The organism is Micromonospora sp. RTBAU3-60 (assembly GCF_054963695.1).
Genome location: NZ_JBUEGB010000041.1, coordinates 1 through 57,065 on the forward strand (window position 1 = coordinate 1; position 57,065 = coordinate 57,065).

Consider the following 57,065-nt stretch of genomic DNA (forward strand, 5'->3'; position numbering starts at 1 on the left):
GCCGGGCGAGGACCGAGCGGCGGGACGCGCAGGCGGCAGGCGAGATCGATGCCGCAGTCAGGTTCCGCCCGCTCAATGGCGAAGCCCCGGCATCAGCCGAGGCTTCGCGGCGTGCACGACAAGCATGAGGGCAACGACAGAGGCGCCATCGTTCCCTCGCGTCAACTGAGGGTCACACGTTCGCCGTCGAATTCGGCAACGAACTCAGCCTTGCCGCCGAGGGCGGCGATGTACCGGGCAACCGTGCCGACCTCAGCCTTCGGCAGTTCGCCACTCTCGATGGCGGCGACGCGCGGCTGTGAAACGTTCATGCGGTCGGCAACCTGCTGCTGAGTCAGGCCGCGCTTCTCGCGCATCTCACGCAGTCGCGCTGCGCGTACCTCGCCGCGCATGCGCTCCTTGTGCTGCTCAACCTTGGCCTCGTCGAGGTTCATGCGGGAGCGGACATCCCGCCAGCTACGCGCCATCAGTGCTGTCCCTTCAGCTCTCGCAGGTGCTCGGCGAACTTCTTGTCGGCTTCGAGAATGCTGGTTTCGTACCAGCCCTTCCAGTTACCGCTCTTGTCACCCGCCACCAGCAGGAGGGCTTCCCGCTGAGGGTCGAAGGCGAACAGGATACGGATCTCGGTTTCCCCTGCCGAGCCTGGCCGCAACTCTTTCATGTTCTTGTAGTTCGAGCCCTTGACTCGGTCGACGAACGGTCGACCGAGCGCCGGGCCCTCGGCGGCGAGCAGATCTATGGCCGCAGCGACCTGCTCAGCGGAGTCGGGGTCAGACTTGGCTAGGTCGAGCAGCCAGTCCTCGACGTCTTCGGTAAGGCTGACCTCCCACTCGCTCACGCATCCACTATAGCCCACGAATAATGCCAGCGTTATATGGACGTGGAGTGCGTACGAGGGGCGGAAGCGGACATCAGGGGACAAACAGTCAGCCTTCCGCCGATCACTGCAGGAGCGACTTCCGGAACTGGTCGGCTGAGCTGCAGCCTCGGGGTTAGCCCACCGGCGTTCCCGGCGGGTCGCCGACCGGGCCACGCACCAAGATCCCACCCGGGGAGGACGACACGGCGCGACGGTCGCTGGAGTTGGAGAACGAGTGCGCCGACACGCTGGCTCGCGAAGGTTACCGGGTGCACCAGAACCCGACGAGACGGGAGATCGCCGATGCGCGGCTGAGTACCGGCGACGTGGGGAAGCCGGACAAGGATCCGGATTGCCTGGTCGAAGGTCACGCCTCACGGCGATCTTGTAACGCCCGCCATCGGACTCGCCCCGCCACAGCTATCGCGACGGCAGGGGGCGGTGCGGCCTCGGCGCTGGTCGGCCCGTCCGTCACCGTCCGGCGTTGCCTGCGCGAATGGATGCCTTGGCTCTACGAATGGCTGTACGGTCCGGGGCCGCGCGGGCCATGCGTCCACGCGGCGGGGGTCGGATCATCAACCTCCCCTCCATTGGAGGCCTCGTCGTCGACGGCGAGAAGTCTTCGGTGTACGACGCGTCGAAGGCGGCCGTTGGGCAGTTGACGAAGAACCTCGCCTACGAGTGGGGCAGGTACGGGATCCGCGTGAACTCCATCGCGCCGGGCTACATGCGAACCGAGATGACCGCCGACCTCCTGCCCACGAAGGCTGTCGAGGATGAGCTCGTGACCAGGCACATACCCCTCGGACGGGTCGGCGAACCGGCGGACCTCGCGGGCGCCGTCGTTTTTCCTCGCCTCGGACGCCTCCGCGTATGTCACGGGCCACACGCTCACCGTCGTGGTTGGATCGTCGCCATGTAGATGAATCCCTCGGCCGCGCTGAACCGCCCGCCAGCCCTTCAGCCCTGCTTGCCCCGGCTGGCCAACGCCGCTTCGACGTTGCTGGCCATGACCGCCAGGATCCGGACGGTCTCGACGTACTGCTCGGGGGTGAGCCCGCGTAGCAGCAGCCGCCGCGTTTCACCAACGCGCTCCGCCGCTGTGCGGTGTGCCGAGTGTCCCGGCTCCGTCAGGGTGAGCGCGTCGCCGTCGCGCCGCACCCACCCCCGCGTGACCAGGCCGTCGGGACCGTCGAGCACCGCACCGAGGGCGGGTAGGCCATCCGGCCAGAACGGTCCGAGCGCCTGCTCGATCTCACTTCGGCTCCGCGGCGCGCTGGAGAGCACGTTCAGGATCTGCCATTGCCGACGGTTGAGGCCGAGATCGTCCAGCGTCGCGTCGAACTGCTCCTCGATCAGAATGTGCAGGTGCTTCAGCCAGTAGCCAATCGGCTTGTCGGCTCCGCTCACGTCGACTCCCTCAGGTCAGCTGTTCCTCAACCACAATTCGGCTCGGTGTCAAGTGGAGTCGGGTACGTGGTTCCTCGATGCCGTCAAGATCAGCCGCATGACTGTTTCCACTGCTGACCTGTCCCGCTTCCGCCGGGCCGGGGCGATCGCGGCGGCCACCCTGGCCGCGGTGGCGCTCGGTGTCGTACCGCAGGCCCGCGCCGAGGCCGCCACCGGCGCCCTCCCGCTCGGCGACGCCGACCTCACCGAGGTACGCACCACCCGCGCCCTGGCCGACGGCGTCACCCTCACCCACATCGAGCGGGGCAGCGAGCCGGCACCCGCCGACCAGATCAACACCACCACGCGGGGTCCGTGGGTGGTCAACGTGCTCACCATCGACCCGAGCAAGGCCCGCGGGCACCTGAAGGCGACCTACGGCTCGGACCTCGCCAAGGTCGAGAAGACCACCGACCTGGTCCGCGCCTCCGGCGCCCTGGCCGGGGTCAACGCCTCCTTCTTCACCTTCACCGCCAGCCAGCTCTACCCCGGTGACCCGGTCGGGCTGGGGCTGTTCGGCGGGAAGCTGCTCAGCGAGCCGATCAGCGACCCGGCCGAGGTCAACTTCGTCGTCGACGCCAACAGCAACCGGGCGCTGACCGGGAAGCTGACCTGGTCGGGCAGCGTGCGGAACCGGCAGACCGACGCCACCCTGGCGCTGGAGTTCATCAACCACCCGCCGGTCGTGCCCGCCGGCTGCGCCGCCCTCGCCGACCAGACGCAGTGCGCCCTCCCCGGCGACGTCGTCGAGTTCACCCCCGAGTTCGCCGCGTCCACCCCGTCCGGCGCCGGCGTCGAGGTCGTGCTCGACCGGCTCGGCTGCGTGGTCCGCACCTCGACCAGCCGCGGCACCACGCTGACCGCCGGGCAGACCTCGCTGCAGGCCACCGGACGGGACACCGCCGCCCTGCTCAACGTGACCGCGCAGGGGTGCGTGAGCACCACCTCGACGCTGACCGACCAGGACGGTGAGAACCTTCCCGTGCGGCCCGGCCTGTTCGGGGTGACCGGCCGGTACCCGCTGACGGCGGACGGCCAGATCGTCGTGCCGGCCGGCTCCGGCAGCTTCTTCGACCGCAACCCGCGCACCATCGCCGGCACCACGCGGGACGGGAAGATCGTGCTCGCCACCATCGACGGCCGCCAGACCACCAGCGCCGGCACCACCATGGACGAGACGGCCGCCGTCGCCCAGGCGCTCGGCCTGTCCAACGCGGTGAACCTCGACGGCGGCGGCTCCACCGCCATGTCCGTCGAGGGCGCGCTGGTCAACCGGCCGAGCGGGTCGACCGAGCGGGCCGTCGGCGACGCGCTGGTCTACGTGGACGGCCCGTACCGCAGCGGAAACTGACCCCGCCACGGACGGGAGCGCCACCTCGGGGCGCGGCCGGATCCATGCGGAGCCGGCCGCGCCCTCAGCGGGCCGTCCAGGTCTGCACCTCGACCAGGTTGCCCTCCGGGTCGCGCAGGTAGGCCGAGCGCACACCCCACCCGGGGCGATCCGCGGCCTCCGCGACGACCACCTCGGCCGGGAGGGCGGCCACGGTGGCGTCCACGTCGGGTACGGGGACCACGACCAGGACTCCGCCGTCGCCCCGGCCCACCGGCAGCACCGCCTCCGCCGCGCGGCGACCGAGGATCGCAAGGACAGTTTCGCCGCCCTGGTCGAAGCTCGCGTACTCGAAGTCCGCGACAACCGTTTCCGGCTCGCCGAGCAGGTCGGTGTAGAAGCGCAGGGTGGCCGGGAAGTCGTCGGCGACGACGCGGGCGTGCACACTCACACGCCTGACCATAGCCCGGACGCTTACGCAACCGCGACGCTGCGGCGGTGAGCGCACCCGGCGGCGCTGTCCGCTCGTCCGCTGCGGCGTAGGGCGCTGCTGATGGTCGCCGCAGGCGCCGGGCCCGGTCCCGCCGTACCTGGCCCTGGCGGCATGGATGATCTTCCCCGCGCTGCCTTTCTCCCGCGGCGAACGCCCTCTAGGCTCGTGCCAAAATCCTCGGCACGAAAGCGCCGAGCCTTGTCACGGGGAGGGAGATCGGGTGCGCGTCAAAGCGATCGCACGCCTGACGGTCGCGGCGCTGGGCGCCGCTTTCGGCTTGGTGGCGCCGATGGGGTCCGGTGCGGCGTACGCCGACAGCGCGGTCGGGCTCGGCATCGACACGTACGCGGCGATGGTGGTCGACTCGGCGCACGGCCGGCTGTTCTTCAGCCAGGGGCGGGAGCGCTCGGGCGTGCGGTTGACGGACCTGTCCGGCGGCTTGCAGCGGACGATCCCGAACCTGCCGGGCGCCAGCGGCATGGCGCTGAGCCCGGACGGCTCGACGCTCTACGTGGCCCTCGCCGACGCGGGCGCGGTCGCCGCGATCGACACCACCACGCTGACCGAGACGCGTCGCTACAGCACCGGCGCGAGCACCTGTCCCACCTGGTTGGCGCCAGCCGGCGGGAAGATCTACATCGGCTATGGATGCCAGTCCGGGAAGGGCAAGCTGGGGTCGATCGACGTACGCGGGGCGACGCCGACCGTCGCCTTGGACCTGCCCCTCAACGGCCAGTACTACTACCCGCCGCTGCTCCGGAGCACCCCGGCCAACCCGAATCTGCTGCTGCTGGTGAACCAGTCCAGAGTCTCGTTCCCCATCTCGGGCGAGCCGAGTCTGTACGACGTCTCGTCCGGGGCGCCGTCGCATGTCGCGTCCCTGGCCGGGGAAACCTGCACCGGCCTGCACGACGCCGCGCTGACGGCCGACAAGGTGATCCTCGGCTGTTCCTACCTGTGGGACCCACAGTCGAACTCCCGATTGGTGGCGACCGAGCACGTGGCGTTCTCGACGGCGGACCTGTCGCCCGCAGGCGCGTACCCGTCCGGGACCTGGCCGACGGCCGTGACGACGTCTCCGAACGGTTCCTTCATCGTCCTCGGCGCCAGCGAGAGTGATTCGATCTACGTCAAGCGACCGGACGGAACCGAGGTCCGCCGGTACAACCTCCCGCCGGGCAACCACCTCGAAGCGCGGGGCCTCGCCGTCAGCGCCGACAACCGCACGCTCTACGCCGTCACCACCGATCAGGACCGGAAGAACCCGACCCTGCGGGTGCTGACCGACTTCGGCACCACCGGATCCTCCCTCCTGTTGTCCGCGCCGACGACGAGCACCCGCACCGCGCCACTCACCATCCACGGGAAGTTGGCGTTCGCCGGTGCGAACGTGTCGACGCCGTGGACGCTGCGGGTCGCGAAGCAGGACCTCGCCGGCGGACACCCGCTGCCGGACGTCACCACTGCCGCTGACGGCTCGTTCTCGTTCTCCGACACGCCGCTGGTCGGCGCGGCCAACACCTACACGGTGACCTTCCCCGGCGACGCCACGCACCCGGGGGCGACCCAGTCGGTCACCGTGCAGGTCTCGCGCGCCGCCACTGCGTTGAGCGTCACGGCGAAGGCGACGGACGGCCGCCGCGCGGCGGTGACCGCCCAGCTCGGCGCCACCCACACCGAGCGCACGGTCTGCCTGTACGCCCAGCCCTACGGGTCCACTCGCAGGACGATCACCTGCGGCACGGTGGATTCGACCGGCAAGCTGACGGCTACGTATCCGACGTACCAGCGGGTCACGTTCAGCGCGAGCTTCGCCGGGGACCACTGGTACGCGCCCGCCGAGGCGTCGGTACGCACGTACGGGTTCCTCTGGAAGCCCGGGGTGTTCCGAGCTACTGCCGGCGGTAGGTGACCAGCAGCCTCGCACCCAGATCCTCGGGCTGTCAGCCGGCTGCCCGCGACCCGGGCGGGTCGCGGGCAGCTTGTCGCTGAAGGGTTGGTCAGCGGACGTCGACCGGTCCCGTTGCCCTAGCTGATCGATCTCTGGACCGGTACGGATCAGTCGAGCGGGGGCAGGTTCGACGGCGGCAGCGCGGGCCCGAGGTCCGGGGCCGTCTCGGTCGAGACGATCCGCCGCGGCGGCCACTTGACGCCAGGCGGCGGCCACGCCTGCCCGGTCCGCTCCAGGAACCACGCCGGCGGCTCGTACAGCGGCAATTCGTAGTCGCCGGGCAGCATGCTCTTCCACTTGATCTTGGCGGTGCGCCGGTCGAACTCGTCCTTCATCTCACCCAGCACCGTCGGTTGGGTCAGCAGGTCGACGGTGGTTGCCGCCAGGTACTTGGCGGCCTGCAGGGTGGTGAGGTGGCCGGCGTGGGAGGCCGCGGTGGCGGTGTGGTGCCAGGAGTGGTTCTTCGTGCCGCTGGGCTGATGCGCGGTCCCCATTCCGATCGTCGGCACCTGCCAGCTGATGTCGGCGACGTCGGTCGAGCCGCCACCCATGAAGACCGTGGCCGGTGGTCGCAGCTCGGTGATCGTGTCGTTGAAGCCGGTCTCCGCCGTTCCGTTGGACCGCTGCAGGGCCTTGCCGAACGCCTGGTCCTCGGCGGAGAACTTCGGCGCACCGATCTGCGTCATGTTGGCGTACATCAGCTCGGCGCCACGCTTGTTGCCGAGCTGGTTCCAGACGCCACCCATGATGCGGTACTGCATCCGGGTGCCGGTGGCCATCGCCGCCGCCTCACCGCACTTGATGATCTTGTCCATCAGGACCTTCGCACGGTCCGGGCTGCCCTCGCGGGCGTAGTACCAGATGCTCGACATCGTGGGGAAGACGTTCGGCGCCTGACCGGTCTGCCGGATCGCGTAATGCATCCGGCCGGTGTGCGCGAGGTCGCTCTCCCGCAGGTACTCGGTCAGCATCGCCATCGCCGTGACCGCGTCCTGGGTGGATCGGGTCGCGAGCGGTGACCCGCCGTGGCCGTCGGTGCCGAGGAAATGGAAGGCGATGCTGTACATCGCGTTGCTCGACGACCAGCTGGTGCTGTTGCCGCTGCTCGGATGCCAGTCGACGAACGCATCGAGCCCCTTGTAGACGCCGGCTCGCACCGCCACCGACTTGCCGACCAGTTGCTCCTCGGCGGTCGAGCCGAAGAACTTGATCGTGCCGTCGAGGTTGCGAGCGCGCATCGCCGTGGCGGTCGCGACGGCCGCACCCGCGGCGGCCGCGCCGAGCGCGCAGTGGCCGCACCCGTGCCCGAAGCCGTACGTGGGGGCGTACGGGTCGTGGTGGTAGACCAGGGGTGAGTGCTGCGGGTTGCCCTTTTCCTGCGACAGCCCCGGTAGCGCGTCGTACTCCCCGCTGAATCCGATCACCGGCTTGCCGGTGCCGTTGCTGAAGGTGGCGACGAACGCGGTGGGCATGCCGCCGGCCCCCCACTTGATGGTGAAGCCGTTGGCCCGCAGGAAGTCCGCCTCGGCCCAGGACGAGTTCCACTCGGCCAGGGAAGGCTCGGCGTACTCCCAGATCCGGTCGTTCAACCCCACGATGCGGTGCGCGTTGTTGTCGATCCAGGAGATGGCCGAGTCCTTGGCCTGCGAGTCGATGGCGAGTGCGGTCGGTGGCTCGTAGTTGATCGGATCGGCGGGCATCGTCTTCGGGTCGAGCGCGAGGTCCGACGCGGCAGCCAGTGCCGGGTCTGCCGTCAGGACGGGGGCGACGGCCAGCCCGGCGCCGGCCGCGCCGAGAAGTCCCAGCAGGTCGCGGCGGTTCATGCCCGAGGGCTCGAGATGATCGGTTTCACACACCAGGCACTCTCCTTCATCCGGTGGGCGAGCTGACCTGGACGACGGAGCACCGGCGACCGGGCCATCAGCGCAATCATCCATGGAAATAGGCAGATTAAACAATGGGTGACTGATCAGTAACCCGTGGTCGCGGTGCCGATGGGCCGAGGACCGCGAGGACCCGTCACCTGGTTGCCGAGCACCGGGAAGCACCGCGCAGCCCTCACACGAGGGAGCGGAATCCCTACCGGGTGGGATGCCCCGTCCGCCGCTCTCCCGGACCGTCGAGGCATGCCAACGCGGATATCTGCGCCCCGGAGGTGGGCCCTGGCGGCGCTTGCCTTCGCGGTCAGCTACGGGCTGCTCCGGCTCTACTGGGCTACGGGCGGCCGGTGGGGCTACACGGCATGCGACCGTACCCGGCCCCCGGGCGCGGCGGAGGCCGCCACCGGTTGCGGCGCCGAGCAGGTGGCGACCCTGACGTTCTGGCAGGGGTGGGGCCCGGTCGCCCTGTCCGGTCTGCTTGTGGGGGTGGCAGTGCTGGCCGTGCTGCGGGCCGGGAGGGCAGCGGCGCTCGGCGCGTGGGGGTCGTGCATGGCGTTGGTCGCGCTGTCGTTCCCCGGGCATCTGCTGTTCGAGATCCCGGCCGCGGCGTTCGGCCGGCCCGCCGACTGGCGGGATCTGATCCACCGGCTGCTGCTGTTGGGCGGTGGGCTGCTGCTGGGGGCAACCGCGGCCTCGCTTGGACCCCGCCGACCCGGCCGATCGGGGATGGCGGGGCCATGTCCGGTGCCCGGGTGGGCGCGGGGTTGGGCGTACGCGGGGTGCCTGTTGCCCGTGCTCGGCTTCACCGTTCCGCACGCGCTGTGGCTCATGGGCGTGCCGTTCGGCATCTCCACGGCCGCGATCCGCGCGGCCACTCAGGACATCGGTCTGGCGGCCGGTGTGGCGCTCACCGTCGGTCCGGCGCTCGGCGGCCTGCTCACGCTGGGGCTGGCCGCCGGCTGGGGGCAGGTCTTCCCACGCTGGATCCCGTGGTTGGGCGGCCGCCGGGTGCCCCGCCTGCTTGCCCTGATCCCGGCCGGTGTGGTCGCGGTCGCGCTGACCACCTACGGCCTGATCGGCATCTACCTGATGTCAGCGGCTCTGCTCGCCGGGACGGCGACGTGGTCGCAGCTGTGGTCGGACTGGGCAGTGGTGGGGACCGAGTTCGTCTTCCTCGCCTGGGGCCTCGCCCTCGGCGTGGCGGCGCTCGGATACCACCAGGTCACCCGGCCGCCCGGAGCCGCCCACGCCCGCCCTTGACGCGGCCACCCGCACCGGTCTCGCCACGTCACGCCACCGGGACGCCCAGCAGGTCGGCCGTACGCTCCCACAGGCGGGTCGCCAACTGGTCGTCCTTGGCCTGCCGGTGCACCGGCCCGTTGGGCCTGAGGCGGTGGTAGTACCTGCCGTTGGCCGCCTCCGGATCGGGCATCGTGGCCAGGTGCACCAGCGGCGCGGCACCCTCCTCCACGCTGACGACCTTGCCCAACAGGCGATACCGGACCAGCGCGGAAATCAGCGGGCTGCTCCGGTTGATCTCGGTGGTGGCCACCACGCCCGGGTGGAACGCGGTCGCGATCAGCCCGGTGCCCTGGGTGCGGCGGGCCAGCTCGCGGGTGAACAGGATGTTCTGCAGTTTCGTCGTCCCGTAGCGGAGCATGCCGGATCGTTGGCGGGCGCCTTCGAGGTCGTCGAGGTCGACGCGGGCGAACCGGTTGGCCTTGCTGGAGGTGGTGATGACCCGCGCGCCGGTGGTGGTCAGCCGGTCCAGCAGCAGGTTGGTGAGCAGGAACGGGGCCAGGTAGTTGACCTGGAACATCAGGTCGTGGCCGTCCTCGGTGCGGCTCCGCTTGGGCAACACGACGCCGGCGTTGTTGGCCAGGACGTCAATGCGGGGGTAGCGGTCCAGGAGGGTGTCGGCGAGCTTGCGTACGTCCGACAGCCGGGTGAAGTCGGCGACCAGCGGCTCGGTGCCGAGCTGGCGGGCGACGGCGTTGGTCTTCTCCGGTGACCGGCCGACCACCGCGACGGTCGCGCCCAGTCCGGCCAGCTGGCGGGCCGCCTCGGCGCCGATGCCCGCGCTGGCCCCGGTGATCACGACGGTCTTGCCTTGCATGATCCGATCGTTCACGGCATCCACCCTCACGAATGAGACGACGGCTCATGGTAGGCGGACGACGCAGGGCACCTGCCACCGGTCCGGTGGCAGGTGCCCTGGCGATCACTCTGGCGCAGGTCAGGCGGCGCCGCCTGGCTGGACGACCCCGTTGATCTTCAGCGTGTACGGCGCGTACTGGCTGACCTGCTCGGTCGGCTCGTCGTAGGCGACCACGGCGACGACCTTCGGGAACAGGCTGAGCACGGCCAGCTGCGCCCGGTTCAGCGTCAGACTCGACTTGCCGTCGAACTCGAACTGCCACGCGAGGGAGTGCTTCTCGTCGAGGCCGATCAGGCGCAGGTTCCAGTTGTGCACGGTGATCGGCTTGATCTCCGTGGGCGAGTCGAACGGGGTGAGGCTGCTGCCGTCGCTGACCGTGGCGCCGCCGACGGTGATGTCGTCGATCAGCCAGCCACCCTCGTTGACGCCGCCGTCGCTGACGTAGCGGAAGCCGAGCAGGATGGTCTTGCCGGCGTACGCGGACAGGTCGTACGAGTGGGCCTCGAACCCGTTGGTCGTCCCGTTGATCGCCGGGCCGAGCGGACCGGCCACCGTCTTGTCGCCCGGGATGGCCGTGTAGGTGGCGCCACCGTCGGTGGAGACGGTCACGTAGCCGTAGTCGAAGCCGAACTCCGCGCCGTACTTGGCGGCGAAGCGCAGCGTCGGGTCGGTCGTCGGCACCGTCACCGAGGTGACCGCCCCGGCGTCGGTGTTGCTGGCGTTCCCCGACCACAGCACCGGGTTGCCGGCGCGGTCCGGGTCGTTGGACACGACGGTCCAGGCCAGCGGCAGCGGCGGCAGGGTCTTGGCGCCCTGGAACGACAGCGACCGCAGGTCACGGCCGCGCAGCAGCTGCCCGTCGGCCTTCTGCAGCGGCACGTAGTCGGCCCCGTTCGGCGCCGCGCCCGGGGTGGCGTTGGCGGCCGGGTTGGCCAGGTTGACCGTGGAGCGCAGGCTCGGCGCGGTCACCCGGCTCTTCGGTACGCCGAGCATGACCCCGTGCCGCGAGTCCCCGACGATCTTGTCGACCAGCGTCATCGTCTGGAAGTCGTGGATGACCTGGTACATGTTCTTCGCACCCTCGGCCTTCACGGCTGCGTCGAGGCTGGCCAGGCCCTGCCGGTCACCGTCGTTGTGCAGCCGGGAGATGATGTCCTGGCCGTACCGGTCGTAGAGGAACTGCATGAACGAGTACGCGTTGCCGTAGTCGGCGAGCACCGCGTTCGGGTTCGGGCTCTCACCCCACAGGGTCAGCGAGTTCTCCGGGCCGCCGCAGTCCCGCGGGTTGACGTTGTACGGCGTCTGCACCGTGCCGAAGCCCTGGAAACAGTAGAGGTGGCTGTCGGCGCCCCGGTCGAAGACCGTCGCCGTGGTGTCGACGTAACCGACCAGCGTCTGCGCGAAGTCGGACAGGCCTTCGTTGACCCAGCTCGTCTCAAACGGGTCGGTGTAGTAGTGCGCCAGGTGCTGCCACTCGTGGGCGAAGGTGCCCTCGTAGGCGAACGGCCGGGCCGGGCGGCTGGTGCACAGGTCGCTGGTCGGCTCGTCCGGCGGGTTCGCGCCGGTGCGGTGCGCCCAGTCGAACGCGTCGACGGTCATCACGTTGCGGTCGAACAGCTCGTTGAACTGCGCCGAGAAGAAGCCCGCGATGTAGGTCGGCGCCGCCGGGAACTGGTAGAAGTTGTCGTCCCGGACGTTGTCGACCAGCGTGACCGTCTTGTTGCCATCGCCGGTGTAGTCCCCGCCGTTGCCGTTGGCGTCCGGCCCGAGCAGCGCGTTGCTGCCGTCGCGGTCCGGCGGCGTGCTGAACGCGGCCGTCTCCTTCGGGTACATGTTGGTGTCGAACTCGTGGACGAAGCTCGCCACCTGCTCGTCGGTGATCTGCGTCGACGAGGGGATCTGGGTGCGGCAGTCACCGGCCGGGAACGCGATGTCGTTGGCCACCCACACCTCGATGTGGTCGCCCACGCCCCGCAGCGTGTAGTCCTTGCGGTAGAGCCGGCCCTGGAAGTCGTCCATGCCGAGCCACTGCCGGACCGTGCCGACCGGCGGCGTGGCCGCCGCGGCCTGGGTCTTCGCGCGCGCCTGGGCACGCGGCTGGTAGCGGGCCGGCGTCTCGACCTTGCGGCCGTCCAGCGTGAAGTCCTTGCGGGTGAGCTCCCGGGTGTCGTTGGGCAGATCCCTGTTCGCCGCAGGCTGGGCGGGTGCGGCCGCCGCGGCTGACGCGGGAAGGACGCCGAGGATGGGTAGGACGAGTGCGATGGCTGCTGCACCGGCGAGGCGGCTGCGTGCCATTGGCCCCCCTTGGGTCGTGAATCCGGTGGACCGGTCGGGGCCGCATCCACCGGGATGACATTCACGTTCGTACTGCCAGATGGTTGCCCTTGGCAATCGTCTTACCGCATGATCCGTCACCAACGGCCGCGGCATTTGCCGCCTCTTTCGGGCAATCCCGGAGCGAGTTGCTGGTCTTCACCACGTCCGGACCGGCTGGTGTCACCCGCAGCGGTCGGGACTGGACGGCGGTTTTCGCGGTCCGGCAATCTCTCCGTAAGAGTTCGCTCGGTTTCCGTGATCTTGTTGGTCACCTGCGGCCGGAACCCTCATGGCGTTTGCGCCCGATCGCCGAGCGAATGAGAGCCCTGTTGTGTCTGCCCTGCGCCGTGCCCTCCGCCACGCCCGGCGTTGCTCCTGGGGCGTAATCGCCCTGGTGCTGGCCGGAGTGCTGGTGCCGGCCCCGGCCTCGGCGCATCCCTTCGGTGCGCCACAGCAGATCAAGGTCGCGGGCGGAGGCGAGCACGGTGTGCGGGTGCGCTGGCTCGTCGGCGGAACCGATGACCTCACCCTGCTCGGCATCTCCCTCGGCGTGCTGCCACAGGACCGGGTGCTGCTGGACGGCGCGGTGAGCTACGAGGCCTCCGACGCCGAGACGTTGGCAGGGGCTCCCCAGTTCGCCGAGTACCTGACCGAGCGCATCACCGTGACCCAGGACGGGCGGCCCTGCAAGGGCAAGGCCAGCGTCGCCGACGACCTGGCAGCCGACGGCGCCGAGGTGCGCTTCACCTGCCCCGACCCGGTAAGCACCGTGACCGTGACCGCCCGGATGCTCACCGACCTGCACGAGGCCTACCGGACGCTCGCCAGAGGCCCCGAGGGGCAGAAGGCGGTGTACGACGCCAACCACGAGTCGGCGGACTGGACCATCGGCGACGGCACGGACGACGGTTCCCCCGCGTCCACCCGGACCGTCGCCGCCGTCTCCTCGGGCAGCAGCGCCCTGCAGCTCTCGATGGTCGGGGGCGTCCTGCTGGCCGTCGTCGCAGCCGGCGCGTTCTGGCACCGCCGGCGCGGACGAAAGGCCTGAACCATGCACGCGACCACCAGCCTCGGCGCCGCAGCCGCACCCTCCGGCTCCGGCCCCACAGCCCTCCTCGATGTCGATCTCTTCGGCGCCGCCGGGTTCGGCGATCGACTGATCGAGACGGTGCAGTCGCCGGGGTTCGTGCCGGTGACACTGGTGATCGCCTTCGTGGCGGGGGCCGCGCACGGACTCGCCCCCGGCCACGGCAAGAGCCTCGCGGCGGCGTACCTGATCGGCTCCCGCGGCCGGGTCCGCGACGCCGCCTGGCTGGGCTTCTCGGTGGCCGCGATGCACACCGTCTCGGTGCTGGCCATCGCGGTCGCCTGGACCTTCTTCTCCCTCTCCGACCTGGTCAGCCTCGAGCGACTGACCACCGGACTGCAGCTGGCGGCCGGCCTGACCGTCGTCGCCGTCGGGCTCTGGCTGCTGCGACGCCACCTGCATCGGCGCGGTCACGCTCACAGCCACAGCCACAGCCACAGCCACAGCCATGGCCACGGACACGACCACGGCCACGGACACGATCAGGCCAGCCCGTCCCGCCCGGGTCTGCTTCTCCTCGGCATATCCGGGGGCCTGGCGCCGTCGCCGGCGGCCTTCCTCGTGCTGGTGACCGGCATCTTCGCCGGGCGGGCCGGGTTCGCCCTCGTCCTCGTGGTCTGTTTCGGCCTCGGCCTCGCCGCGGTGCTCTTCACCGTCGGCCTCATGGCCCTCACCGGCCGCTCCCTCGTGACCCGCGCCGCCGGCTCCCACATCCTCCTGCAGTTGGCCACCCGGGTAGCCCCGGTGCTGGCCGCCTGCGGGATCACCCTCATCGGCGTCGGCATCTCCGCCTCCGCCGTAGCCGGCCTACCCGGCACCTGACCTCCCTCGCCGGATCTCCGGCCAACTACCCCACCCCACCACCCACCCAAAACCCACAGAAAAAGGAGATGTCGTGACGACACGACTCCATCCGTTCGCCCGGAGGTGGCGCCGCCTGAGCGCCGCCGCCCTCGGGCTCGCGATGGCCGGCGGCGCGCTGATGTTGCCCGCCCAGGCCGCTCCGGCCTCGGCCGCCACGGTGCCGGCCGCCGACGTGCTCGACGTCGCCTTCACTGGCGGCACCACCACCGACCGGGCCCAGAGCCTCACCCCCACCACCTGGGGCGCTCCCAGCTACGCCACCGACGCGGCGTTCGGACACGACCTGCTCAAGGTCGACGGGGTCGACGACGCGGTCTCCTTCGACTTCACCGACCAGTGGAGCCGGCTCTCCACCGGCTTCGCCGTCGAGTGCGTCTTCCGGGTCGACACCACCATGCCGGTCAGCGGCGAAAAGGACCTCTGCTCCGACAAGGAGGCCGGCGGCTTCTCCGTCTACGTCAACGCCGGCAACCTCGGCACGATGGCCCACATCGGCGGCGGCTACAAGTCGCTGCTGACCCCGATCAGCGGCAACCGCTGGTACCACGCCGTCTCGGTCTGGGACGGCCAGACCCTGAGCCTCTACCTCAACGGCCAGCTGGCCGGCTCCACCGCGGCCACCGGCGCGCTCACCCCGCCGGCCACGACCGCGCGCCGGTTCGTGGTCGGCGCCGACGCGGCGCCCTCCGGCATCGGGCAGGTCGCCCCGCCGGCCTCCTTCGCGGCCAGCAAGGTCTGGAGCCGCGGGCTGACCGCCGCCCAGGCGGCCGAGCTGGCGTCGGCCTTCGACCTCAAGGCCCCGGTCCCGACCGCCGACGTCCTCGACGTCGACTTCGACGACGGCACGCCGAAGGACGACGCCCAGAACCTCGCCGTCACCACCGTCGGCGAGCCGGTGATCGCCCAGGACACCGCGGTGAAGACCCCGGTCGCGACCTTCGACGGCGGCAACGACGCCTACGCCTACGCGATGGGCGACACGCAGTGGGAGAAGATCCGCAACCAGGTCACGATCGAGTGCACCTTCAAGGACAACGGCACCCTGCCCAACTCCGGTGAGCACTCCGTCTGCTCCGAGAAGGAGTCCGGCGGCTACTCGATCGTCGTCTACGGCGACAAGCTGACCTTCGCCGTGTACGCCAACGGCGCCTACCGCAACGCCCAGGTCCAGATCTCCTCCGGCCGCTGGTACCACGCCGTCGGCACGTGGGACGGCGCCACCGCCCGCCTGTACGTCGACGGCGAGCTGGCCGCGTCCGTCGCCGCGCCGGCACCGCTCGGCCTGCCCGGCGGCGCCGCCCGCAACTCCTTCTACGTCGGCGCCGACGCGGTCAACCAGTTCTGGGCGCCGGCGACGGTCCGCAACGCCCGGATCTACTCCCGGGTCCTCACCCTCGACGAGGTGAAGGCGCTCAACGTCGCCGCCCTCGGTGACGTCCGGAACGCGGGTGTCGCGATCACCGCGACGCTGCCCGCGGAGGGCGACCACCTGAGCCGGCCGACCGAACTGCAGGTGAGCGTGACCAACCAGGGCAACGCGACCGGCTGGCGCTACCTGCTCGACGGCGAGCCCGTCCAGGTCGGCCAGGAGATCGGCGCCGGCATGAAGTCCGGCAACCACACCCTGGCGATCTCGGCGACCGACGTGTTCGGCAAGCCCGTCAGCAAGACGGTCACGTTCACCTCCGACGCCATCCCGACCACCGGCGGCACCGACGTCGGCCAGGGCAGCGGTCGGGTGACGCTCTCGGCGATCGCCCACAACCCCGACGGCGGCGAGGTGACCACCACCTTCAAGCAGGCCACCCCGAGCGTGCCGGTGGGCGGCTTCCAGGGTGTCATCCCGGTGATGCCGTCCGCGCTGGACTTCTCCTACACCGAGGGCGGCCAGATCGGCGCGAGCCCGCGTCCCGACGGCAAGCTGGCGGACAGCCCGTCCACGGGCAACATCCCCTTCCAGCGGTACGACGTCCAGGTGCCGGCGTCGACCGAGCGCCGCCAGATCCTGTGGAACGGTGTGGTCGACCCCGAGCGCGCGGTCTCGCTGCACGCGTGGAACGCCACCACCCAGGCGTGGACCGAGGTCGCCACCGCCCGCGGCCAGGCCGAGGGGGAGACCACGCTGAAGGCCGCCGTCCGGCCGGAGCTGGTCGACAAGGGCGTGGTCCACGTCCTGGTCACCGGTCAGGACCCGTTCGCCGACGACCTGGCGGCGCGCGACGCCACCGCCGGCGCCCCGGCCAACCGGGACCACTTCGAGGACCCGTCGAAGTACGACTTCTCGCTGGCCCACTTCACCGACACGCAGTACCTCGCCGAGGGCGCGGTCGGCGGCACGTACGACGACTTCGACGGCATCGACGAGCCGACCGACAAGATGACCATGGAGGAGCAGGCGCTCTGGGCGAAGTCCTACCGGGACACCACCCAGTGGCTGGCCGACAACGCCGCCCGCCGCAAGATCGCCTACACCGCGCACACCGGTGACATCATCGAGAACGACTACAGCAACCCGCTGGCCACCGATTCCAGCGGCAACCTGCTCCGCCCCGGCCTGGACGAGCAGGTGACCAAGGAGTTCCAGTTCACCGCAGAGGCGCAGCGCACCCTGGACGCGGCCGGACTGGTCAACCAGGTCATCGCGGGCAACCACGACAACCAGGGCGGCGCCGAGACCGGCCCGACCTCCCGGTTCAACCAGTACTACGGCCCCGAGCGCTACTACGAGGGGGCCAAGCAGTGGCCGGCCGAGTACAAGGCGTCGTACCACGCCTGGGACGAGACCACCGACGCCTCCGGCGCCGTGGTCACCCGCGGTAAGGACAACCAGAACAACTACGTCCTGTTCTCCGCAGGCGGGCTGGACTTCGTCGCGGTGGGCCTGTCCTACGGCGTCACCCAGGCCGAGGCCGACTGGGCCAGCTCCATCTTCCAGCGCTACCACGACCGCAACGGCATCCTGCTGACCCACGCCTACATCGCCCCGTCGGGTGCGGCGGACGGCCGGGGCGCCAACTTCTCCACCGACGGTTCGCGGGCCTTCTCCAGCATCGTGGCGGCCAACCCGAACGTGTTCCTGGTCCTCGCCGGTCACGAGCACGGCGTCGGCACGAACCTCAAGACCGGGGTCGGCGTCACCGTCGAGCACAACGTGGTCGAGCTGCTCGCCGACTACCAGTTCTACAAGATGACCGCAGGCGAGCTGTGGCCGGAGAAGGTCGACGCCAACGGCAACCTCGACCTCAACGGCGACGGCACCGTCGATCACAAGAAGGGCGACCTGCTGCAGTTCGGCGCCAGCTTCCTGCGGCTGCTGCAGATCGACGTCGACCGCGCCGAGATGAGCATCGACACCTACTCGCCGATGCTCAACAACTACGGCGCCACCGAGTACGACGACCGCAAGCGCTACAACGGCGCCGAGGACAACATGGTGCTGCCGATCGACCTGTCGTCCCGCAAGACCAGCTTCAGCACCGACGGTCTCGTCCTGGTCACCCCGACCGACACCGTGATCGGTGCGGCCACGGCCAAGTCGGGCTGGCCCGCCACCGTGCAGTGGAGCGGCCTGACCGAGGGCGAGCTCTACGCCTGGACCACCACCAGCCGCACCGGCGACGGTGACCAGGTGGGCTCGGCCGACCAGTTCGGCGGCATCTTCACCGCCACCGCGGCCGGCACCGACGTCACCGCGCCGGTGCTGACCGTCCCCGCCACGACCTCGGTCAAGCAGGGACAGGCCTTCGACCCGCTGGCCGGCGTCACCGCGGTGGACAACACCGACGGCAACGTCACCGACCGCATCCAGGTCGTCGGCACCGTCGACACCACCACCCCCGGCAGCTACGCGCTGACGTACCTGGTCGCCGACACCAACGGCAACCAGGCGGTCGCCAGCCGGGTCGTCACCGTCACCGCGGCCCCGACCGTGGAGCTCACCCCCACCTCGGTCCGCACCAACGACGTGACGGCCACCTGGGGCCGCACCCTGAAACTGACCGCGACCGTCACGCCCACCACGGCGACCGGCCCGGTGCAGTTCATGATCGGTGAGGACGTGCTCTGCGAGGCCCCGGTCAAGAAGGGCACCGCGTCCTGCACCGTCCAGATGCTGCCCAACCCCGGCACCCACCAGGTACGCGCGGTCTACGGCGGCGACAAGACCCACGCGGCGTCGTACGACGACTTCACCCTGACGGTGGTCGAGCACAAGCGCTGATCGACGGGTTCAACGGGGGAACACCCCGGAGCGGGGCCGGTCCCATCGGGCCGGCCCCGCTTCCCGTTCCCGGCGCCTAGCCGGGTACGGCGCCGGCGGCTTGGGCGGCGGAGTTGGCGCTCTGCTCGACGTGTACTCGCATCGCTTGCTCGGCCCGTTCGGGATCGCCGCTGGCCAGGGCCTCGTAGATGGCCTGGTGTTCGGTGACCGCGAGGTCCGGCCGGCCGGGCTCTCGAGTGGACAGCGACCGGTAGCGGTCGACGTGCCCCCGGATCTGGTGCAGCAACTGGTCACACCAGCGGTTCTCGGCGATCTCGGCGATCCGGGCGTGGAACTCCCGGCCGATGCGCAGCACCTCGGTCTCGTCGCCACGTAGCCGGTGCATCAGGTCGATCAGCCGGGCCAGCGCGTCGAGGTCCGGCTGGGTCATTCGGGTGCAGGCGTCCCGGGCCAGCAGCCCCTCGAGGCGGGCCCGGATGTCGTAGACCCGGCGAATGTCGGCCGGGTCGAGCGGGGTCACCCGGGAGCCGCCGGTGGGCAACTGGTCGACCAGTCCCTCGGCGATCAGCAGCCGGAGCGCCTCGCGTACCGGGGTCCGGCTGACACCCAGCGTGCTGGCCAGCTCCGGCTCAGTGAGTCGGGCGCCCGGCTGGAACTCGCCCGAGATGATCTTGGCGCGCATCAACTCGTACACCGCCTGCGCGCCGGACTGCCGCCGCAGATTGGCCTGCCCTCTGGTCACCGTCTCATCCTGCCATGACTCGTTGCCCGCTGCACTATTGCATACAAGTACCCACGGCGTTACGGTCTCGTTCTCAGCCGGAGAAGTTCCTGGTCCGGCTCGCAAGCGAGGGAGAGCGCCGTTGTCCATGAGTCCCGCCCAGCAATTGCGTGCCCGGTTGGCTGGCCCAGGGATCGTCGTCGCGCCCGGCGTCTACGACGGGCTGTCAGCGCGGATCGCCGCCCTCGCCGGCTTCGAGGCGGTGTACGTCAGCGGCGGCGCGGTGGCCCGCAGCAGCGGCGTGCCGGACCTGGGACTGCTGACCATGACCGAAGTGCTGGGCCGGCTGCGCGAGGTGGTCGATGCGGTCGACGTGCCGGTCATCGCGGACGCCGACACCGGGTACGGCAACGCGCTCAACGTGCGCCGCACCGTACGGGAGTTCGCCCGGCTGGGCGTGGCGGCGCTGCACCTGGAGGACCAGGTCACCCCGAAACGCTGTGGGCACTACGAGGACAAGCAACTCATCTCCGTCGACGAGATGACCGGCAAGGTCCGGGCCGCGGCCGACGCCCGCGGCGACGACGGCCCGCTGCTCATCGTCCGCACCGACGCGATCGCGGCGGAGGGCTTCGACGCCGCGATCGCCCGCGCGCACGCCTACGTCGGGGCCGGCGCCGAGATGCTGTTCATCGAGGCGCCCACCTCGGTGGCACAGATCGAGCGGGTGGCCGACGAACTGCCCGTACCCCTGCTGATCAACATGTTCGCCGGCGGGAAGACCCCCCTGATGAACGCGCAGGACCTGGCGCGGCTCGGCTTCAAGCTGATGATCGCGCCGTCTGACCTGCAACGCGCGGCCATCCGGGCGATGCAGGACACCGCCCGGGAGTTGCGCGAGAACGGCTCCACCGACCGGCTGGCCGGCAGGATGGCGACCTTCACCGAGCGTGACGACATCATCGGCCTGCCCAGCTACCGCGAACTGGAATCTCGATACGCCTGACGAACCACGCCACTCCTTCATCCCCCATAGGAGAAGCACCATGCGCATCACCAGAACCGGCACCATCGCGGCCGTGTTGGCCGCGCTCGTCGCGACCGTCTCCGCATGCGGCGGCGGGTCCGCCAAAGGCGGCGGCGATCAGGGCGCGAAGCAACTCGCCCGGCTCAACATCATCGCCCCGGCCGCGCCGGGCAGCGGCTGGGACCAGACCGCCCGGGCGGTGCAGGACTCGCTCCAGAAGGCCGACCTGGCCCGCCAGGTCGAGGTGACCAACGTCCCCGGCGCCTCCGGCACCGTGGCGCTCGCCCAGGTGGCGCCGCAGAAGGGCAAGAAGGACCTGCTCATCATGTCCGGGCTGGCCATGATGAGCGGCGTCCTCACGAACGGCACGGACGTGACCCTGGACGATCTCACGCCGGTAGCCCGGCTGATCGGCGAGTACGAGACGATCGTGGTGCCGGCAAGTTCGCCCTACCAGAAGCTCGACGACCTGCTGGCCGCGATCAAGGCGGACCCGAAGAAGGTCCCGATCGCCGGTGGCTCGGCCGGCAGCGCGGACCAGATCTTCATCGGCCTGCTGGCAAAGGAGGCCGGAATCGACCCGGCCAAGGTGAACTACGTGCCGTTCTCAGGCGGTGGCGAGGCCACCACCGCGCTGCTGGGCAACAAGGTCGCCGCGGGCGTCGCGGGCACCGGCGAGTTCCAGGAGCAGGTGAAGGCTGGCAAGCTGCGGGCGCTGGTGGTCTCCGCCGCGAAGCCGGTGGAGAGCATGCCGGGCGTGCCGACCATCGCCGACGTCGGTCACCCGGGGGTCGAGTTCTACAACTGGCGCTCGATCATGGCGCCGAACGGGCTGACCGCCGAGCAGAAGAAGGCGTACGTGGACGCGGTCACCGCGATGCACGCCTCGGACGGGTGGAAGACCACGCTGAAGGAGCGGGCCTGGGAGGACACCTTCCTGGCCGGTGACGAGTTCGGCACCTGGCTGGGCCAGGAGCAGACCCGGGTGAGCGGCGTCCTGACCGAACTCGGACTGGTGAAGTGACCTCTCCGACCGACCAACCCGGCACCGCCGGCCCGGTCGAGGGTCCGACCCCGGTCGGCGGGGTACCGCCGACCGGGGCGGCCCGGGGCCGGATCGCGTGGGGTGAACTCGCGTTCGGCGTACTCCTGTCGGCGGTCGCGGTGACCGTGCTGGTCGACGCGGCCGGACTGCCCGCCTCGACGTCGGCCTCCGGCGTCGGCCCGGCGTTCTTCCCAACCATCGTCGGGGTCGCCCTGCTCACCGTCGCCGCCGCCCTGATCGTCGCGGTGCTCCGGGGCCACCGGGGCACCCCCGACGAGGGCGAGGGTGACGTAGACCCGTCCCACACCCAGGTCCGTCCGGCGCTGCTCGTGGTCGGCGCGGTGCTCGCCCACGGGCTGCTGCTCGACCTGGCCGGCTACCTCGTCGCGGCGTTCGTCGCGTTCTGGGGCATCGCGTACGCGCTGGGCGCGCGCCACCCGGTCCGTACCCCGGCGATCTCACTCGCCGTGGCGGCGGTCGTCTACCTCGGCTTCACCTACGGCCTCGGCATCGACCTGCCTGCGGGCCCGCTGGAAGGGATCGGCTGATGGACGGAATCAGCGAGCTGCTCGCGGGCTTCGCGGTCGCCCTCACCCTGGCCAACCTCGGCTACGCGCTGATCGGCACGATCGTCGGCACGATGATCGGGGTGCTGCCCGGCATCGGGCCGGCACTCACCATCGCCCTGCTGCTGCCGCTGACATACGGCCTCGAACCGTCCGGCGCGTTCATCATGTTCGCCGGCATCTACTACGGCGCGATGTACGGCGGCTCCACCACGTCCATCCTGCTCAAGACCCCCGGCGAGTCCGGCTCGATCATCACCGCGATCGACGGCAACAAGATGGCCCGGGCCGGCCGGGGAGCCGCCGCCCTGGCCACCGCCGCGATCGGCTCGTTCCTCGCCGGCACCATCGCCACCGGCCTGCTGGCCGTGGCCGCACCGAGGATCGTCGATCTGGCCGTGCGCCTCGGCGCCCCCGACTACCTGGCGCTGATGGTGCTGGCCTTCATGTGCGTTGGTTCGCTGCTCGGCGGGTCGATGCTGCGCGGCTTCGCCAGCCTCGGCCTCGGCCTGGCCATCGGCCTGGTCGGCATCGACTTCCAGAGCGGGCAGGCGCGGCTCGACTTCGGCCTGGTCCGGCTCCTCGACGGCATCGACACCGTGCTGCTCATCGTCGGGCTGTTCGCCATCGGTGAGGTGCTCTACGTCGCCGCGCACCAGCAAGCCAGCACCTTCGGCATCGCCTCGGTCGCCGGACAGCGCTGGATGACCCGGGAGGACTGGCGCCGATCCTGGAAGCCATGGCTACGCGGCACGGCGATCGGCTTCCCGCTCGGCACCATCCCGGCCGGCGGCTCGGAGGTCCCCACGTTCCTGTCGTACTCACTGGAGCGCCGGCTGTCCAGGCGGCCGGAGGAGTTCGGCAACGGCGCGATCGAGGGCGTCGCCGGGCCGGAGGCGGCGAACAACGCCAACGCCGCGGGCGCGCTGGTCCCGCTGCTCACCCTGGGCATCCCCACCTCCGCGACCGCCGCGGTGATCCTGGTGGCCTTCCAGCAGTACGGCATCCAGCCCGGGCCGCAGCTCCTGGACACCGAGCCGGCGTTGGTCTGGGGACTGATCGCCAGCCTGTTCATCGGCAACGCGATCCTGCTCGTGCTCAACCTGCCGCTGGTCGGGCTGTGGGTGAAGATGCTGCACATCCCCAAGCCCTACCTGTACGCCGGCATCGGCCTGTTCGCCCTGGTCGGCGCGTACGCGGTCAACGGCTCGTCGTTCGACGTCTACCTGCTGCTGGTGGTCGGTGTCCTGGGTTACTTCATGCGTCGCTTCGGCTTCCCGATCGCCCCGCTCATCGTAGGCGCCATCCTGGGCCCGCTCGCCGAGTTGCAACTGCGCCGGGCGCTGGACATCGCCGGCGGCGACCTGACCACCCTGGTCAGCACCCCGTTCACTGTGACGGTCTACAGCCTCCTAGTGCTCGTGCTGTGCGTCCCGGCGCTGCTGCGGCTGCGGACCCGGCGAGCCCAGCAGGCCGCCGGCGTCCCAACCCCAGACCGCGAATCCTCCACCGTCTAGCACGATCCGATAGGAGAGCTGATGTCCGCCGCCTACGACGACGTTCTGGTACAGATAGCCGAGTATGCCGCCCACCCGGAGCGGATCGAATCCGAGCTGGCCCTGCGAACCGCCCACCTGTCCTTCCTCGACGCCACCGCCTGCGCCTTCCTCGGGCTGGCCGACGCCGAGTGCCGGCGGACCGCGGAGCCGCTGTTCCCGACCGCCGCGCCGCACCCCAGCCGGGTGGTGGCGACCGGCTACGCCACCGACCCGGTGCAGGCGGCGTTCAGCACCGGCACGCTGATCCGCTGGCTGGACTTCAACGACACCTGGCTGGCCCTGGAGTGGGGCCACCCGTCGGACAACCTGGCCGCCATCCTGCCCCTGGCCGACCACCTCGCCCAACGGGCCCGGGCCGCCGGCGGCACCCCGCCGACCGTACGCGACGTGCTGGTCGCCATGATCCAGGCGCACGAGATCCAGGGTGTGCTGGCCCTCGGCACCGCGCTCAACCGGCACGGGCTGGACCACGTCGCGTACGTCCGGATCGCCTCGACCGCAGTGGCCACGCGGCTGCTCGGCGGTTCCGAGGAGGACATCCGGCGGGCGCTCGGGCACGCCTGGGTCGACGGCGGTGCGCTGCGCACGTACCGGCACACGCCGAACGTGACCTGGCGTAAGTCCTGGGCGGCCGGTGACGCGGCCAGCCGGGCGGTCCGGCTGGCCTACCTGGCGCTGCGCCGCGCGGAGAGCCCGCGTACCCCGCTGACTGCGAAGGGCTGGGGGTTCCAGGACTCGCTGCTCGGCGGGCACCAGGTCACCCTGCCGCAGCCGCTCGGCAGCTACGTGATGGAGAACGTGCTGCTCAAGCCGTGGTTCCCGGCCGAGTACCACGGCCAGACGGCGGTCGAAGCCGCCTTCCGGCTCGCCCCGACGGTAGGCGACCGGGTCACCGAGATCGACCGGATCGAGATCCGAACGCACGAGGCGGCGGTCCGGATCATCGACAAGACCGGCCCCCTGGCCAACCCGGCCGATCGGGATCACTGCCTGCAGTACATGGTGGCCATCGCCCTGCTGCACGGCCGGCTCGACGAGGAGCACTACACCGACGAGGCGGCGACCGACCCCCGGGTGGACGCACTACGGGAGCGGATGATCGTCACCGAGGACCCGGAGTACAGCCGCGCCTACCTCGACCCCGCCGAGCGGGCGGTGGCCAACGCGCTGCGGATCACCTTCTCCGACGGCACCGACACCGGTTGGCACGAGATCCGCATCCCGATCGGCCACCCGCGACGCCGGCCCGAGGCCGAGCCGCTGGTGCGGGACAAGCTGCGCCGTGGGCTCGGCGCGGCGCTGCCCGACGAGCGCGCTGAACTGGTGGCCGAGAGCCTCGCCGATCGGGACGGCCTCCTCGACACGCCAGCCGACGACCTGCTCGATCTGCTCGTTGTGCCCTGACCGTGCGCCCACGCGACTCGGTACGGGCCGCCGGTTGGCCGTGGGCACTGCTCCTGCACACCGTGCTCCTGCAGTCGGTCACATTCCTGCTCCGGCCCACCACGTCGTACCGGGCGCTGGAACTTGGCGTCCCGGCCGCGTGGCTGGGGGTCATCTCGGCCAGCTTCGCGGTGCTGCCGCTGCTGGCCGCCGTGCTGATCGGCCGGGCGACGGACCGGCACGGGGAACGCCCCGCCCTGCTGGCGGGCGCGCTGCTCGTGCTGGTCGCCGCCGCCGGCCTGACCGCGTTCGCCGACGCGCTGACCGGGCTGGTGCTGTGGAGCGCGGTGCTCGGCCTCGGCCACCTGTTCTCCGTCGTCGGGCAACAGGCGTGGGTGGCCCGATCCACGGTCGACGCCGGGCTGGACATCGCCTTCGGGCGTTACACGTTCGCCGTGTCGCTGGGCCAGGCGGTCGGGCCCGTCCTGATCACCGTGCTCGGCGGCGGCGGCCTGGTCCCGGACACCGAACGGGTCTTCGCCGGTGCGCTCGCCGGTGCCGGTGCGCTGCTCGCCACCGGCCTGCTGCTGCGGCCCCGGCCGCAGCCCTCCGCGGCCGGCCGGCCGGGTCGGGGCGACCGAATGGGTACGGTGCTGCGGATGCCCGGGCTCGGCCGGGCCATCCTGGCCAGCCTCACCGTGCTGGCCGCCGTCGACCTGCTTGTCATCTACCTGCCGGCCCTCGGCGCCGAGCAGGGCATCGCGGCGCGCGTGATTGGCGTACTCCTGGCGTTGCGGGCCGGCGCCTCGATGGTGTCGCGGCTGTTCCTGGGCGCCCTGGTCGAGCGGATGAGCCGGATGCGGCTGCTGGTCGGCAGCATCGCCGCGTCCGCCGTGGCGGTGGCGGTGCTGGCGGTCCCGCTGCCGCTATGGGCGCTCGGCGTCGCGGTGGTCGCCGCCGGTCTCGGGCTGGGCATCGGGCAGCCGCTGACCATGTCCTGGATCACCCTGGCCGCTCCACCCGGGGCGCGGGCCACCGCGCTCGCGCTCCGGCTCAGCGGCAATCGGCTGGGCCAGCTCGTCGTACCGGCAGGGGTAGGACTGGTGGCCGCCAGCGCGGGGGTGGCCGGTGTCCTGCTGACCACCGCGGTCGCGCTCGGCGCGGTGGCCGTATCCACGGCCCGCGGCTCACCCGGACGGTGACCGCCGGTCGTCGTCGGCCAGGTCGTAGCTCGCCAGCCGCCATTCCCCTCCGGGCAACCCCGGAGGAACCTGGGTGATCTTCCCCGATGGCCGGACCGGCCGGCGCCCCTAGCCTGGGTCGGGAGTAGACACTCGACATACGGGGAGGACTTCCGAGTGACCCAGCCACACCCTCAGCGAGTCGCCCGATGAGGCCGCGCCGGATCGCCGCCGCGACCACCGCCGTAGTTCTGGTCGCCGCCGGCCTCACCGCCACCACCAGCCCGGCCGCCGCCCACGGCAACGGCTACTCGGCCCTCATCCAGCGCGCCTCCTACGGCGTACCGCACATCACCGCCCACGACTTCGCCAGCCTCGGCTACGGCGTCGGCCACGTCCAGGCCGAGGACAACATCTGCACCATCGCCGAAACCGTCGTCACCGTCCGCGCCCAACGCTCCCGCTGGTTCGGTACGTCCGGCGACGCCGCGGTCAACGTCACCAGCGACCTGTTCCAGCAGAAGGTCATCGACGACCGGGTCGCCGAACGGCTGCTCACCGGCCCCCACGACGGCCTCCACACGCCCTCCGACGAGGTACGCGACCAGATCCGCGGCTTCGTCGCCGGCTACAACGCCTACCTTCGCCGCACTGGGGCGGCGAACCTGACCGACCCGGCCTGCGCCGGCAAGCCGTGGGTGCAGCCGATCACCGAGCTGGACCTGTGGCGGGCCCACTGGACCAGCATGGCCCGCGCCGGCTCCGCCGGGCTCGCCGACGGCATCGTCGCCGCCGCCCCACCCGGCAAGGGCGCTCCCGCGCAGCCCGGCGAGATCACCGGCCAGCTCCCCGCCCCGGAGGCGGCAGCCCTCGTCGCCGCCCGCGACGGCGCGCCGGCCGGGGTGGGCAGCAACGCGTACGCACTCGGGCGCGACGCCACCGCCAGCGGGTCGGGCATGCTGCTGGCCAACCCGCACTTCCCGTGGGACGGCCCTGACCGGTTCTACCGGATGCACCTGAAGATCCCCGGCTCGTACGACGTCGAGGGCGCGGCCCTGGTCGGCGACCCGCTCATCGAGATCGGCCACAACGGCCGGGTCGCCTGGAGCCACACCGTCTCCACCGCCCGCCGCTTCAGCTGGCACCGGCTCACCCTCGTTCCCGGCGACCCGACCAGCTACCTGCACGACGGCAAACCCCGGCAGATGACCGCCCGCACGGTCACCGTCCAAACCCCCGACGGGCCCGTCAGCCGCACCCTCTACGACACCCACTTCGGCCCCGTCGTCGTGGTGCCCGGCCGGTTCGACTGGACCGCCGACACCGCGTACGCCATCAGCGACCCCAACGCGGCCAACAACCGCGCCCTGGACGGCTGGCTGGCCATGGGACGCGCCCGATCGGTGGCCGACCTGCGGGCGGTGCTCGACCGGCGGCAGTTCCTGCCCTGGGTCAACGTCATCGCCGCCGACAGCGGCGGCAACGCCCTCTATGCCGACCACTCCGTCATCCCCCGGGTCACCGACGACCTCGCCGCCACCTGCATCCCCGCCGCCTTCCGCAACCTCTACGCCGGCAGCGGCCAAGCCGTCCTCGACGGCTCCCGCTCCGCCTGCGAGCTGGGCCGGGATTCGGACGCCGCGGTGCCCGGCATCCTCGGCCCGGCGCACCTGCCCACGCTGGTCCGCAACGACTACGTGACCAACTCCAACGACAGCTACTGGCTCGCCAACCCACAGCAACCCCTCGAAGGTTTCCCCCGCATCATCGGCAACGAGCGGACCGAGCGCAGCCTGCGCACCCGGCTCGGCGTCCACCAGGTCCGGCAGCGCCTCGCCGGCACCGACGGGCTCCCCGGCACCCGCTTCACCACCGGCAACCTGTGGGCGGTCACCCTCGGCAACCGCGCCTACGGCGGCGAACTGGTCCGCGACGACCTGGTCAAATCGTGTATGGCCAACCCGGTCGCCACCGCCTCCGACGGCACCCGGGTCGACCTGACCGCCGCCTGCGCCGCCCTGCGCGGCTGGGACCTGCGGGTCGACCTCGACAGCCGGGGCTCGCACGTGTTCACCGAGTTCGCCCGGGCCGGCGGCCTGCGCTTCGCCGACCGGTTCGACCCGGCCAACCCGCTCACCACGCCGAGTCGGCTCGCCGTCGACGACCCTCGGATCCGCATGGCGCTGGCCGACGCCGTCCAGTTGCTCGACGGCATCCCGCTCAATGCCCGCCTCGGCGACATCCAGACCGAGCCGCGCGGCGCCGACCGCATCCCGATCCACGGTGGCTGGCCCGAGGCGGGCGTCTTCAACATGACCATCAACGTGGTGCAGCCCGGCGTCGGCTACCCGAAGGTGCTGCACGGCACGTCGTTCCTGATGGCCGTCGAGCTGGGCCCGAACGGGCCGTCCGGCCGGCAGATCCTCACCTACTCGCAGTCCGCCAACCCGAACTCGCCCTGGTACGCCGACCAGACCCGGCTGTACTCGGGCAAGGGATTCGACACCATCAAGTTCACCGAACGGCAGCTCAAGGCCGACCCGAACCTGGTCACGTACCGGGTGGGGGAGCGCCACGGCTGACCGGTAGGGGGTGTGGGCCCCGTGCTATCGCCCTCGCTCCCGGGGCGGAATTTGGGATCGTGGGCCGGCCGCCGAACGGGCCGAGGCGGCCGCCCACCTGACCGAGCATCCTCGAAACCGAGTCCCCGGCTGTGCACCGCAGGATAATTTCCCGATATGGGCATCACCGGCGGGATAGCATGCTTCTTTGTGATCGTCGTCATTGTGGCGCTCATCCTGTTCTGGGTGGTGCGTTACGGGCTCGGCCCGAAGCAATCGACGCCGGCAAACGAGGTGGGCGAGGAGTTACCACCGCCACCGGACGATCCAAAGCCGCCGCAGCACCCGCACGACCGTCGCTGACGCGGCGACCGACCGGTCCTGGCGCACCAGATCAGGAAGACGCGCAGGTCGGAGTTCGTCCGGCGGGGTCCATGTACGTCTGACACCCCGGGCTGTCGTCTGGCCGCGTCCTGCCGTTGCTGTCCTCGCCCGGTTCCGTGGCTGTCTGTCAGCGCTGCTGTCAACAGCGACGCCAGCGCGCTTCTGCGCGAAGGGGCAAGGGGTTGCGGAAGTCCGGCAGGCGGCTGCCGAACCGCCAGATAATGCGGGAGTTGGCCTGCGTTTGTCTCCAGGGGCGGCGGGCTGATCGGCATGTGATCGGGAGGGAGCAGCCGTCGGATGAGCACGATGCACGCCGTGAGAGCTCACACCAGGGGCGGGCCGGAGCAACTCGTGTACGAGGAGGCGCCGCGGCCCGAGCCGGGGCCGGGTGAGGTGTTGGTGGCCGTGAAGGCCGCTTCCATGACACCCACCGAGCTCACCTGGCCGCAGACTTGGACGCACAGCTCAGACTGGTCCGGACCTGAGCGCACCCCGATCATCCCGTCGCACGAATTCTCCGGAGTGGTCGCGGCGTCCGGGGTAGGGGTGGAGAGCCCCGCCGAGGGGGAGGCCGTCTACGGGTTGATCCCTTTCACCCGCAATGGCGCGGCCGCCGAGTACGTCGCCCTGCCCGCGGCCGTCCTGGCGGCCAAACCCGCCACCGTTGACCACGACCACGCCGCGGCGCTCCCACTGGCCGCGTTGAGTGCCTGGCAGGCACTGGTGGACCACGCCGACCTGCAGGCCGGCCAGCACGTGCTGGTGCAGGGCGGCGCCGGCGGCGTGGGGAGCTACGTGGTGCAACTCGCGGCCGGTCTCGGTGCTCGCGTGAGCGCCACGGCGGCGGCGGCCGACCTGGAATTCGTCAAGGGTCTGGGTGCCGAGCAGGTCATCGACTATGCGCACGACCGCTTCGAGGATCACGTTCGCGACGTGGACGTGGTCGTTGATCTTGTCGGAGGAGCCACGCAGTCGCGGTCCTGGTCGGTCCTGAAACCGGGCGGTGTCCTGGTCACCCTCGTCACCCCACCCGACCAGCAGGAAGCAGCCCGGCACGGCGTCCGCGGCGTGTACTTCATCGTCGAGCCCGACCAGAACGCGTTGCGTTCCATCGCCGAGCTCGTCGACGACGGCCGATTGAGGCCGGTGCTGGACCGCGTGCTGCCCCTCACTGAGACGCGCTCAGGTTACGAGGCACTCGAGACGGCCAAACGCCGCGGCAAGATCGTCATCCACGTCGCTGACTAGTCATGCGGAAGACCTGCGGTCGATGGAAGCCAAGAGCATGGGCGCCACCATGAACACGCGCCTATCCCAGCAGGTCCATGGGCAGATCAGCGACCAGCCTCCGCCACGTCCACGTCTACCACGCTCCACCCCTTCCCCGAACGAGAAGACGCTAGGGCCCGCTATGAACCGAAACGACGTCGCCGCGGCTGCACGTACCTGAATGCGACGATCACCGTAGCGCCGGGTGGGGAGCGCCGCCGCTGACCGGCGGTGCGGGCCGGTGGCGTCCGCCAGCGGCCCGCACCCGGCTCGTATGGTGACGGGACCGCCGCCCGCTCGGGCACGGCCGGGAGGGGGAGGGATGCTCGCAGGATTGTCGATGCCGCCCGCCGTCGAGGCGGAGCGGGTGATCACCGCCGTGCTCGCCGACCTGCGCTCCGGCGCGCATCGGGGTGTCGTGGTTGACTCGCCGCCCGGCGCCGGAAAGTCCACCCTCGTGGTCCGCGCCGCCGTCGAACTGGCCGCCGCCGGCGAGCCGCTGATCATCATCGCGCAGACCAACGAGCAGGTCGACGACCTCATCGACCGCCTCGCCCGCAAGGCCCCCGAGCTGCGCATCGGCCGGCTCTCCGCCACCGACTACAAGCCGACCGACCGGGTGGAGAACCACGAGACGGTCCGGGTCGCCGCCAAGGTTGCCGACCTCGCCGCCTCGGCCGTCATCATCGGTACGGCCGCGAAGTGGGCCACCGTCGCCGAGGGCAGTTGGCCGTGGGCGATCGTCGACGAGGCGTACCAGATGCGCTCCGACGCCCTGCTGCGCGTGGCCGGCCGGTTCGAGCGGGCGCTGTTCGTAGGTGACCCCGGGCAGCTCGACCCGTTCTCCACCGTCGAGACCGCCCGCTGGACCGGTCTCACCTGGGATCCGATGCAGTCGGCGGTGGCAACCCTGCTGCGGCACAACCCGGACCTGCCCGTTCACCGGTTGCCCGTGTCCTGGCGGCTGCCCGCCACCGCCGCGCCGGTCGTGGCGGCGGCGTTCTACCCGTTCACCGGCTTCCGCGCCGGCACCGGCCACGCCGACCGCGCCCTCACGCTCACCGAGCCCGGACCCGGCGACGCCTACGACGCGACCGTGGACCTGGCGGCCGCCACCGGCTGGGGGCTGTACGAGCTGCCGGCCCGGCACACGCTGCGTACCGATGGGGAGGCCGCGGCGGCCTGCGCGGCCCTGGCCCTGCGGGTGCTGGCCCGGGGCGCGGTCGCGATCTCCGAGCAGGCGCCCGACGGCGCGCCGGTGACCGCGGACCGGATCGCCATCGGCGCCGCCCACCGCGACCAGGTGGCGGCCATCCGAGCCCGGCTAGGTGCGGCCGGCGCGGGCATTACCGTCGACACCGCCAACCGGCTGCAGGGCCGGGAGTATGACGTGACGGTCGTGCTGCACCCGCTGTCCGGGCGGCGGGACGCGACGGCGTTCCACCTGGAGTCGGGGCGGCTGTGCGTGCTGGCCTCCCGGCACCGGCACGCGTGCCTCGTGGTGGCGCGGGCCGGGATCACCGAGCTGCTCGACGCGCACCCGTCAACCGAGCGGGTGCACCTGGACGTGCCGGTCAAGTTCCCGGACGGCTGGGAAGCCAACCACACCATGCTTACCCACCTCGCCTCGGTGGCAGCTGGGGCGGCAGGCTCGCGGGTGTGAGTTACGACCTCGCCGTATGGGAAGGCGACCGGCCGTCGGACGATGCTGCCGCGGCGGCGCTGTTTGAGCAGCTCTACGAGAAGTACCTCGACAAGGAATATCGCGTCCCGCCGACACCACGCATCCGGGCCTACGTCGAGGCTCTGCTGGACCGCTGGCACACCGAGGAAGCGGACGACGAGGACGTGGACGACGACGACTGGGAAGACGACAGTCCCTGGTCGACGGGCGGGTTGATGAACAGCGCCTCCGGACCGATCGTCTACCTCGCCATGGTCTTCAGCAGATGTGAGGAGGTGTCGGCCGGCGCCGCACGCATGGCCGCCGACCGTGGCCTTGTCTGCTTCGACCCGCAGATGAGCCGCCTGCGGCCAGCCGCCGGCGAGCCGTAGGCCGGGCCATAAGCCCGGGTAACTCCAGGCCAAACCATGTCCACACTGCCTAAACCGTTTGCTGAGCGCCGAACGCCAGCCCCCGCTGAGCGGTAGAAGCGCCAGGGATCAAATGTCAGTCGGGTACAACTCCAGCCTCACGCCGCGAAGCTCAACCCAGCACCCGTCGGCATCAGGCGGCACTCCGGCGATGTCCACCAGCGCCAGGCCGCCGCCGACTTTGATCGTTGCGACCTCATTCCCGTCCGCCGGCCGTTCGATCCGTCCACGGATAAGCAGGGCGTCACCGAGGGCCCCAATGAAGTCGGCAGCCTCATTAGCGAACACAGCGGACTGGCCCCAGTGCAGTGCGTCGGGAATGTCGAGCTCGACGTCGATGTCCTGGCCGGGTGCCGGTAGGTCAGCATCGCGCCACACTCCGGACGCGACCCCAGCAGCGCAAGCAAAGGTCACCGTCGGCGGCGCAGCCTCGACCACGTTCAGGACCTGAACCCGCACAGTTCAGAATGATTAGCAACGTTTGACAGCGACCCGCAAGGAGTTCGACCTGCTGATGGCGTTGGCCCGGCAGGCGGGCACGGTCGTGTCCCGCGAACGGTTGCTGATGGACGTATGGCAGGCGCCCCGACCGCGGCCCTCGCCGCCGTCGGTGCCGCGGTGATCGCGCTCGGCGCGGTGCTGACCACCTGGAAGGCCGGACACAGCCCCGACGTCCACGTCGCGGCCCTGCGCGGCAAGCTCGACGACGCCGGCCTGGTGGAGACCGTACGCGGGGTGGGCTACCGGCTGCGGCCCGAGCTTACGGCACCGGCCGATTCTCAGATCATCCTCAAGAAATCCCGCTCCGTCGGCCACTGGCGGCATGGCTGGCGTGTGCTGTCGGCAAAGTGTCATCCCCCTGTTCTGGAGCTTCTATGAGAAACAGACGGACGAGCATCTTCTCCGTCCTGCTCGCCGGGTCCCTCGCGGCGACCGTTGCGCCCACGCCCCACGCGTCCGCGGCCAGCCCCGGCGAGGAACGCTTCCAGCCGAGTGTCACCTACGATCTGTCGGTGACCGACGCCGAGCGCGACGCGATCCACGCGGAAGTCGAGGCGTTGGCTGGACGCGTCAACAGCGCGCGGGCGGGGGACGGCACCTACGACCCGCTCACTCTGGTCGGGGCGATGCTGGACGGGTCGAGCTACGACTCCATCTCCCGAGGCGGCACGGCCGCGACGGCGTACCCCTTCCCGGTCAGCAACACCGAAGCCAACCAGCACGAGTACGACCGCAAGGTCGCCAAGCTCGCCTGGGTGGTCAAGCTGGCCACCGACCTGGGTTTCCCGGTGGTCGTCCAACGCCAGCCCGACAAGTACGTCTACGCAGAGATCGGTGACCCGGACGCCCCGGAAATGGTCATGGCGTTGAGCCACCTCGACTCGCCGACGGCTTCCGTTTCGCCGGCCCAGCTGGCGCGCTGGCGGGACGCCGATGGCAACCTCGGCGCTCCTGGTGCGTACCACTCGCCCTACGTCAAGGACGGCTGGGTCTACGGGGCGGGCATCCAGGACGACAGCGGCCCGACGCTGGCGACGCTGCTCGCGGCCAAGGCGCTGCTCGAGGCGGGGTTGCCCCTCGACCGACGCATCCGGATCGTCATGGGGATCTACGAAGACGGCGGTCCTGGTACGCCCTCGACGACGAACACCGCCACCTTCCAGTCCATCCCGTACAACTCGAACCCGAGCTTCTACGACAACTGGGCCTACAAGAACCTCAACCGGGAAGAGATCCCGATCGCGGCCTACACCTCCGACTCGCGGTTCCCGGTCATCGTCGGCAACTCCGGATCGGTGACCCCGCCGGTGTCGATGAGCTTGGCCGCGGACAGCACCAAGGCCTTCCGGCTGACGGCTGCCACCGCCGGCGTCACCCTGCGTGAAGGCGACCCGACGCTCAAGGACATCGCCTACGGCAGCACCACGCAGATCGCCTCCCGGGCAATCTTCACCCTCGACGTGGCGGGGGCCGGCTCCACCGAGCGCGACCGATTCGTGTCGGCGATCACCGCTGCCGCGACCACGAAGGGTTGGCTCCCGGCTGCTCCCCGCACCACCCCCAAGGTGCAGACCACGATCACCGGCGACTCGCTCACGCTGGAGATCAACACCGATGTGGCGATGGAAATGCCGACCCCGCAGTACGGCAAGAATGCCGTCGTGTGGGGAATGTTCCTCCTCTCCCAGGGACTCGGCGCATTGGGAATCACGGCCGCCGACATGCAATTGAAGAAAGCCGCCGACGGCATCAGTGACCTGTTCTTCCGCGACGGTGTCGAAGGCGAAGCCTATATCGGCAAGTACATGGGCATCCCGGCGAACCTGTTGCGCAACCCGAGCAACGGCACGCCGAACCTGACCTTTGCCCTCATGGGCGGCATCAATTCGGAGACCCCGACGAGCTTCTACACGGACGCCTCCGGCGTCCTCAGCATGCCGATGTATGTGCGCAGCATGCACGTCACCGCGGCTGACTCCAGCCAGGCGACGACGGCGGTCGCGGCCGCCTTCCAGGCGAAGGGGTTCACCATCGGCAACCTCGGCTCGCCCGTCGGCGCCGGGTTGTACGTCACTCACGACAACCCGCTGACGGCTCTTCAGTTCGGGAGCTACCAAGCCTCGATCAACCGCAACCCGGGGGCGTTCCCGGATCCGTATTCCCTCAGGGACGTGGTCTATCCGCAGGGCACGACCGGCGGCACCCTGGCCAGCAGTTTCCGCAACAAGATGACCGCGTTCGGCGCCGTCATCCCGGGTAACGAGCGCTGGTGGCACACGGCCAACGAGCGGATGAAGGTCGACTCGGCAGTGCAGATGACCAAGATCATGGCCGATGGCATGCTGGAGATGGCCCGGTACTCGGGGCCCGCCGGTGCCAAGTTCATGTGGGCAGGCATCCCGGGGCTGAACGCCGACCGGGCGGACCTCGACCTGCTCGACGTCACGATCGGAACCTACAAGGACGCGTCGGCCGCTGTCGGCACGAGCCAGTTGGGCAACCAGGCCCTGCTCGGCGCCACCTCGTTCAACATCCCGATGTGGAACGGGCGCGGCAACTCGACCCCGACGGCGTCGGCTTTCGAACTGGGGCACGCCCCGGGAGGGGTCTACCTGCCCCTGACCGACACCGAGTACCTGAACTCCACGTACGTGGCGCCGATGCGTCTGGAGTTCAAGGTGGAGCGCCCCGACCACATGTCGGACGCGGCTTGGGCGAAGTTCGTCGCCGGGGGCTACGGCGACTTCCAGTTCAACATTCTCGTCGGCGACAAGGTTGTGCCGCTGGCCGTTCCTGCCGGGCAGAGTGTGGACAAGTACTTCTCCTCGCGCATCTCGGCCAACAACCCCAACGCCATCTACCTGTCGGTCAACCTCGCGATCACCGATGCACCGTACACCGGGGTGCAGCCCATGCTCGCGGATTCCAAGACGGACCTGTACACGGTCAATCCGACGTACCTGGCCTCGAACCCGGATCCGTTCCCCGGGCGCGGGGCCATCGAACAGCGGGGCTTCTTCGTGTTCGGTGACGGGCAGAAGAACGCGGAGTTCTCTTCACCCGACGCGGTCTACGTGACAGTCGCCAACGCGGTCGTCGATGCGAAGCCGTCGGCGGTGGTGAAGAAGCTGACGGGCAACACGAACGAGTTGACCATCACGGTGAAGCAGACCCATGTCGACGGCAGCGAGTCTCCGGTGACGGCCACGTTCACCATCGACAACAACGCTGCTGGCACCTACACCGTCGGCGATTACAAGGTATTCGTCGACACCAAGGGCAACACCCAGGTGCGGTCGATCTCCATCGTGTGACGCGTGTGAACCGGAAGTTCAGCGCGCGCACGGGAGGGTATGCGCGGTGGCAGGAGGCCTCGACTCGGGGTCAGCGGCCGCCGGGGTGCGAGGCACCCTGACAACGGAGTGGAGCCATTGCCGTCGGTAGTGGCTCCACCCCGTTGTGCGCCATTGGGCGTGGGAATCCGGCCCGGGGTGCTCCGGTCCCGGAGCACCCCGCGCCGGCTGCCGCCCGGATCAGTTGCCGCGCTGGTGCAGCAGGAGGTCGGCGACCACCGGCCGGTGGTCCGACGCCGTCGTCGCCACGGTGTCGGTGCCCACCACCGTGATGTCCGGCGAGACGCTGATGACGTCGATCCGCGTCACCGGGTTGATCGCCGGGTACGTCCTGGCACCCGTCGGGGCGGTGTCCCGCAGGTCCTCCCAGAGGGCGGCCAGCTCGGGCGCCCCCGGCTCCGCGTTGAGGTCGCCGACCAGCACCTTCGGCCCGGAGTCGGCAGCTAGGATGTGCAGCGTGTCCGCGACCTGCATGCGCCGCACGGTCGGGTCCGACCGGTAGTCGAGGTGCGTGGAGTACACGTGCACGTGCGCACCCCGCGCGTTGATCGTCACCTCGGCGAAGCCCGGCGCCGGGGCCGGTACCGGGTTGGGCACCTGGGTGGACAGCCGGGTGATCTCGTGGTTCTCCGCCTCGAGGATCGGGTAACGGCTGAGCACCGCGACCCCGTACTGCCGGCGGGCCGCACCGGCGGTCAGCGGGTCGAAGTCGTAGATCGGCGCGAAGAAGGCCGACATGCCCAGCCGGTCGGCGAGTTCCTGGGCCTCGTCGACGAAGTCGCTGCGGTCGCCCCAGTGGACGTCGACCTCCTGCAGGCCGACCACGTCGGCGTCCAGCGTCCGGATCGCCTCGGCGGTCCGGTCGAGGTCGAACACGTTGTCCTCGCCGGCCCCGGCGTGGATGTTGTAGGTGGCCACGCGCAGCGCCACGGGCGGCGCGGCCGATCCCGCGGGCTCGCTCGCGCTGGCCGGCGCGGCCAGCGACAGCGGTCCCAGCGCGGCGGCGAGCGCGGCGCCGAGCAGGGTGCGGCGATGAATGCTCAGTCTCAACGGGTCCTCCGGATCAGACGGGGTGGAAAGGCCAGTGCCGATGATGCTTTTCCTCCGGTACGAGAGCGGCGCACAGTTCGCCCAGTAGGGGGCGTACAGACCCTAAACGCCGCCCGTGACGCCGTCGATGATCTCTTGTCGAAGCCGGCATGACCAGCCGATGGCGCGTCGATGGCGGCGGCTGAGGTGATTGGCGTTCGGCCTCTCGCCTGCGCCGGCGGCGCGGCGTTGACGCCGCGCCGCCGCCCGGGGAGCCTGATCCCTATTTTCCGTGCGGGTCGGACGCGTTGAGCGTCTCGACGACCTGGTCGTAGTCGCCGCGCGCCTCGCCGTAGCGGAGGAACTTCACCCGCTCGACCTGGATCTCCCTGGCGTCGGGCTGCGACTCCAGCAGCGCGACGACCTCCGCCACGAACTCCTCCAGCGGCATCGCGAACTCGCTCTCCTCCTGCCCGGGCAGCAACGAGGTACGAACCGCGGGCGGTTCCAGCTCCACGACCTTCACGGTCGTGTCGGCGAGCTGCAGCCGGATCGACTCGCTGAGCATGTGGATCGCGGCCTTCGACGCGTTGTAGCTCGGGGTGGCCTTCAACGGCGCGAACGCGAGGCCGGAGGAGACGGTGACGAGGGTGGCGTCCGGCTGCGCCCGCAGGTGCTCGATGAACGCGGCGATGAGCCGGATCGGGCCGAGCACGTTGGTCGCCACCACCGCCTCGGCCGAGGCGAGGAACGATTCGGGCTGGCGCCAGTCCTCGATCCGCATGATGCCGGCCATCGTGACCAGGACGTTGAGCTCTGGGTGCTGCGCCAGCACCTGCTTCGCGGCGGCGTCGATGCTCGCCGGATCCGTCGTGTCGATCTGCACGGTGTCGATCCCGGGATGCTCGGCGGCGATCTTGTCGAGCAGGTCGGTCCGCCGGCCGCCGACGATGAGCGTGTTGCCCCTGGCCTGCAGCGCGAGCGCGAGGGCGAGGCCGATACCGCTCGTGGCGCCGGGGATGAAGATGGTGTTGCCGGAGATGTTCATGTGCTCAGCCTCGCCGGTCCTCAGGGGCGGATGAAGAGACCGGTTATCGGGGGATCCGCAATCCCTGGTTCGCCCGTGCGGCGCGCGGATACTGGGATCATGGACCGTGCAGCCCTGGCCGACTTCCTGCGCCGCCGCCGGGAGGCGCTGCAGCCCGGGGACGTCGGGCTGGCTGCCGGCGCGCGCCGGCGCGCACCCGGCCTGCGGCGGGAGGAGGTCGCCGCCCTCGCCGCCATGTCGACCGACTACTACACCCGGCTCGAACAGCAGCGCGGCCCGCAGCCGAGCCCGCAGATGCTCGCTTCGCTCGCCCGGGCGCTGCGGCTGACCGGCGACGAACGCGACTACCTCTTCCGGGTGGCCGGGCAGAACGCTCCGACGTCCGTGTCCGCGGCGACGCACGTCGCCCCGGCGCTGCTGCGCGTGCTGGACCGGCTCGACGACACCCCGGCGCTCATCCTGTCCAACCTCGGCGAGACCCTCGTGCAGAACCGGATGGCCGAAGCCCTGTTCGGGGACAGATCGGGCTATACGGGCCTCGCCCGCAGCGAGATCTACCGGTGGTTCACCGATCCCGCGGAGCGGCTGCGCTACCCCGAGGAGGACCGCGACCGGCAGAGCCGCGCCCAGGTCGCCAACCTGCGCGCCGCGTACGGGTCGATGGGCCCGCAGTCACGGGCCGGCGCGCTGGTGCGGGCCCTGCAGAAGGCGAGCGCCGAGTTCGCCGAGCTGTGGGAACGGCACGAGGTGGCCAAGCGCTTCGCGGACCACAAGACCCTCATCCACCCCCAGTTCGGCGCGATCGAACTCGACTGCCAGGTGCTGTTCACCGAGGACCTGTCCCAGGCGCTGCTCGTGCTCACCGCGCCACCGCGCAGCGAGGGCTACGAGAAGCTGCAACTGCTCGGCGTGCTGGGGCATGAACAGTTCCCCGCCGAGGCGAGGCCGATGTAATGCTGCCGTCATCGACATCAGGCGCAGTCCGCCCAGACCGACGTTTGCGGGTAGCCAATCAGATCAAGTAGCGTCACCGATCGTGAACACCGGACCGGCACTACGCCACGCACGGATTGGCGACCCGGTGGATAGCTGATCGCACGGCGGGTGCGGAGATGGCACCCTCCCGGTTCGGCACGTGGACCTCCCAGCGGCTTGCGCACCGCGGATCCCCATGTCGTGTCGAACACAGCGAGGCCAGTCGAATGACAGTCACGTTCAACCACACCATCATCGCCGCCAAGGATCGCAACGAGTCGGCTCGGTTCTTTCGAGAGTTGTTGGAACTCCCGGAGGCACCGTCCTGGGGCGTGTTCACCAACATTCAGCTCACCGATGGCGTGCTGCTCCAGTTCGCTGAGCCGCCGGTGGACATTCAGATGCAGCACTACGCGTTCCTGATCGACGATGATCTGTTCGATCGGGCGTATCAGAGGCTTTGTGATCAGGGCATCGAGCACTGGGCCGATCCACAGATGCGACGCCCCGGCGAGATCAACAACGAGCACGGCGGCCGAGGGGTCTACTTCAAGGACCCGGCGGGCCACGCCATCGAGCTGATCACCCGCCCGTACCTGTAATCGAGAGGAGCTGCTGGCCGGGTAGCCGGAACGCGGTGCCCGGCCAGCAGCCGCGAACGCCGCCATCCCGTCCCAGGCAGCTACGATCGCGGGGTGAACTCCTACTGGCACGTCGTTCTGCCGCCACTCTGCGCCTGATCGGGCGCAGCCACTGATCGTTTGAATCCCTGACCCCCGTCGACCGCGGGGTGGGTCAGGTTCTCGTGGTGCGCCCGTTTTCGGATCGAGCCCCAGACGCATTCGACGACGGAAGACCACGAACTGTGCCAAACCGCACTGCACCTGAAGCTCTCACCTGTCCGGCCGCCAGCCAGCGCCCCTCCCGTACCGGTTTCCTGAGCGGCCCCGCGCCCATCCTCACCTCAGCCGTTCTCTGGGGTACGACCGGGACCGCCAGCTCCCTGGCACCCGCCGGTGCGCCGGCGGCGGCGATCGGCGCCGCCGGCCTCACCCTCGGCGGCACCCTGCTGTTCCTCACCTCACGCCGCGCCCGCTCGTTGCCCGCCAGCTGCACGCGCCTTGAGCGGTGGCTGCTCGTCCTGGGTGCGCTGGCCGTGGCCGGGTATCCGATCACCTTCTACCCCGCCGTGGCCCGGACCGGCGTGGCGGTAGCCACCGTGGTTGCCTTGGGCAGCGCCCCGGTCTTCGCCGGCCTGCTGTCCTGGATCACCTCGCAGGCCCGGCCGACCGCAGGCTGGAGCGGCGCCACCGCGGCCGCCGTGCTCGGCTGCACCCTTCTCGTGCTCGGCCCCGGGCTCACCGGACACGCCGCGCCCACAGACCTGACGGGCGTCGCGCTCGCCGGCTGCGCCGGACTGTCGTACGCCGCCTACTCGCTGATCGGCGGGAGGCTCATCACCCGCGAACACGCCTCCGACGCGGTGATGGGCGTGCTGTTCGGCGCGGCCGGGCTGCTCGTCCTGCCGCTCGTCATGTTCACCAACACGGCCTGGCTCGCCACCACCCGTGGCGCGGCGGTGGCGCTGTACCTTGCCCTGTTCACCGTCTATCTGGCCTACCGGCTCTTCGGGCACGGACTGCGCCGCACCCCTGCCTCCGTGGCCACGTCGCTGACCCTGGCCGAGCCCGCCGTAGCGGCGGTCCTGGGTGTCGCCGTCCTCGACGAACGCCTGCCGGCCGCGTCGTGGTGCGGGATGCTTGTCCTCGCCCTGGGCCTGGTCCTGCTGACCGTCCCCGCTGGCGCGGGTAGCCGAGGACGATAGGCCGCCGTTCGTGCAGTTCGGTCCCAGGGCGGTTCCGGAACCGGACCGCGGTGGACCGGAGCAGTGCAGCGGCGAGTGCTGCGGCCGGGTGCACGCCCCACCAGGCGGCACCCGGCCGCATCACTCACACCTGGCTTGCGGCGAACCGCTGGCCGTCGAACTCGCGAACGCGAACGGTCACGACCGTGCCGACCTCGGCCTTGGCGCTGCGTACGAGCCCGGGCACGCCTGCCGGAGTCTCGACGAGCACGCCGAACGGCAGGACCTTGGTCACGGTTGCGGCGATGACATCGCCGGCTCGGATCGGGGTGGTCATGGAGCCTCACCCCCTCTCGATCATCGGGGTGATTCGGGGCGGCGGCGGTGCGGGTCGCGGTTCTCCCTGGTCTCGTGCGACTGACGCAGCGCCGGGATCCACCCGGACATCACGCCGCAGACGATAACAGCGGTGGCTGTGTCCAGCGGAGGAAAGCCGCGTCGAGGCTCAGCCCCAGCACGGACGCACCGTCGTCGGTGATCGTGATCATCGCCTCCGGGTCGCAGAGTCGTTGGTTGGTGTGACCCGGGTCACTGCGTCGCTCGCATCGAGCCGCCGCCCGGCACGTTTACCTGCAGCCCGACCGGCCGGACCTGCGACTCCCGCAGGTCCGGCCTTTCTCGTCCCGCCGGCCGGTTCCTGGTACGCCCGGCGGCGGGTCCCTGTCGTGTCGGTCACTACTGTTAGCGTGCCCTGCGTCGCCGATCGCGGCCGATTCCTCATGAAATCTGGCTAATTTGCCACTGCGGAGGGTGTTCCTCATGGGCTGGCTACCGGTGGGAGACTCGTACGAGGTCTCCCTTGTGGACGGGAAGGTGGCGGCGCGGTCCATCGGCCCGCGGGCCACCGGCCGTCCACTGAAGACCCTGCCGAAGGTGTTGCGGGACGACCCCGAGGTGGACCGGTTGCGCCAGCTTGCCCAGTGGCTGGACCGGCACGCCGCGGAATGCCTGGCCCGGGTCGACGCCTGGGTGGTCTCCTCGCTGCCGGTGCCCACCGGGCTGCTGGCCCGGGTCTGGCCAGACCCGGCCTGGCAGGACGCGCTGCGCGACCTCGTGGTGCTCGGCGACGACCCGGCCGAGCCAGGTTTCCTGCGGGACGTCACCGACACCGGTGACCTGCGCGTGGTCAACCTCGACGGGGAGACCGTCCGGCTCTCACCGGCCAGCGCCACGCTGCCCCACCCGGTGCGTCTGCCCGACCTGGCCGACCTGCGCGAGTTTGCTGACGAACTGGACGTCACCCAGCGGGTCGAGCAACTGCGCCGGGGCACCTGGAGCAAACCCGCCGACCTGAAGGACCGGGACACCACCATCACCGACTTCCGCGGCGCCACGGTCCCCAACCGGCTGGCCGCCCGGGCCACCACGCTCGGCTTCCGGGTCTCCGGCTCGCAGGTCACGTGCCGGGTCTGGGAGGCCGGCCGCACGGTCGAGGCGGCCATGCGGTTCGACGAGGACTACTGGGACTCCGAAGCGACCCTGGGCACCCTCTCCTGGTCCGTCGCGGACGGACCGGCGCTGCGGTTGACCGAGGTCGGGCCGGTGGCCTGGTCGGAAGGAATGCGGATGGCGACGGCCCTGTCCGGCGCCGTGACCGGAACGGGGAAGAAGGCGTGACCGGGATGACGATGTCGGGCGGGGATTCGGCCGCGAGCCTGCTGGCCGCCGGCGCGGTGCTGCCGGCCGACGCCGCCGGGGCCGGCGACAAGGCAGTGCCCCTCACCGCACGCACCTACCGACACCCGGTCCTCGACGACCGGCCGGTGGTCCGCCTGGTCGACGCCGCCCTCGGCGAGGGCGAGGACATCGCCGTCGGGTTCCTCGGCCTGGCACCGGGTGCCGAGCCGGCCGTCGTCGGGCTGGGCCCGCGCCGCCCGTTGGCCTTCCCAGAGTGGGTGCTGGTACACCACCCGGCGGACGGCCGGCACGCGTTGGCCGTGGTGCCGGAGTTGCAGAAGCTGACCAAGCAGGTGCGGTCGCGGCCGAAGGCAGCCCTGGACGGGCACCAGGCCATCGCCGACCAGTTCGCCCGTACGCTGCCACACTTCCTGCCGACGTTCTTCGAGCAGGCGGCGCGGGTGTTCCTGGCCGCCGGGCAGGACACCTACGCGACGCAGCTGTTCAACAAGGCGCGCAAGGCGGAGGCGCAGCACGGCCTGCCGGTCGACCTGACCCGGCTGGACGAGGTCTACCTGGAGTTCGCGTCGGCCAAGGTGGTGTCCGCGACCGCGTTGGCCGGCTACGCGAAAGAGCTGTCCGCCCAGTTGCCGGCCGACGAGGCGCTGGACCGGTTCTGCCGGCTGGCGCTGCGGGCCGCGGCCGCCGGCGTGGTTCCGTCCACCCAGTCGGCCAACGCGGTGAACCGGCTGGTCCGGGCCGCCACCAAGGCCGCCGGTAAGGCCGGCGCCGCCGCCGTCGCTGACCGTGCGGCGGCCTACCTGACCGAGCTGCTCCGGCTGCCGGTGGCCGCCGAAGCGCCAGCCGGCTGGTGGCAGGCGCACCTGCCGGCGGTGACGGCGCTGGCCGGCCGCGACCCGGCGGTCCGCGGCAGCCTGCTCGACCTGATGCCCACCGACCGGGACAACCTGGTCCCGTGGCTGGCCCTGTTGACCGACACCGGTGCGCTCGCCGGACTGTCCGACCCGGACGTGCCGGACCCGGCCCGCCCGCAGGACGGCTCCGTCGGCTGGCTACGCCGCTTCGTGAGCCGAGCCAACTCCGGCTACCGCCGCAGCCGGCTGCCGCAGCTGTACCCGCTCGTCGAGCGGATGGCCGACCGGCTACGCGCCGAACTGACCGACAGCGGCGAGACGCTCACCGCCGACGGCGACCTGGACCTGCTCGACCTGCTGCTCGCCCTCAACCTGCCGGTGGCCCCGCCGACTGAGCGCGACACCCTGGACCTGGCGCAGTGGGTCAACGTCGGGGGTGAGCGGGATCTGCTCGCCGTGGCCGGCGACGACCGGTTCACCGGGGCCCTGCGCCGGGGCCTCGACCAACTCGACGACCAGCAGCACGCCCTGCGCCGGATGGCCGGGACGCCAGGCATCCGGCCGTTGCTGACCGACTGGCTGCGGGCCCGGATCCGCGACCGGTTCGCCGTCGGACTGCCGTACCTGCCGGAGTCGGTGGACTGGCTGGGCAGGCTCCCGGTCGAGGCGCTGCGCCTGGTGTCCGACGACCTCGACCGCTCCGGTGACCCCGGTCAAGGCGGCGACCTCGGGCAGGCCCTCGGCGTTGACCTCACCGAGCACGTCACCCGCAGCCTGCGCGGCGGGATCATCGAGGAGCTGGGCTGGCCGGACTGGGAGCTGGCCTGGCAGGAGGTGACCGGCGGCGACCACCGGGTCGAGGTGACCCGGCAGGAGGCCTGGCCGTACGTGATCCTGGGCGGGCCGACCACGGTGCGCGTGCTCGGCGCCGAGGGCATCGTGCTCCGCCACGACCTGCGCATCCCGGCCGGCGACCTGTGGGGCGAGCCTGGCTACCACTACGTCGACGGTCAGCTGCTGGTCTACTGGGAGTCCCGGGCACTCGGCTACAACCTGCGCGGTTACTGGCACTCGTCGCCTGGCGAGCCGCAGCCCATCCTCGGCGACACCCGCGGCCTGCAGCGGCGCAGCAACGAGATCACCCTGCCGCTGGCTGGCGGCGGGCGGACCACCGGCGGCGGCGTGCTGCACGTCGGTGACACCGCTGTCCCCTCGGAGCTGCCGGTCATCACCGACGGCACCTCCTACTGGACCTACCGCTACAGCGAGGATGACCGCGACTACGGCTGGCGCGAGTACGACCCGGCCAGCAACACCCACGGCCGGCGCAGCCTGCCCCGGTTCCTGGCCGACCTCCCGGTCGGCGGAAGCCACCTCCAGGAGTCGGCGAGCTGGCTGCGGCCAGCCCTGTCCGACCGGGCCACCCCGGCCGCCGTTGCGGTGGACGGCCTGCTCGGCTGGCGGGTGGTCACCCTGCCGGACGGCTCGGTACGCGGCGAGGACCTGGCCGGCCGTACCGTCACCGTGGCCGCGGGGCAGGAGCCGATCGCGGCGCTGGTGCTGCCCGGCGACGACCGGCCACGGGCGGTCCTCAAGGGTTTCGCCCTGGTCGACCCGGACGGGGTGGTGTCGGCCGCCGCCGGACCGCCGTCCAGCCGGGACTACACCACCGGCGCGGTCCCGCTGCCGGGACAGCAGTTCCTCGGCCACCTGCTGCCCCGGGACCCGGCCGGCTCCACCGCCCTGCGCGGGATGGACCGGGACACCGCCGCCGCGCTGTTCAAGGTGGCCCTCGACGAACGCCGCGTCGCGCTGGCCGAGAAGGCCGCGCGGGCCGCCGCCCGGGCGGCGACCCGATCGGGGTTGATCGCGGCCACGCAGGCCATCACCGGCCTTCCCGTCGCGGTCCCGGCGTCCCTGGTCGGCGCACCGGCCGGCGCCACCGGCTCCGCACCAGCCACCGCGGCCGATGAAGGCGACGGGGACGCGCTGGTCGAGCTGGTCCGCTCGACGTTGCCGGCGGTCAGCCACGACGCGGTGCTGGCCGGGGTGGCCGGGGTGCTGCGCCTGGCCGCCCGGGTGCGCACCGACCTGGACGCGGTGACCGAGCGGCTGACCAGGTCGTTGTCCGCCCCGACGGCGGCGGCGCCGGCGGCCACCGCGACCGGACCCACCGACGAGCAGCTCAACCTGGCGCTGGACGGTCTGCGTGGCTCGGCCTACCGGGTGAGCACCTCCACCCACGCCTTCACCCAGTTCCAGGCGTTCGCCGCCCAGCGGTCCGCCGCCACCGGGAGCGAACCCGCCGTACGGCTGCACCTTGACGGGCCGGCGCTGCCGAACGCCCTGGACTGGTCGCGCGTGCTCGGCGGTGTCGCGGCCGTCGCCTACCGCGCCGTCGCAGCGGTCACCCCCGACGAACACCGGGAGACGCTGCGGGCCCTGCTCACCGAGCTGGACCGGCTCGACCTGAGCGCGGCGACCGAGCCGGCCCGGTGGCGCTGGTTCACGCTGCACCTGCTCGACGGCGACCTGAACAACCCCGACGGCACGCGCCGGTACGCCAGGCCGGGCATCCTGCCGCTGCCCGACGGGGCGTTCATCGCCGTGCTGGACTCCGGCGGCACGGCCACCGGCTACTCCTTCGACGCGCTCTACCACGACCCGGCCGGCGTGTTCGCCGTGCCCGAGCCGTACACGGTGCAGTCCTCGGCGCCGGTCGGTGACGAACGGCCGGCCGGCTGGCTGGCCGGCTTCCTCACCGAGTGGGCCGCGCGCGGTCCGCTGCCCTGGCGGCCGGAGGCGGCCGAGCAGTTCGCCCAGCTGACCGGCGTCACCCCCACCGCCGCGAAGCTGGTGCTGGCCGGCCTGCCGTACGCGGACTCGGCGAACACCGTGCCGACCGAGCTGCGCCAGGCGCTCGGGGTCAAGCAGGTCGGCGAGGTCAAGCTGGCCTTCGGGATACTGAACGAGGCCAGCCCTGCCCTCCGGCGGGCCGTGGTCTCGGCGCTGCTGCCCGACGACCCGGCCCGGCTGTGGACCGACGGTCCGGACGTGGCCGCCGCCGCGGCGGTCTGGAACGCCGCCCTGGGCCGCCGGGTGGTGGTGCCCGAACAACTGCTCGCCGAAGCGGTGCGGGCGATCCGAACCGGCTGGGGACCCGCGAAGGCGTTGCCGGCGCTGCTCGACCCGGCCCGTTCGGTCGAGCTGAGCACCGACCTGGCCTTCCACATCAGCGGTGACCGGGCCCGGCAGGTCGACGGCCGGGCAACGGGCTTCACCGGTGAGGTGCTGCGCTCCACGGTCGCCCTGGCAGCCTGGGTCGCCCACCACACGCCAGCCGGCGACCCGTGCCGGGCCGCGCTGCCGGCCGCGCTGGCCGTGCTCCGGGACCGGCTGGCCAACCCCGACCTGCTGCTCGACCTCGACCGGTGGGTCTCCCTGCCCGCGTTCCAGCAGGTGGCGGGCACCCCGTCCGAGACCGGCCCGGGCTGGGAACGGTACGGCGCCATCGTGCTGGCCACCTACGACAGCCAACCGTCGCCCGCGCTGCGGCCGGACCTGCTCGACGCCGACGGGACGGACCCGTACCTGCCGGCGCTGCGGGCGGACGCGGCCAAGCCGTACCCGATGGAGGTGGCGCTGCGCCTGGTCCGCGACCCGCGGTTCGCGGCGCTGCTCGGCGACCCGGGGGAGCCGGGCGGCGGCGTGCGGGCGGCGGACGGCACCTGGTGGCCGCAGGATCCGACCCGGTCGGTGCCCGACCTGGTCGCCGAGGTCGCCGGGGAACACGGCTTGGGCGCCGACGCGGCGGCGGTGTACCTGATGCTGCTGGCCATGCCGGACCCCACCGACCGCAACACGGCGAAGTGGACCGGCTGGAAGCCGGCCCGGCTGAAGGCGGCCCGCGCCGAACTGGCCGGCACCGACCTGGTCATCGAGGCCAGCCGGTCCCGGGCCGGCCGGTCGCTGTTCCTGCCCGGCCCGTGGCTGGAGCGCGGCAGCGGGCAGGCGCCGATCGAGGGCTGGAAGGTCGCCCTGTTCGACCTCGCACCCGACGGCACGGCCGGGCTCGGCGTGACCGTGCCCTTCGAACCGGCCGCCGACCTCTACCGGCGGGCCTGGCAACGCCTCCGCGACGGCGACCGGCCCCGGCTCGACAACCTGCCCACCCGCGGCGCCCACCGCTGACCCCGACTCTGGTGGCCGCGACGACCGCCAAGGTCGTCGCGGCACCGACCGTCGCCGAACCCTGTGCCGAACACCCACCCGAACCAGACAGAGATCGAGGAACCCCAGTGACCGTGACGGAACACGTCCGCCCCACCGCGGCGCCGGAGACCGCCGCCCAGGTCCTCTCCGCCGAACAGCGGTACGCCGACGAGCTGGCCTTCCTGGCCGCGTACGACGACGGGGCCCGGCCGCCGGGCTGGGCGCTGACCCCGCGCGCCGTGGTCACCTTCATCCAGGGCAGCAATGGCGAGGCGTTGAAGCTGCCCGCCGACCGGCGCACCGGCCCGGACGGCACCGAACTGCCGGCCAGCATGACCATCCCGCCGAAGTTCGTCGGCGAGCGGAGCCTGGTCGAACGGTGCGTGGTCACCCTCGCCGGTGAGCGTGGCCTGCTGCTGGTCGGCGAGCCCGGCACCGCCAAGTCCATGCTGTCCGAGCTGCTGGCCGCCGCGGTCTGCGGCACCAGCGCGCTGACCGTGCAGGGCACCGCCGGCACCACCGAGGACGCCTTCCGGTACGGCTGGAACTACGCCCTGCTGCTCGCCCAGGGCCCGACCCCGCAGGCGCTGGTCGACTCGCCGGTGCTGACCGCGATGCGCACCGGCCGGGTGGCCCGGATCGAGGAGGTCACCCGCTGCCTGCCCGAGGTGCAGGACGCGCTGGTGTCCATCCTGTCCGACCGGCGGATGAACGTGCCGGAGCTGAGCGGCACCGAGGACGGCCTGATCCGCGCGGTGCCCGGGTTCACCGTGATCGCCACCGCCAACCTGCGGGACCGCGGCGTGTCGGAGATGTCCTCAGCCCTCAAGCGTCGGTTCAACTTCGAGACCATCCACCCGATCTCGGACGTGGACACCGAGACCGACCTGGTCCGCCGGCAGGCCACCGCCGCCGTGCAGCGCGCCGGCGCGGCCTACCGGGTGGACGACGCGGTGCTGGACGCCCTGGTCACGGTCTTCCGCGACCTGCGTTCCGGCCGGTCCGGCGAGGGCTGGGACGTGGAACGGCCGGGCACGGTCATGTCCACGGCCGAAGCGGTGCAGGTGGCGGTGTCGCTCGGCCTGGCCACCGCGTACCTGTCCGGCGGGGACGCGCTCGACCTGGTGCCCGGGCACCTGCTCGGCGTGGTCCGCAAGGACGACCCGAACGACCACGCCCGACTGCTCGGCTACTGGGACGGCCCGGTCCGCCGCCGCGCCGAGGACGGCTCGGCGATGTGGCGCCGGCTCTGGGACCTGCGGGAGAACCTGAGGTGACAACCCTCTCCAGCACGTCGCCCGGCGCGGCCCCGCCGACCGTCGACCCGGCCGGCCCGTCGACGGTCGATCCAACGACGGCCGACCCGCGAGCCGTGGTCGACGTGCTCGCCGGTTCGGTCCGGCCGTACCTGATCGGGGTGCGGCATCACAGCCCGGCCCTCGCGGCGATGGTCCCGGCGCTGCTGGACGCCGCCGGGGCCGAGGTGGTCTGCATCGAGCTGCCGGCCGACTTCCAGCGGTGGCTGCCGTACCTGTCCGACCCGGCCGCCCGGGCCCCGCTGGCCCTCGTCGGCAGCCACGGCACGGACGGCCCGCTGGGCTTCTACCCGTTCGCCGACTTCTCCCCGGAACTGGCCGCGATCCGCTGGGCCCGGCAGCACGGCGTCGAGGTGGTCTGCTGCGACCTGCCGCTGGCCGACCCCGGCTGGACCGCCGACACCACCGACTCCGACCCGACCGCTGGTACCGAGCCGACCGCCGATCCCGACCCGGACGCCGGTGCGCCCGTGCCCGACGTGCGCCGCTCCGGCTACGCCGCCGCGCTCAGCGCCAGCGGCACCGGCCGGGACGGCGACGACCTGTGGGACCGGGTCGTCGAGGTACGTGCCCCGGGCTGCCCGCCCGAGGCGGTCCGCCGCGCCGCCCTCGGCGTCGGCTGGGCGATGCGTACCGACAGCGCCAGCGGCGACGGCGTACCGGCCCGGGACCTGGCCCGCGAGCGGCACATGCGCCGGGTGCTGGCCGAGGCCGGCGCGGACGGCCGGCGGGTCGCCGCCGTCGTCGGCGCCTTCCATGCCCCGGCCCTGCTCGCCGCCCCGCCGGCCGGCGCCGGCGATGACCCGGCCCGGACGGCCGGTGGTGCCACCCCGGAGTCCACTGCGGACAACGGCAGGGCTCCGACGCCCGCCCCGGTCGGCGGCGCTCGGGCGTCGACCGCCGACGTCGCTGCCGCGTCCACCCGGTCCGGCGCCGCATCGAACGCTACGGCCCGGCCCGTGACGACCCGGCCCGGGCCGGCCACCACCAACGGCGGCGGCACGGCCGTCACCTCGCTGGTGCCGTACGCGTTCGACCTGCTCGACTCCCGGTCCGGCTACCCGGCCGGGATCCGCGACCCGCGCTGGCAGCAGTCCGTCTTCACCGCCGCCGGCGACCCGGAACGGATCCAGGCCGCCGCCGCACGGGCGGTCACCGACCTGTGCCGCGAACTCCGCTCGACCGGTCACACCGCCGGCACCGGCGAGGCCGCCGAGGCGGTACGGCTGGCCGGCGACCTGGCCCGGCTGCGGGACCTGCCCGCCCCAGGCAGAGGCGAGGTGCTGGAGGCGGTGACCACCGTGCTCGGCCAGGGTGAACTGCTCGGCCGCGGCCGAGCACTGGCCAAGGCGCTGGAGACCGTGCTGGTCGGCGCCGAGCGGGGCCGCGTCGCCCCCGGTACGCCGCGGTCCGGGCTCGGCCCCGCCATCGAGGCGGAACTCACCGCGCTGCGGCTGCCCAACCCGGACAGCCCGAAGCCCCGCGAGGTCCGGCTGGACCCGCTGCGCACCGACCTGGACGGGCGGCGGGAGATCCTCCTGCAACGCCTGCAGGTCTGCGGCGTCGGCTACGGCGAGCCGATCGCGGTGTCCGGCACCGGCGACGGCGCCGCCCTGACCACCCGCTGGCAACTGGCCTGGACGCCGTCCGTGGCGGCCCGGCTGGACCTGGTCGGCGTACGCGGGGTGACCGCGGCGCTGGCCGCCGCCGGCACCCTGCGAGAGCGGTTCCGCCGGGAGGCCGCCGACGGCGGCCCCACCGCCGCGCAGCTGCTCACCGGGCTACGCGACGCCGCCCGCTGCGACCTGCCCGAGCTGGTCACCGACCGGCTCGAACTGGCCGCCGCGGTGCTGCCGGGCACCGGCACACTGCCCGAACTGCTGGCCGCACTGGACCTGCTGGAGGCACTGCGCCGGGAACACCTGCCCGGCACCACCGCCGACGGCCGGGCCCGGGCGGCCCAACTGGCCGTCGTGCTGCTGGACGCCGCGGTCCGCGGGCTGCCCGGCCTGGCCGGCAGCGACTCCGCCGCCGACGGCGCCGCGCTGGTCGACCTCGCGGTCCGGGCCGGCGAGGACCGGATCGGCCTGCGCCTGGACGAGGCCCTCGGCTACCTGGCCCGGGCCGGTTCGCCGCTGATCCAGGGCGCCGCCCTGGCCGCCCGGGTGCTGCTCGACCTGACCGATCTGCAGACCCTGGGCACCCGAGTGGCCGGCTGGATCGACGCGGCGACCGGACCGGACACGCGGCGGCACCTGCACCGGCTGCTCGGTGGCCTGCTCACCGCGGCCCACCCGCTGCTGCAGTCCGCCCCGGCCGCGCTGGACCCGCTGCTGGAGCGGATCGAGCGGCTCACCGACACCGAGTTCCTGGACCGGCTGCCGGCGCTGCGCGGCGGGTTCGACGTACTCACCCCGGCGGCCCGGGAGCGGCTGCTGCACACCGTCGCCGAACGGCTGGGCGACCGGCTCGATCTGGCCCTGTCCGCCCCGCCCGAGCTGCTGGCCCGCTGGGCCGCTGCCGACGCGGCCGGCCGGGCCGCCCTGCTCGCCCGCGGCATCCCGATCCCGGGCACGCCCACCGGCTCCGCCGACACCCCCGCCAGCACCGCACCCGGGCCGGACACGCCGGACGCCCGGCTCACTCCCACGGACCGGTGGCGGCTGCTGCTCGGCCGCCAACCCGACCGGTTGCCGGCCGACGCCCGCCGCTACGCCCGCGCCCTCGACGAGCTGTACGGGGCGGGCCAGGGCGAGGGCGTCACCGACTTCGGCCAGGCGGCCGGCGGCGGCCAGGAAGCCTCCTTCCCGACCGCCCGCGAGTGGGCCGACGAACTCGAGGCGCTGTTCGGCACCGCGGTACGCGAGGAGGTCATCGCCCGGGCCGCCGAGAGCGGCCGCGCCGACGTGCTCACCGAGCTCGACCCGGCCGCGGTACGCCCCTCGATGGAACTGCTGACCTCGGTGCTGTCGCTGGCCGGTGGCCTGCCCGAGGGGCAGCTGGCCAAGCTACGGCCGCTGGTCCGGCGGCTGGTCGAGGAGCTGACCAAACAGCTGGCCACCCAGGTGCGCCCGGCGCTGACCGGGCTGACCAACCCGCGTCCGTCCCGCCGTCCCGGCGGCCGGATCAACCTCGCCCGTACCCTGCGGGCGAACCTGGCGCACACCCAGCGGCTCGGCGACGGCCGGACGGTGGTGGTGCCGGAACGCCCCGTCTTCAACACCCGGACCCGCCAGGAGGCCGACTGGCGGCTGGTGCTGGTGGTCGACGTGTCCGGCTCGATGGAGGCGTCGGTGGTGTGGTCGGCGTTGACCGCCGCCGTACTGGCCGGGGTGCCCACCCTGTCCACCCACTTCCTCGCCTTCTCCACCGAAGTGGTCGACTTGACCGACCGGGTCGACGATCCGCTGTCGCTGCTGCTGGAGGTCCGCGTCGGCGGCGGTACGCACATCGCCGCCGGACTGGCCCACGCCCGCTCGCTGGTGACCGTGCCGAGCCGCACCATCGTCGCGGTGGTCAGCGACTTCGAGGAGGGCTACCCGCTGGCCGGGCTGCTCGGCGAGGTCCGCACACTGGCCAGCTCCGGCGTGCATCTGCTCGGCTGCGCCGCGCTGAACGACAAGGGAGTGCCCTGCTACTCGGTACCGGTCGCCGAGCAGCTCGTCGCGGCCGGGATGCCGGTCGCCGCTCTCAGCCCGCTCGAACTCGCCCGCTGGGTGGGCGACCGCGTACGCGGAGGATCACGTTGACGGACCGCACACCCACCGCCGCAGACACCGACCGGCTGCCGCCGGTGCTGCCGGCCGTCGCCGCCGCGGCGGTGGCGGCCCTGCCACATCGGCTGCACAAGCGGCTGGACGCCACCGTCGAACGGCTGGCCGGGACATCCGTCGGCCGGGTCGACGGCGGCGTGTCAATCGACTGCGGCCCCGAGGCCCTGGTCACCCTGACACCCGGACCGACCGGCGCGGTCACCGACCCGCACCAGGCGCGGTGCAGCTGCCTGCTGGCGCCCCGCTGCCTGCACCGGACCGCGGTCCTCGTCGCCTGCCCGATCGCCGACCCGGCCACCCACCCCGACCCGGCGTCCACCACCGCCGGACCGTCCACTGCCGACGACACCCGCGCGGCCACCGGGCGTACCGGAACGACCGGGCGGACCCCGGCTGGCGCGGCCGCCGGTCGTACCGGCCAGAACACGGCACCGACGAAGGCGCAACGCGCCGCCGCCAGCGCACTGTGGCGGGCAGCCGCCGCGGTCCTCGCGGCCGGCGTGCCGGCCGCCGGCGCGGTCCCCCAGGCCGAACTGCTGCGCGCCGCACACAGCGCCCGACTGGCCGGCCTGCCGCGGGCCGAAAGCGCCGCGCTGCGCACGGTACGTGGCCTGCGCGCCCACCGGGAACGACAGACCGGCCACCGGCTGGCCGAGCTGGTCGAGGTGCTGCACGACCTGCTGTACGTGGCCGGCCGGCTGGCCGCCGGCGATCCCGACCCGGCGCTGGTCGGCACCCTCCGGCGGACCTACCAACCAGACGGCGCCCTGGAGGTGTACGGCGTCTGCCGGGAACCGGTGATCAGCGCGACCGGGTACGCCGGGGTCGTCACCCACCTGATCGCCGCCGACGGACGCCAACTCTCCTTCGGCGACGTGAAACCGGGCGGCCCCGACCGGGCACGGGACTGCGCCCGGGCGGTCACCGAGATGGGCGCGGTCGCGGTCAACCACGCGGTGCTGGCCCGCGGCGGCCTGCGGATCACCGGCACCACCGTCTCCCCGGACGGCCGGCTCGGTGCCGGCAAGGGGGTACGCGCCACCCCGCTCACCACGACCGACTGGTCCACCGGACCGCTGGCGGAACTGTTCGCCCGCCCGCTCGCCGAGGTGGTCACCGCCCAACTCGCCGCCGACGACCCGGAGGACCCGGCCCGGGCCGGGACCGCGCTGGTCGGCTGTGACCTGATGGTGGTCGGCGCCGTCGGTGACCAGGTGCTGGCCCGCGAGCTGGCCCCCGCCGCCGACGCCGGAGCGGACCGCCCGCCGGTGCCGGATGGCCCGATGATCCGGCTGGTGCCGGCCAACTCCCACCCGGCGCTGGCCCACGTGGCCAACCTGCGGCGGCTCGCCTCCTGGCCGGGCCTGCGGATTCGGGTGGTCGGCCGGCTGGACCCGGACCGGGCCAGCACGCTGCACCCGCTCGCGGTCGGCGCGGTGCCCGGTGCCACCGAGACCCTGCGGCTGCCGGCAGACTGGCACGGCCGAGCGGACCTCGGCTACGACCAGATCCAGGGCAGCCACCTACCACCGCGCGATTCAGCCACGATGACCGAACCGGTGCTCGCCGTCAGCGCCGACGCGGTGGCGCAGTCCCCACTGTGGCGGGTCCGCCGGCTGGCGGAGCTGGCCGTCTCCGGCGGTCGCCGCGCCGTCGGCGAGGCGGCCCGCGGCGAGGGCACCGGGCTGGCTGGTCCACTGCGTCGCGCCGGCTTCACCACCGCCGCCGCGGTGACCGCCGCGCTCGCCAACGAGGCCGACCGGCGGGGCCGGGACGCGTTCGGCCGGCTCACCGATCCCGACCCGGACCGGTACGCCTGGGCCTGGCTCACCGCGACCGCCCATCTCGCCGCCACCGAACGGGAGCTGATCCGGTCCTCCTGGACCGCCCCACCCGTCGGCTGACCTACCGGAATCCCGGGGCGATCCAGCCTCGGGCCTCTGGGTAGCAGGCGCAGGTGATCGTAGAACGACGCCGATCACCTGCACCCGGCGCCCGCCCGAACCTTGGGCGGGCGCGCGCCCAGGTGGCGGTCATCGGGTCGCGGCTGGGTGAGGCCGGCGTGGGCATCACCATCGACACCGGCTGCAGGGCCGGGAGTGCGACCGGGCGGCGGGACGCGACGGCGTTCCACTTGGAGCCCGGGGCGGCTGTGCGTGCTGGTCTCGCGGCACCGGCATGCGTGCATCGTGGCGGCGCGGGCCGGGATCGCCGTGCGCGCCCGTGGACCGAGCGGGTGCACCTAAAGGTGCCGGTCAAGTTCCGGACGGCTGGGAGCCAGCCAGACGATGCTCGCTGCGTGACACGGCCAAAAGGCGCAAGGAAATCCTCTACATAACGCCGGTAGCTGTATAGGATTTCCTTGTGCGTTCTGCTGAGAGCCCCGACGCCGAGAGCCCCTTGCCTAGGGGGCTCCCAGCCACCTTTAGCTACTCCCAGGCACTGGCCGCCGGTCTCTCTGAGTGGCAGCTGTACCGGCTGCGTGATCGTGGACTCATCGAGCTTGTCGGCCGGGGCCTGTACCGACGCCGCGAGGCCGAGGGAGTGGAAATTGACCTCGTCGAGATCGCTCGGCGCGCACCGCTCGCCACGCTCTGCCTGGCCACGGCGCTGGCCCGGCATGGCCTCATCGACGACATTCCGTCCCGCATCGATGTTGCACTGCCTCGCGGTCGGCATAGACCTGCCACCAACGCACCCGTCGCCTGGCACTCGTTCGACCCCGCCACCTTCGAGGTGGGGCGCACCGATCTACCCCTCGACTCCGAGACCTTGATCGGGCTCTACGGCCCTGAGCGCAGCATTGTCGACGCTGTCCGACTACGACACCGTGAGGGCCCGGATCTCGCGTACGCGGCGCTCAAGCGGTGGCTGAGGCGGCGCGACGCATCGCCTTCGAAACTCCTGGCAATGGCTCGGCACTTTCCTAACTCTGAGCGGCCACTCCGAGAGGCGTTGGAGATCCTGCTGTGACCACCCGACCGACCCGAGCCACCGTCGCCGGCCGCGCCTACCTTGACCTTCAGAACCTTGCCCGCCGCACCGGCCGGCCCACAGACGAACTGCATCAGGTGTACGCACTGGAGGGCTTTCTTGCTCGCTTGAGCAACTCTCGCTACGCGGACCGGCTCGTGCTCAAAGGCGGGGTCTTGATGGCGGCCTATGCCGCCCGTCGGCCCACCAGGGACGTGGACCTGCAGGGGCGATGGATTTCCAACGACGCGGATCAGGTGCTCCGCGTTGTCCGCGACGTGGCCAGTCTCCCGCTCAACGATGGCCTGATACTTGACACGACTACCGCGACAGCGGAAACGATCCGGGACGACGACGTCTATAGCGGCGTCCGCGTCAGCCTCACCGGAAGTCTCGCCGCCGCGCGGCTGACCTTTCACGTCGACGTCAACGTCGGCGATCCGATCTGGCCCGAGCCGCAGCCAATCAAGCTGCCCCGCCTGCTCGACGGGGAAATCGTGGTAACCGGCTATCCCCTGCCCATGGTGTACGCGGAGAAGCTCGTGACGGCCTTGCAGCGCGGTGAGGCCAACACCCGCTGGCGTGACTTTGCCGACGTATACCTGCTGTCCGGACAGCACAACGTGGATGGGGACGAACTCGCCATGGCTATGCGACGGGTCGCCGAGTATCGCGAGGTGGTGCCCACGCCGCTAAGCGAGGTCCTCGACCGCTACGCAACGCTCGCACAATCAAGGTGGGCGGCCTGGCGACGCAAGCATCGCCTCGACGACCGGCTGCCCCAGGATTTCGGAGTGGTGTTGCAGCGAGTGTTCGCGCTTGCCGATCCGGCGCTGGCAGGATCCTTGGTTGGGCAGACTTGGAACGCCGCGTCTACCGGATGGACAGCGACGTGACCGTGAGCCGGCGCGCGCGGCGGCCGATGAACACATGCCCGCCGACTGCCACGGTCGGATGCCCCGGTGCGGCCGACCCGTTCCTGGTCTCGGTCGGTTGTCAGTTCTGCTGGGCCGGGGTGACCGTCTGCTCGATTCCGCTGCCGCCTTCGCCGCCGGCCCGTGCATATAGCTGAGTCGGGAACGCCGACGAAAACCGCAGACCTGCGGTGCCGAAACCGGCACGTGATGTTTTGA

The 57,065-nt window shown here is 71.6% G+C and carries 41 protein-coding genes and 2 pseudogenes; 31 read left to right on the plus strand and 12 right to left on the minus strand.

Annotated elements, in window-relative coordinates; translation table 11 throughout:
* Positions 1 to 161 precede the first annotated feature (161 nt).
* Both ACY34I_RS28245 and ACY34I_RS28250 read right to left on the minus strand, forming a co-directional pair.
* Positions 162 to 434: a helix-turn-helix domain-containing protein gene (locus ACY34I_RS28245; protein WP_240033225.1), complete on the minus strand. Its 273-nt coding sequence runs from the start codon at positions 432 to 434 to the stop codon at positions 162 to 164.
* A gap of 32 nt (positions 435 to 466) precedes the next feature.
* Positions 467 to 838 (minus strand): type II toxin-antitoxin system RelE/ParE family toxin, encoded by a 372-nt coding sequence (locus ACY34I_RS28250; protein ID WP_462758080.1) that lies wholly within the window; start codon positions 836 to 838, stop codon positions 467 to 469.
* 203 nt (positions 839 to 1,041) lie between these two features.
* On the opposite strand from ACY34I_RS28250, the pseudogene ACY34I_RS28255 reads away from it, so the two are divergent.
* A pseudogene (locus ACY34I_RS28255) lies at positions 1,042 to 1,230 on the plus strand (CdiA C-terminal domain-containing protein); the annotation flags it as partial.
* 146 nt (positions 1,231 to 1,376) lie between these two features.
* Positions 1,377 to 1,781, plus strand: coding sequence for an SDR family NAD(P)-dependent oxidoreductase (locus ACY34I_RS28260; RefSeq protein WP_462758081.1), 405 nt, complete (start codon positions 1,377 to 1,379; stop codon positions 1,779 to 1,781).
* 38 nt (positions 1,782 to 1,819) lie between these two features.
* On the opposite strand, the gene ACY34I_RS28265 is transcribed toward ACY34I_RS28260, so the two are convergent.
* Positions 1,820 to 2,269, minus strand: coding sequence for a MarR family winged helix-turn-helix transcriptional regulator (locus ACY34I_RS28265; protein ID WP_462758082.1), 450 nt, complete (start codon positions 2,267 to 2,269; stop codon positions 1,820 to 1,822).
* A 145-nt stretch (positions 2,270 to 2,414) separates the two neighbouring features.
* Here ACY34I_RS28265 and ACY34I_RS28270 point away from each other — a divergent pair, with 145 nt between their 5' ends.
* Entirely contained in the window at positions 2,415 to 3,659 is a 1,245-nt protein-coding gene (locus tag ACY34I_RS28270; protein ID WP_462758118.1) for a phosphodiester glycosidase family protein, read from the plus strand.
* A 64-nt stretch (positions 3,660 to 3,723) separates the two neighbouring features.
* Here ACY34I_RS28270 and ACY34I_RS28275 read toward each other — a convergent pair whose 3' ends face one another.
* On the minus strand, positions 3,724 to 4,089 hold the full coding sequence (locus ACY34I_RS28275) for a VOC family protein (protein ID WP_462758084.1): 366 nt from the start codon (positions 4,087 to 4,089) through the stop codon (positions 3,724 to 3,726).
* A 262-nt stretch (positions 4,090 to 4,351) separates the two neighbouring features.
* Here ACY34I_RS28275 and ACY34I_RS28280 point away from each other — a divergent pair, with 262 nt between their 5' ends.
* Complete coding sequence (locus ACY34I_RS28280) at positions 4,352 to 6,043, plus strand: YncE family protein (protein WP_462758085.1); 1,692 nt, start codon at positions 4,352 to 4,354, stop codon at positions 6,041 to 6,043.
* Between the two features lie 146 nt (positions 6,044 to 6,189).
* On the opposite strand, the gene ACY34I_RS28285 is transcribed toward ACY34I_RS28280, so the two are convergent.
* Positions 6,190 to 7,938 (minus strand): amidohydrolase, encoded by a 1,749-nt coding sequence (locus ACY34I_RS28285; RefSeq protein WP_462758086.1) that lies wholly within the window; start codon positions 7,936 to 7,938, stop codon positions 6,190 to 6,192.
* A gap of 270 nt (positions 7,939 to 8,208) precedes the next feature.
* Here ACY34I_RS28285 and ACY34I_RS28290 point away from each other — a divergent pair, with 270 nt between their 5' ends.
* Positions 8,209 to 9,222, plus strand: a complete 1,014-nt coding sequence (locus tag ACY34I_RS28290) for a hypothetical protein (RefSeq protein ID WP_462758087.1) — start codon at positions 8,209 to 8,211, stop codon at positions 9,220 to 9,222.
* 28 nt (positions 9,223 to 9,250) lie between these two features.
* Here ACY34I_RS28290 and ACY34I_RS28295 read toward each other — a convergent pair whose 3' ends face one another.
* Positions 9,251 to 10,093 carry an SDR family NAD(P)-dependent oxidoreductase gene (locus tag ACY34I_RS28295; RefSeq protein WP_462758088.1) on the minus strand — a complete coding sequence of 281 codons (843 nt, stop codon included), beginning with the start codon at positions 10,091 to 10,093 and terminating at the stop codon, positions 9,251 to 9,253.
* Positions 10,094 to 10,198: 105 nt separating this feature from the next.
* Positions 10,199 to 12,415: a choice-of-anchor J domain-containing protein gene (locus ACY34I_RS28300; protein WP_462758089.1), complete on the minus strand. Its 2,217-nt coding sequence runs from the start codon at positions 12,413 to 12,415 to the stop codon at positions 10,199 to 10,201.
* A 352-nt stretch (positions 12,416 to 12,767) separates the two neighbouring features.
* Between ACY34I_RS28300 and ACY34I_RS28305 the strand changes: the two genes are divergently transcribed.
* The 3 genes from ACY34I_RS28305 to ACY34I_RS28315 all read left to right on the plus strand — a co-directional run bounded on the left by ACY34I_RS28305 (position 12,768) and on the right by ACY34I_RS28315 (position 18,606).
* Entirely contained in the window at positions 12,768 to 13,484 is a 717-nt protein-coding gene (locus ACY34I_RS28305) for a hypothetical protein (RefSeq protein ID WP_462758090.1), read from the plus strand.
* A 3-nt stretch (positions 13,485 to 13,487) separates the two neighbouring features.
* A complete protein-coding gene (locus tag ACY34I_RS28310) occupies positions 13,488 to 14,345 on the plus strand; it encodes a cobalt transporter (RefSeq protein WP_462758091.1) in 858 nt (285 codons plus the stop codon).
* A 73-nt stretch (positions 14,346 to 14,418) separates the two neighbouring features.
* A complete protein-coding gene (locus ACY34I_RS28315; RefSeq protein ID WP_462758092.1) occupies positions 14,419 to 18,606 on the plus strand; it encodes a LamG-like jellyroll fold domain-containing protein in 4,188 nt (1,395 codons plus the stop codon).
* A gap of 76 nt (positions 18,607 to 18,682) precedes the next feature.
* On the opposite strand, the gene ACY34I_RS28320 is transcribed toward ACY34I_RS28315, so the two are convergent.
* On the minus strand, positions 18,683 to 19,348 hold the full coding sequence (locus ACY34I_RS28320) for a GntR family transcriptional regulator (RefSeq protein ID WP_462758094.1): 666 nt from the start codon (positions 19,346 to 19,348) through the stop codon (positions 18,683 to 18,685).
* A gap of 127 nt (positions 19,349 to 19,475) precedes the next feature.
* On the opposite strand from ACY34I_RS28320, the gene ACY34I_RS28325 reads away from it, so the two are divergent.
* The 11 genes from ACY34I_RS28325 to ACY34I_RS28375 all read left to right on the plus strand — a co-directional run bounded on the left by ACY34I_RS28325 (position 19,476) and on the right by ACY34I_RS28375 (position 32,357).
* Positions 19,476 to 20,333: an isocitrate lyase/PEP mutase family protein gene (locus ACY34I_RS28325; RefSeq protein ID WP_462758120.1), complete on the plus strand. Its 858-nt coding sequence runs from the start codon at positions 19,476 to 19,478 to the stop codon at positions 20,331 to 20,333.
* 40 nt (positions 20,334 to 20,373) lie between these two features.
* Positions 20,374 to 21,378 carry a Bug family tripartite tricarboxylate transporter substrate binding protein gene (locus ACY34I_RS28330; RefSeq protein WP_148795862.1) on the plus strand — a complete coding sequence of 335 codons (1,005 nt, stop codon included), beginning with the start codon at positions 20,374 to 20,376 and terminating at the stop codon, positions 21,376 to 21,378.
* Positions 21,375 to 21,947 (plus strand): tripartite tricarboxylate transporter TctB family protein, encoded by a 573-nt coding sequence (locus ACY34I_RS28335; protein WP_222870474.1) that lies wholly within the window; start codon positions 21,375 to 21,377, stop codon positions 21,945 to 21,947. Before ACY34I_RS28330 ends, ACY34I_RS28335 begins: the two co-directional genes overlap by 4 nt.
* A complete protein-coding gene (locus ACY34I_RS28340) occupies positions 21,947 to 23,482 on the plus strand; it encodes a tripartite tricarboxylate transporter permease (protein WP_462758095.1) in 1,536 nt (511 codons plus the stop codon). The genes ACY34I_RS28335 and ACY34I_RS28340 overlap by 1 nt, the downstream gene beginning before the upstream one ends.
* A gap of 21 nt (positions 23,483 to 23,503) precedes the next feature.
* Positions 23,504 to 24,928 (plus strand): bifunctional 2-methylcitrate dehydratase/aconitate hydratase, encoded by a 1,425-nt coding sequence (locus tag ACY34I_RS28345; RefSeq protein WP_462758096.1) that lies wholly within the window; start codon positions 23,504 to 23,506, stop codon positions 24,926 to 24,928.
* 2 nt (positions 24,929 to 24,930) lie between these two features.
* Complete coding sequence (locus ACY34I_RS28350; protein ID WP_148795868.1) at positions 24,931 to 26,109, plus strand: MFS transporter; 1,179 nt, start codon at positions 24,931 to 24,933, stop codon at positions 26,107 to 26,109.
* Between the two features lie 188 nt (positions 26,110 to 26,297).
* On the plus strand, positions 26,298 to 28,670 hold the full coding sequence (locus tag ACY34I_RS28355) for an acylase (RefSeq protein WP_462758097.1): 2,373 nt from the start codon (positions 26,298 to 26,300) through the stop codon (positions 28,668 to 28,670).
* Between the two features lie 189 nt (positions 28,671 to 28,859).
* Entirely contained in the window at positions 28,860 to 29,012 is a 153-nt protein-coding gene (locus ACY34I_RS28360) for a hypothetical protein (RefSeq protein ID WP_462758098.1), read from the plus strand.
* A gap of 318 nt (positions 29,013 to 29,330) precedes the next feature.
* On the plus strand, positions 29,331 to 30,281 hold the full coding sequence (locus tag ACY34I_RS28365; RefSeq protein WP_462758099.1) for an NADP-dependent oxidoreductase: 951 nt from the start codon (positions 29,331 to 29,333) through the stop codon (positions 30,279 to 30,281).
* Positions 30,282 to 30,624: 343 nt separating this feature from the next.
* Positions 30,625 to 31,965, plus strand: coding sequence for an AAA family ATPase (locus tag ACY34I_RS28370; protein ID WP_462758100.1), 1,341 nt, complete (start codon positions 30,625 to 30,627; stop codon positions 31,963 to 31,965).
* Complete coding sequence (locus ACY34I_RS28375) at positions 31,962 to 32,357, plus strand: hypothetical protein (protein ID WP_462758101.1); 396 nt, start codon at positions 31,962 to 31,964, stop codon at positions 32,355 to 32,357. The genes ACY34I_RS28370 and ACY34I_RS28375 overlap by 4 nt, the downstream gene beginning before the upstream one ends.
* Positions 32,358 to 32,465: 108 nt before the next feature.
* Here ACY34I_RS28375 and ACY34I_RS28380 read toward each other — a convergent pair whose 3' ends face one another.
* Entirely contained in the window at positions 32,466 to 32,855 is a 390-nt protein-coding gene (locus tag ACY34I_RS28380; RefSeq protein ID WP_462758103.1) for a hypothetical protein, read from the minus strand.
* 16 nt (positions 32,856 to 32,871) lie between these two features.
* On the opposite strand from ACY34I_RS28380, the pseudogene ACY34I_RS28385 reads away from it, so the two are divergent.
* Both ACY34I_RS28385 and ACY34I_RS28390 read left to right on the plus strand, forming a co-directional pair.
* A pseudogene (locus ACY34I_RS28385) lies at positions 32,872 to 33,149 on the plus strand (winged helix-turn-helix domain-containing protein); the annotation flags it as partial.
* A 260-nt stretch (positions 33,150 to 33,409) separates the two neighbouring features.
* On the plus strand, positions 33,410 to 36,211 hold the full coding sequence (locus tag ACY34I_RS28390) for a zinc-binding metallopeptidase family protein (protein ID WP_462758104.1): 2,802 nt from the start codon (positions 33,410 to 33,412) through the stop codon (positions 36,209 to 36,211).
* Between the two features lie 219 nt (positions 36,212 to 36,430).
* On the opposite strand, the gene ACY34I_RS28395 is transcribed toward ACY34I_RS28390, so the two are convergent.
* Complete coding sequence (locus tag ACY34I_RS28395) at positions 36,431 to 37,300, minus strand: endonuclease/exonuclease/phosphatase family protein (RefSeq protein ID WP_462758105.1); 870 nt, start codon at positions 37,298 to 37,300, stop codon at positions 36,431 to 36,433.
* 262 nt (positions 37,301 to 37,562) lie between these two features.
* Complete coding sequence (locus tag ACY34I_RS28400) at positions 37,563 to 38,327, minus strand: SDR family oxidoreductase (RefSeq protein WP_462758106.1); 765 nt, start codon at positions 38,325 to 38,327, stop codon at positions 37,563 to 37,565.
* A 99-nt stretch (positions 38,328 to 38,426) separates the two neighbouring features.
* Between ACY34I_RS28400 and ACY34I_RS28405 the strand changes: the two genes are divergently transcribed.
* From ACY34I_RS28405 to ACY34I_RS28415, 3 genes are all read left to right on the plus strand, one after another.
* Positions 38,427 to 39,281, plus strand: a complete 855-nt coding sequence (locus tag ACY34I_RS28405; RefSeq protein WP_462758107.1) for a helix-turn-helix transcriptional regulator — start codon at positions 38,427 to 38,429, stop codon at positions 39,279 to 39,281.
* Positions 39,282 to 39,529: 248 nt separating this feature from the next.
* On the plus strand, positions 39,530 to 39,904 hold the full coding sequence (locus ACY34I_RS28410; RefSeq protein ID WP_264998453.1) for a VOC family protein: 375 nt from the start codon (positions 39,530 to 39,532) through the stop codon (positions 39,902 to 39,904).
* Between the two features lie 263 nt (positions 39,905 to 40,167).
* Entirely contained in the window at positions 40,168 to 41,127 is a 960-nt protein-coding gene (locus ACY34I_RS28415) for a DMT family transporter (RefSeq protein WP_462758108.1), read from the plus strand.
* 124 nt (positions 41,128 to 41,251) lie between these two features.
* On the opposite strand, the gene ACY34I_RS28420 is transcribed toward ACY34I_RS28415, so the two are convergent.
* On the minus strand, positions 41,252 to 41,443 hold the full coding sequence (locus ACY34I_RS28420) for a hypothetical protein (protein ID WP_462758109.1): 192 nt from the start codon (positions 41,441 to 41,443) through the stop codon (positions 41,252 to 41,254).
* Between the two features lie 482 nt (positions 41,444 to 41,925).
* Between ACY34I_RS28420 and ACY34I_RS28425 the strand changes: the two genes are divergently transcribed.
* From ACY34I_RS28425 to ACY34I_RS28455, 7 genes are all read left to right on the plus strand, one after another.
* Complete coding sequence (locus ACY34I_RS28425) at positions 41,926 to 42,783, plus strand: DUF4132 domain-containing protein (RefSeq protein ID WP_462758110.1); 858 nt, start codon at positions 41,926 to 41,928, stop codon at positions 42,781 to 42,783.
* Positions 42,780 to 47,849 carry a hypothetical protein gene (locus ACY34I_RS28430; RefSeq protein WP_462758111.1) on the plus strand — a complete coding sequence of 1,690 codons (5,070 nt, stop codon included), beginning with the start codon at positions 42,780 to 42,782 and terminating at the stop codon, positions 47,847 to 47,849. Before ACY34I_RS28425 ends, ACY34I_RS28430 begins: the two co-directional genes overlap by 4 nt.
* A 107-nt stretch (positions 47,850 to 47,956) precedes the next feature.
* Positions 47,957 to 49,147 carry an ATP-binding protein gene (locus ACY34I_RS28435; RefSeq protein WP_462758112.1) on the plus strand — a complete coding sequence of 397 codons (1,191 nt, stop codon included), beginning with the start codon at positions 47,957 to 47,959 and terminating at the stop codon, positions 49,145 to 49,147.
* Complete coding sequence (locus ACY34I_RS28440) at positions 49,144 to 52,935, plus strand: vWA domain-containing protein (RefSeq protein WP_462758113.1); 3,792 nt, start codon at positions 49,144 to 49,146, stop codon at positions 52,933 to 52,935. Before ACY34I_RS28435 ends, ACY34I_RS28440 begins: the two co-directional genes overlap by 4 nt.
* Complete coding sequence (locus tag ACY34I_RS28445) at positions 52,932 to 54,863, plus strand: hypothetical protein (RefSeq protein WP_462758114.1); 1,932 nt, start codon at positions 52,932 to 52,934, stop codon at positions 54,861 to 54,863. The genes ACY34I_RS28440 and ACY34I_RS28445 overlap by 4 nt, the downstream gene beginning before the upstream one ends.
* 460 nt (positions 54,864 to 55,323) lie before the next feature.
* Complete coding sequence (locus tag ACY34I_RS28450) at positions 55,324 to 55,932, plus strand: type IV toxin-antitoxin system AbiEi family antitoxin domain-containing protein (RefSeq protein ID WP_462758115.1); 609 nt, start codon at positions 55,324 to 55,326, stop codon at positions 55,930 to 55,932.
* Positions 55,929 to 56,828, plus strand: coding sequence for a nucleotidyl transferase AbiEii/AbiGii toxin family protein (locus tag ACY34I_RS28455; protein ID WP_462758117.1), 900 nt, complete (start codon positions 55,929 to 55,931; stop codon positions 56,826 to 56,828). The genes ACY34I_RS28450 and ACY34I_RS28455 overlap by 4 nt, the downstream gene beginning before the upstream one ends.
* Positions 56,829 to 57,065 lie beyond the last annotated feature (237 nt).

Excerpts from the sequence above, each read along its gene's own strand:
- ACY34I_RS28340 (WP_462758095.1), top strand. The coding sequence starts at position 21,947 with ATGGACGGAATCAGCGAGCTGCTCGCGGGCTTCGCGGTCGCCCTCACC.
- ACY34I_RS28420 (WP_462758109.1), bottom strand. The coding sequence starts at position 41,443 with ATGACCACCCCGATCCGAGCCGGCGATGTCATCGCCGCAACCGTGACC.
- ACY34I_RS28325 (WP_462758120.1), top strand. The coding sequence starts at position 19,476 with ATGAGTCCCGCCCAGCAATTGCGTGCCCGGTTGGCTGGCCCAGGGATC.
- ACY34I_RS28290 (WP_462758087.1), top strand. The coding sequence starts at position 8,209 with ATGCCAACGCGGATATCTGCGCCCCGGAGGTGGGCCCTGGCGGCGCTT.
- ACY34I_RS28410 (WP_264998453.1), top strand. The coding sequence starts at position 39,530 with ATGACAGTCACGTTCAACCACACCATCATCGCCGCCAAGGATCGCAAC.
- ACY34I_RS28365 (WP_462758099.1), top strand. The coding sequence starts at position 29,331 with ATGAGCACGATGCACGCCGTGAGAGCTCACACCAGGGGCGGGCCGGAG.
- ACY34I_RS28345 (WP_462758096.1), top strand. The coding sequence starts at position 23,504 with ATGTCCGCCGCCTACGACGACGTTCTGGTACAGATAGCCGAGTATGCC.
- ACY34I_RS28355 (WP_462758097.1), top strand. The coding sequence starts at position 26,298 with ATGAGGCCGCGCCGGATCGCCGCCGCGACCACCGCCGTAGTTCTGGTC.
- ACY34I_RS28425 (WP_462758110.1), top strand. The coding sequence starts at position 41,926 with ATGGGCTGGCTACCGGTGGGAGACTCGTACGAGGTCTCCCTTGTGGAC.
- ACY34I_RS28245 (WP_240033225.1), bottom strand. The coding sequence starts at position 434 with ATGAACCTCGACGAGGCCAAGGTTGAGCAGCACAAGGAGCGCATGCGC.
- ACY34I_RS28300 (WP_462758089.1), bottom strand. The coding sequence starts at position 12,415 with ATGGCACGCAGCCGCCTCGCCGGTGCAGCAGCCATCGCACTCGTCCTA.
- ACY34I_RS28310 (WP_462758091.1), top strand. The coding sequence starts at position 13,488 with ATGCACGCGACCACCAGCCTCGGCGCCGCAGCCGCACCCTCCGGCTCC.
- ACY34I_RS28260 (WP_462758081.1), top strand. The coding sequence starts at position 1,377 with ATGGCTGTACGGTCCGGGGCCGCGCGGGCCATGCGTCCACGCGGCGGG.
- ACY34I_RS28370 (WP_462758100.1), top strand. The coding sequence starts at position 30,625 with ATGCTCGCAGGATTGTCGATGCCGCCCGCCGTCGAGGCGGAGCGGGTG.
- ACY34I_RS28400 (WP_462758106.1), bottom strand. The coding sequence starts at position 38,327 with ATGAACATCTCCGGCAACACCATCTTCATCCCCGGCGCCACGAGCGGT.
- ACY34I_RS28330 (WP_148795862.1), top strand. The coding sequence starts at position 20,374 with ATGCGCATCACCAGAACCGGCACCATCGCGGCCGTGTTGGCCGCGCTC.
- ACY34I_RS28405 (WP_462758107.1), top strand. The coding sequence starts at position 38,427 with ATGGACCGTGCAGCCCTGGCCGACTTCCTGCGCCGCCGCCGGGAGGCG.